The sequence below is a fragment of the Bacteroidia bacterium genome, from assembly GCA_039924845.1.
Taxonomy (GTDB): Bacteria; Bacteroidota; Bacteroidia; order DATLTG01; family DATLTG01; genus DATLTG01.
In genome coordinates, this window is the sequence record JBDTAC010000054.1 from 57,672 (window position 1) to 115,342 (window position 57,671).

The following is a 57,671-nucleotide window of genomic DNA, read 5'->3' on the forward strand; positions in this document are numbered from 1 at the left end:
CCAATAGCAATATTAATCAGCAATATGCCAGCGGATTGGATTTGAATAAAACAGGAGTTGCTTCCAACGCTTTTAATGCGAGTGCTGCTTTAAATTGGACCCTTTTTGATGGATTTAAAATGTTTGCTACACGCGAAAAGTTGCGTCAATTAAATGATATGGGGGAATTGAATGCAAAGGCGACCATCGAAAATACCGTGATGAATATTATTACGACGTACTACAATGTGGTACAACAAAAACAATTGACTAAAGTTGCTACGAGTGCTATTTCGCTGTACGATGAACAAGTAAAAATAGCACAAGAAAAATTTGAAATTGGCTCTGGTTCTAAATTAGATTTATTGCAAGCAGAAGTGAATAGAAATGTAGAAAAAGCCAATTTACTCAAAGACAATGTAGCTTTGAATAACGCGAAAACAACATTAAACCAATTACTCGAACAACCCGTGGATATGGATTTCGACGTAAGCGATAGCATTGTTATTACCTATAACCCAACCCTCGATCAACTTGCAACAGATGTCAAAAAACAGAATTACGATTTAAAAATAGCACAAACAAATTTGCTTATTTCGCAATCTGTTGTGAAAGAAAAACGCTCGGAAGCCTATCCACAAGTGGGATTCGATTTAAATTATAATCTTGCGCGTTCCAACAGTTCCGCCGGATTTTTATTACAAAGTCAAACTTTGGGCTTAACAGGAGGATTCACAGCATCGTGGCTCATCTTCAATGGTTTCTCGGCTCGCAGAGATTATCGAAATGCTGTGATCGGTTCTTACGAAAGTAGTTTGCAATTAAAAAATACCGAAACTACGGTCAGTGCTTCTGTTTTACAAGCCTATAAGCAGCACGCAGCCGATTTGGAAATGCTGCAATTGCAAGAAGATAATTATGGTGTAGCACAAGAAAATATCAATGTTGCTTTGGAGCGATTCAAATTAGGAATTTCTTCCGGGTTGGAATTGAAACAAGCTCAAGATAGTTTTGAAAATGCCGGCAATAGTTTGGTTTCAGCGCGTTATCAAGCAAAAATAAGCGAAACGCAATTGATGGAATTAAATGGAATGCTGGTGAAATAAAAAATATCTTTACAAAAATTTCAATACAAAATGGCAACGCATCGCATATTGTTAGTAGAAGATGAGCCACATTTGCAAAAAGCCATCCGGCTAAATTTAGAAATAGAAGGATATTCGGTAACACTTGCAAGTACAGGAAAACAGGCAATACAAGAATTTAAAGCAGCTCGTTTTGATTTAATTATTTTAGATGTGATGCTCCCAGAAATGGATGGTTTTGAAGTATGTCAAATTATCCGATTGGAAAATAAAAACATTCCCATTCTTTTTTTAACGGCTAAAAATTCCAGTCAAGATAAAATCCAAGGATTAAAAATAGGAGCAGACGATTACCTCACAAAACCTTTTAACTTAGAAGAATTTTTACTACGCGTGCAAGCTTTGTTGAGGCGTTCTACAAAAATAATTCTGGTGGAAAATGAAATGAATAATTACATTTTCGGAAACAATAAAATTAATTTTTTGACGTACGAAATCTTTGATTTTAAAGGACAAAAACAGCAAATTTCTAAAAGAGAAATACAACTTTTAAAACTGTTGATTGAAAATAAAAACAACGTAGTGTCACGCGAAATTATTTTAGAACGCGTTTGGGGATACGACGTGTATCCGTCCACTCGAACCATTGATAATTACATTTTAGCTTTCCGAAAATATTTTGAACCGCATCCCAAAAATCCAATTTATTTTCATTCTGTGAGAGGTGTTGGTTATAAATTCACAAACGAAAATTAATTTTTCGCTACTCTTTTAGTACGTGAACTTCCGTTCTCCTATTTTGTTGACGACCTTCCTCTGTATCGTTTGGCGCCACCGAATCAGCGTCTCCATAACCTTTTGCCGTAAGTCTGGCAGCATCTACACCTTTCGCAATTAAATAATTACGAACTGCATTTGCACGATCTTCCGATAATTTTTGATTGGCAGTTGTATTGCCCACATTGTCGGTATATCCTGCAATTTCAATTACCAATGTTTTTTTCAATTTCATGTATTCCGCCAATTGATCAAGCGCATTATTTGATTCTTTTTTTAAGGTTGATTTTCCAGTGTCGAAAAAAACATTTTTCAAAGTATATACTTTCGGTAAGGCTACTTTAATGGTATAATTAAATTTTAAAATACCTTCTACCATTGGTATATTAATGGTTTTGTAATCCTTGTCGTCCGAAAATGCTTTGTATTTTACTTTGTATTGATCGCCTTTCGGAATCAGAATTTGGAACGTTCCGTCTGCTTTAGTTACACCAGAATATATTTTTTTTGTTTTCAAAGATTCAAAAGAAACAGATTCACCTTCTTCGGATTTATTTGCCGGATTCACCACTTTTACAGTCAATAAAGCTTCTGCTCCGTTGGGCTCTAAATCCTGTGCGAATAAAGAAAAAGATAAAAATGTTGAAAATAAAGCGAGTAGAAAAAATATTTTTTTCATGGTAGTTTTTTTAAATTAATTCTATGTAAAATTAGGAAAAGAAATTTAACGATGACAAATCGTTTTGAAATCACAGTATTGACAAATTTCTAAATCTTCTGTTTGTTTAAACGGAATTTCGGGATTGTAAATTTCTAAAAATAAATTTTTCAAAACCATTTCGAATTCATCCAATGTGTTTTTTTCAATGAATTTATTTTGCGCTACACTTACTGGTTTCAACCAAGCACTTAGCTGTCGAAAAGAAATTACGGCAGACTGAATTTTTTTATTTTCTTCTGGATTCGAATGTTGATACATCAAGGCATACATCAATAATTGGAAACTTTTTGCAAACGTTATATTATTGCCAATTTCAGTCAAATTATCCATCCTCAATTCCTTGTCTTCCGCCTTTCCCGTTTTGTAATCAATAATTCGCGTACATCCACCGACGCTATCAATTCGATCCGCAATTCCTTTTATTTTTATTTTTTTATTTTCCAGAAAAAGAGTTGCTTCAATTGATTTTTCAAGCGCTTGAATAAATAAAAATTGATTTTCATTTTCTTGTTTTTTGATATTCTCCAATTCTTTATTCAAAAAATCACGAATATATTTTTCAGCCATTTTTAAGGTGATGAAATTTTTTCCTTGTGCCAAATCTGTTGGATGATAATATTCGGAAAGTGCTTTAAATACAACAGATTCAACCTGTAATTTCATGTTTTTAATTTCGGATTCAGAAATTTTATTTCCGATATGTGGTGTATATAAAACTTGCAAAACCTTGTGGATAGCTGTTCCTAAGGTATCGGCTTCAATGGTTTCGGACACTTCTTCCTCTTTTTTTAATCCTGCAATTAATTGAAAATAAAATTGCAGCGAACATCTTTTGTAAGTATTCAGGAGCGAAGGTGAAAATCCGGATTCTGCTTTTTTATCCAGCCTTTCAAGTATATCGACTGTTTTTTCTACAACGATTTTTTCTTCGGTTGAAAAATTATTTTTTGAAGTGTCTAACTTTCGTTCTTCAATTTCTATTGCTTTACTTTTTTTGACCAATTCATACATCAATTGCGTAATAAACCTGCTTTTTTCGCCATTTCCAAACGTATCAGCTTCCGTGTTGTAAAGTAAATAAACCGTTTTAGCACGTTGTAAAAGTCGGTAAAAAAGATAAGCGTAAACGGCGTCTCGGTCTGCGTATGTTGGCAATCCGAATCTTTTTCGCAAATCAAAAGGAATAAAAGAATTACTTGATTTTTTGGAAGGCAAAATATTTTCGTTTGCAGAAAGTAAAATGATTGTTTCGAAATCCAAGTTTCGAGTTTCCAGCATCCCCATTATTTGCAATCCTTTCAGCGGTTCTCCGTAAAATGGTAATTGGGTGGAGTTCACTGTTTGTCGAAATATAGTTTGTAAAGTTTTTGGTTCGTTTAAGAAAGAATATTTCTCACGTAAATTTTGTGTTTGAAAAATTATTTTTTTGAAGGCAGATAAAAACTCGGATTCCAAATTAACGCGTTCATTATTTTCTTTGTCATCAACAATTTCACTTGTTAATTCCACTAAATAATTCAAACAATTTAAAACATCAGAACCATTTTTCCATTCCTTAAAAAGAGGTTGTAAGGATTGAAAATACTTTTTTTGATCGTCGTTTAATACTGCACTTATTTTTTCGACAGATATAAAAACAAAATTTTCTTTTTTGATTAAATCAATAATTGAATAATGTGCCTCAATATTTTTTTTGCGAGCGCTAAAACTCTTTAAATACGGATGGCTTAGCAAATTTAAGACATCCTTAAAATAAAATTTTTCAGCACGCTTAAAAGTGATATCATGTAATTTAAAAATCAATTCGAACAAAGTATTAAACGATGTATTTTTAAGTGGATAACCCATCGTAATATTCACATCGCACACATTTTCAGGCAAGGAATTGAGTACCGGAAAAATTAAATTTTCGTCTGCCAATACCAATACTGTTTTTTCAAAATCTTGTTCGGAGAATGTTTTTTTTTCAGAGAGAATACCTCCTGCAATCTTTGCCTGTGCTACATTTTTCGGAACACCGAGCAATGTGATTTTTTTTGCTGTTTCTGACAATTGATTTTCTGAAAATAAAAATTTCTCAGGATGAGTTTCGTAGCCAAACTTTTTTTTGTATTCGCGAATAAATTTTCCAGCTTCTTGCATTGGATCGTCGGTATAATAGGTGTCGACATCCCAAAAAAGTTCTCCTTTATTTGATTTTACAAGCGTTTCTATAATTTTTTCTTCCGCAGCATTGAAGGCATTAAATCCTGCAAAAATAAATTTGTGCGCGTTTTTACTTGTTATTTTTTGCGTAATATTTTCGGCAACAACTCGATATGCTAAGCCTTTGTACGCTTTATTTTGTTGAAGTAAATTTAGTTTCAATGCTTCGTAATACTTCCCAAAATCCTCCCAGAAAAAACTGTATTTTTTTTGCATTTCCGTTAGCGAATCAGCACCAAAACTCCAGTTTTCAATTTCTTTTACATCGGATAAATTTTGAAAAAGTTTTTGTGTATCCGCTAAATACGTATCAATTTCACTAAAGTCTTGAAGTAAAATTCCTGCCCATTTACTGTAATTTTCAAAGGATTCAAAATTCTTTTTTTTGAGTGTTTTGTGGATGAGGTATAATTCAGAAAGCAATTCGGTTGTATCAATGATTTGAAGCGATGAAAGCTCTAAAATAAGATCTTCTGAAGAACTAATTTCGGGTAACCAAGCAGTTTTTTGGAGGATTTTTGCCAATTCATTTTTGAAAAATAATCCAGCTCTTTTATTCGGAAAAACAATGTATAATTCATTTAGCTTTTCTGCATATTGCTCGTGTAAATGTTGCGCTAATTTTTGTAAAAAACTTTCCATTCCGAAAAAAATATTTTTGATAAATTTAGCGTTTATTTGTAATACTTATGGAAGCAAAACGCGAGATTACATATCCTCAATACCGAAAATATTTACACGGAAAAACATTTTTCAAAATCCATTCGGCAGATTATTTTGAGGAAATACAATGGATGGGAAGCCGCTGTACAGTCCATCAATTTCAAGCAAAAATTTTACCTGATCGAAATTTTATTTTCGACATGACTTTTGATTACGAAAAAAATTGGATAGAAATTTCGGAAGCAGAATATCTTTTGGCTAAAAGTAAATGTGGCTGATGTTGCTTTATCTTTTGAAAAAAATAAATCCCAACACTACAAAAAATCCCCACAAGAAAAGTAAAATTACTAAGGAAAAACAACCTGTTATAGCCGTTTTGAAGAAACAACCTTGATATTGTTTTTTATCTGTTCCTTCAATTTGTTGAATTGGTTTAATTTCGTTTTCTTCCATCGGCTCAAAGGTATTAATTATTTTCAGCAAGTTATTTTTAGACTGTTGTTAAATAAAAAAACTCCTCTTTTTAGGGAGGAGTTTTGGAGGTTCGAAAAAATATTTTTTCTACCAGATTTCTGCTCTGTCTGCATCTGTGCGATAAAGTGCATCGCCTGGTTTTATATCAAATGCTTTGTAAAATTCCGGCATATTTGATAATGGACCATTCACTCTAAATTTACTTGGCGAGTGTGGATTGGTTTTAATTTGTTGTTTCAAAGCTTCTGGACGAATATTGTTTCTCCAGCCTTGTGCCCATGAAATAAAGAAACGTTGATCGGGTGTAAAACCATCTATTGTTCCTTCCGGATGTTCTTGCAATGCCTTTTGGAACGCATGATACGAAATTGTTAATCCACCTAAATCGGCAATGTTTTCACCCAAAGTGAGTGCGCCATTAACATGCATGCTGTCAATTGCAATATCATTGTCAAATTGTTTTACTAAAATATTTGTTTTCTTTTTAAATTTAATACTGTCCTCTTTTGTCCACCAGTTGTTCAAATTTCCTTGCGGATCATATTGGCAACCTTGGTCATCAAAACCATGTGTAATTTCGTGTCCGATGATAGCTCCCATAGCTCCATAATTCATTGCGTCATCGCGATTAGGATCGAAGAATGGTGGTTGCATAATTCCGGCAGGAAAAACAATTTCGTTCATCGAAGGATCGTAATAGGCATTGATGGTTGGAGGTGTCATACCCCATTCGGTGCGATCAACTGGTTTGCCTAATTTATTGGCATCGCGTTTAAACGCATACACATTGGCTCTCATGTCGTTTTCAACATAGGAATCTTTGGTAATATTGAGCGATGAATAATCTTTCCATTTATCAGGATAACCTAATTTACGCATGATAACATCTAATTTTGCAATGGCTTTCTTTTTCGTTACATCACTCATCCAATCGCGAGAATTGATACGCTCTTTGTAGGTTGCAATTAAATTGTCCACCATTTCGTTGACACGCTTTTTAGCATCTGCAGTAAAATATTTTTCTACATACAATTTACCTAATGCATCGCCCAAAGCGCCATCAGTAGAACCTAACACGCGTTTCCATCTGGGTTGCATTGTTTTAACTCCGTATAAAACTTTACCATAAAAAGCGAAGTTTACGGCTTCAATGCTATCGCTCAAATAACGTGCTTCACTGTGTAATAAATCGAAGCGCAAATAAGCTTTCCAGTCGTTTACAGGAACAGATTTAAACATGTTATTCAGTTCGGAATAAAAATTTACTTGGGCAACAATTACATTGTCTGCATTTTTTATATCAACAGCAGATAAGTATGCGTTCCAATCAATATTAGGTGTGAAAGCAATTAATTGTTGCAATGTCTTTTTATTGTATTGAGCTTCTACATCACGCATTTCTACACGTGTCATAGATGCTTTTGCAAGTTGTGTTTCTATTTTAATAACAGTTGCAGCTTCATTTTTGCAAGCTTCTGGTGTATCGCCCATTAAGCCAAACATTTTTTCTAAGTAAGCAGCATATTCTTTTACCAAACCAGCAGCAGCAGGATTCAAATAATAGTCTCTGTCTGGCAAACCTAATCCGCCTTGATACAACTGAGTAATCATTTGATTGCTTGCTTTTGGATCTTGACCAACACCAAAATTAAACATGGTATTTACGCCATTCACTTGTTCTTGCGCAACTACTGTAATTAAATCTTTGGTGTTTTTGATGTTATCAATCATTGCAAACTCCTCTTTCAAAGGAGACATGCCGTCTTTATTTAATTTAACAGAATCCATTCCGCTGGCATAATAATCACCCAGTTTTTGTGCATCACTTCCCGGTTTGGTATTTTTATCAGCAGAAAGGCTGTCTAATATTTGATGAAGCTCTTTTTGGTTACGATTTTCCACTTCGTTAAAACTGCCCCAAGAAACTTCTGCGGCAGGAATGGGATTGTTTTTTAGCCAATTACCATTCACATAATCATAGAAATCGTTTTTGGGACTAATCGTCGTGTCGAAGTTAGCTTTCACAATTTCATCTTTGTATTGATCGGATGAATCTGTGGTTTTAGAAGCATTGTTACAAGCTGCCAAACCTATGATGGCAGCGAGCATCAGGAAAGAATTTGTTTTGTTCATGGAGTTTTTTTGTTTTTTCAGGATGCAATTTAGTCAAAAAATAGTACCAAATACATTCTATTAAAAATGAATGAAAAAGAGATTCCGAAAATTAATTTTTCAAACCGCTCTTTCCTCCTCAATAATGGGTGTGCTTACAAGCAGGTGTATTGATAATAAAGGAAGCGTTCCTTATCAGTGAAGGATTATAATTTTATCTGCTTTTACTAAATTGCCTTCGCCATCTGTTATCCTGTAATAATACAATCCCGAAGTTAAATTGTTAGTGGAAAGAGTAGTAATATTACCTGATAATTCCTCACATTCCACTGCTTGCCCGGTGGTATTATATAAACAAATACTTCCTGATTTCAGTTGTTGCATATCTACAGCTACATTCAATAAATTAGTTGCTGGGTTTGGATATACTTTAACACTCACCTTAACAGGCTTTATTTCATTTACTCCTGTAAATAAACTATCCGCATAAATGCTATCTGTACTCACAATCACATCATCTATGTAGTAATAGGCGTTTGTCCAATTATTTGATGATGAAGCTGAAGAATTAACAAAAACGGTATCTACATGTGCATCATCCACAAAATTGCCAATCACAATATATTGTTCTCCTCCTACTGCCACAAAACTGCCGTTAACTTTCATCCAATTTACTTTATCTGTTAGTGGATTATGTGCCGTATCATTGCTTATTTGTGGGCTATAGTTGATGACAGTATCGCTGGTGAAAACTGTATTAATACTTGAAAAATAAGCGCCTATATTATTGCAAGCATATTTTTCGTTATCCGCCAAACTGACATAAAACGTAACATAATATCTTATTCCACCTATCAGTGGACCTATCAAACTATCCTGTATATAATCTCTATTCTCAGGATAAGTTATAAGATAGGTGTAAATACCGGCATAAGACACTCCTGTATGAGCATATTGGTACCCATATCCATTTGAAGGAACACTCACAATGGCATTACCCGTGCATTGAGTAAAGTAACTGGGTCCCCCCCCCTCCTCCAGTCCAATATTTGGTGTAGCCAAAAAATTGGTCTGAAGTTGATGGACATTGAAGTTGGTTTTCAAAAGAATAATTAGGCACTAAATTTTGCGCTTTTGTTTTCACTGAAAAGGAAAACACACAAAAGTAAAAAGAAAGAAAAATTATTTTTCTCATAAGTGGTAAATGAGTACCAAAGATATGATTTTTATGATGTTCATTTTAAACCTTAGCTGATTTCTTTCCAAAGAAGAAGGAAAAAGTTGCTCTTGCATTTGCTGTATCAAGTAGTGGATAGCGATTTTCTGCCTGTTCAATTCTTTCTTTTCAATTTTAATCATTTTAAAGAGAACTTACCTATTATAGAGCTGTTAGCATGACACTAAGAACTGTGAGTGAGGCACTAAGAACTATAAGTAAGGCACTAAGAGCTGTGAGTAGGACACTAAGAACTCTTAGTATGACACTAAGAACTGTGAGTGAGGCACTAAGAACTGTTAGCATGACACTAAGAGCTGTGAGGTAGACACTAAGAACTGTGAGTGAGGCAGTATGAATTGTGACTGAGGCAGTCTAAGCTATGAGTAGGACACTCACAACTCATTTATTGACAGTTTGAGTATCCGTTTCCGTACCCGAAGTGTCGTCCGTGGTAGTTGAAGAAGTAATTTCTTTCTGAAAAAATATTCGAATCGTTTTCCAACGCGCGGATTCTGAATCAAGTTCAGAATCACATTTGCGCTTGCATTTTCTTATTGGTACATCTGCACATTCTCAAATTTCCAAATCAATTCTCCATTCTAAATTTTCAATTCTGCATTAAGTTAAAACGCTCTTTCTACTGCAATGATCCATCTAAATTGAAAAAAGCCTTGATCAGTTGCCGGTGGATGATTCAAAAACAAAGGCATATCAAAACGTATTGTCAAAGGATAAACTGTTTGTAAGGGTCCCCAACGTTGTATGGTAAGTGCTGTCCCTACACCTGCATCTGCACGTAAATTGCCAAATGCAAGAGTGTTTTGAATTTCATTATCGTTGATAAATCCGGCATCTCCGAACAAATAAGTTGCCAAGTGAAAATAGTTTTTTAGAAAACGGGGATTGAATTTTACCACATTATTAAACTCTAATTCCGCATTTACAGCCGCACCAGAAGTGCCTTTATAGGTATAAACAATGTTGCCATTTTTATCCATTTCGGGCGCTAAATAATCCGCATAACCGCGTAAATTAAGTCCGCCACCAGCTTGGAACGGACCCATTGAAGAACCGAAACCTGCCATACTCTGAGAAAAAGCTCCCGCAGAACGCGTAAATTTATCGTCCATCATTTCTTCTGGATTGGCGCCTGCTAAATACAAAGCGGATTCATCGGGCGTATTGGTGCCCATGCCGTATTGTGCAATCAAACGCGTAAGCAATTTAAGTTTCCAAATGTTTTTTTTATTGATGTTGGTGATGTTCAAATTGCTGTAATTGTAATCGTTGGTGAGCGCGCTCGCTTTTAACTCGGCAATGATAGTTCCGCTGTATCCGTGCGTATTGTAGGTGTGTTCGATTCCGAAATTAAGGGTATTATTGAATTTCTGCACTTCCCATTCTTGCGGATCTAAGAGGTAATTAAGCGAATATTCGCTTGGACGATACATTGTTTTAAAATAAACATACACGCGATTTTTTAAAGAATTATCTTTCTTCTCGAAACCTATTTTAGCGGCATTTAAACCATCCAATACTTTCGCAGATAAAAACACATCCGAATGCGGCATAAAGTTATCCGTAGCTGTTTTGTAAGAAAGTGTAAATGAAATTTTATCAAATTTATTGATACCGGAATCCGAAACTTGTCTTTGAAACATACCTGTATTAAACCAAAAAGTAGCATCAAAAACATGATAGTAATTGAGGTAATCTCCGTGTAAATGCAAGCCTGCTTTTAATCCATCGTAATTATTGTACCAGGCATCGGGGCGCGCTAAAAAAGTATATTTTGTCCAATCGGGCGTGTTGTAAATTTTCGAATCAAAGGCGGATTTAACAGGCTTTTTATAACTGTTATCAAGCATGTAAACATCTGCTAAACGATGTGAAGGATCAATTTGTACATCTGCAATTCCATTCGGAATAGTTACCGTTGCTTGATACGTTGGTTCTATTTTGGTTCCCCAGCCAATCCAATGTTTCAACACTATAGCTTTTGTTTTTTTAGTGAACCAAGTATTCGGAATGTAAAAATGAAAAACGCTGTCGTTGTTATTAATCACATCAAAATCAATCGGCATTTGCATTTCGCCTTTTCGTTTAAATGTGATAATATATTGATTCGGTGATTTCCCTTTTTTTACGGAAGATACCGCATAATCAATGGTTTTAGTAGTCGTCATCCATTCATCAAAAAACCAATTCAAATCTACGTGCGTGTAATTAATAACCGAATTTCTGAAATCCATTAAATACGGATGACAAAATTTCCATTGATTAAAATAATGCTGCATTGCTTTTAAAAACAAACTGTCACCAAGCACATATTGCAAATTGTACAACATCGTAGCCGTTTTAAAATACACCTGACTGTATCCGCCGCCGTGAGCAACTGCGCCGTTAAAATCGTCCGAATGCGTATTGAGGGTTACTGGGAATCCGAAAATATTATTAAACATATACCCATTGTAAACATTGGTATTTCGAACCAATGTAGAATCTCTATAACGATTTACATACGCTGATTTTTCAGGATTTTGAATGTCGTGTAAACCATCAATGTGTTCTAAGTCCCAGGAAGTCATAAACTGCGTAAAGCCTTCGTCTAAAGCCGCGCGGTAAGTTTCATTATTGGAAACCATTGCAAAAAACCAGTTATGACTGATTTCATGCGCCAACAAACTTCGATAACTCGGATCAAAACCACCATCCAGCGTAAGCATCGGATATTCCATGCCATCGCGTGCATCCGCCACAATCATTTTCGGATACGCATACATTCCAATACTTTCCGAATTTGTTTGAATTACTTTTGCCGTAAATTCAGCTGCATTTTGCCAGCCCGAAGCGTGTTGTTCCTGTGCTAACGCGATGCATTTAATTCCGTGCCAATCGACTTCTCCAATACGAAAAGTTGGATCCGCAACAAGCGCAAAATCAAAAACATTTTCTGCATGAAATTTCCACGTTTTATAAGTTCCATCCGGTTTTATGATTTCAGATGGCGCAGATTCCCACGGTTTATCTTTAAAATTTTTGATATCCAACTTTTCGCGTAAATCGCCTGGATACATTTCTTTTTCGTTTAACAATGTTCCCGTTGCACCCACAATATAATTATTCGGGAAAGAAATTTCTGCATCAAACGTTCCGAAATCACCGTAAAATTCGTGTCCGAGATGCTGATCTGTTTGCCAACCAAATTTACGATCGTACACCGCAATACGCGGATACCAATGCACTAAATCGTATTGTTTGTAACCAAAAGCATTGAAACTTTTCATTCGGCGACGCATTGTTCCGTGATCGAAATACGTTTTAAATTCAATGTGAAAAGTAACCGATCCGCCTGTTTTTAAAGGCGTTAAAAGCAATGCCTTCATAATCGTATTGTCTGTTTCTGTTTTTAATTCGATTCCGTTTATCGTAATTTTTGAAACAACCAATCCTAATTTTTCTTTTTCATAACGACCGAAAGAAAGCTTCTGACCATTGTTTTTAGATAGATTGGCATAATAGGAATTCGGCTGAAAAGCATCTTGATACAAATGAAAAAAAACGAAAGCCAAGGTATCGGGCGAATTATTCCAATACGTTAAATCTTCCGAGCCATCCACAATATCTGTGGAATCATTCAACGTCGCTTTTATTTTATAATACACATATTGCTGCCAATAATCAGCAGACGGTTTTTTATTTTTCCAGTAATAAGGATTTTCCGACGTTCGATACGTGTTGGGCGGAAAAGAAAAATTTGTTTGCGAATGTATTTTCGGTAAAAAAAGAAGTAGTAAAAAAAGCGATAGTAAAAATATTTTTTTCATAGAAGAATTAGCTAACGGTTAATGTTATGCGAAAATAAGCAAATCTGCGAAATGAATTTTAGATTGGAAGAATTAGGCTTCAAAAAAATAATTTTTCAAACGAGAATTTAGTATGTCAAAAAAAGCTACTAATTGGACATTTTAGCATTTCCGTGTTTGGCATGGCTGATACTGGCGTTGAGTTCAAATCCCAACAAAATATTTATAGAATTAAAATAAATCCACATCATAATCACAATCAGCGTCCCGATGGAGCCATAGAGTTTATTGTATTTCCCAAAATTATTCACATAATAGGTAAATCCGATACTCGTAACAATACATAAAAAAGTAGCGAAAGTAGCTCCAGCACTAATAAACCTCCATTTTTTATTGTTCGCCGGACCTAAAAAATAGGTGAGCGAAATCAGTAAAAAAAACAAAATAAAAACAATTATCCATTGCCCAATTTTGATAAGATAAAATGCCAAAGCACGCTGAAAATGGAGTTTATGGAGTAGAAAAACGGTGAATACAATCAATGCAATTGCAATAAAAATAATAATGGATTGAACGATAAAAAGAAACAATGCAACCAAACGCTGCATCAAAAAACTACGTGTTTCTGTAATTAAATAGCTGGTGTTAAAAGCGGTAATCATTGCATTTACTCCGTTGGTAGAAAAATAAAGCGTCGCAAAAAAGCCAAACGAAAGCAATCCACTGTGATGATGTTTGACAATATCCGTAATGGTTGCCTGAGTTGCTTTGAAAGCATCCGTCGGAAGAATATCTTGTAAAATGTCAATTAAATTATCCTGAAAATGAGCAATGGGAACGTAAGGAATGAGCGTGAAAATAAAAATGATAGAAGGAAAAATCGCTAAAAAAAAATTAAACGCAATGGAAGAAGCGCGCGTAGTGATGTATCCTTTTTGAATACTTTTAAAAAAGAAAAGTAATACTTTGTACAACGGGATTCCTTCAAAACCGGGCAGTACAACTTTTTTTAGATAAAAAATAAGCGCTTCGCTTAGTGGGTGTTTGCGTAAATAAAATTCAATTTTTTTTAGCATATTAAATCGCCTTGAGGCTCATGTCAAGACTTTTTACACTGTGTGTTAGTGCGCCTACCGAAATAAAATCAACACCACAAAGCGCATAGCTGCGAATGTTTTTTTCTGTAATTCCGCCTGAAGCTTCGGTTTCAAATTTCCCATTAATTAATTTTACAGCTTTTTTTAAATCAACAATGGAAAAATTATCCAACATGATTCGGTCAATTCCTCCTGCGGAAATTATTTTTTTAACCTCTTTTAAATCGCGCGCCTCTACTTCAATTTTTAATTTCTTCTTGTTTTTTTTCAGATATAAATGCGTTGCCTTTATCGCTTTTTCAATACCTCCGGCATAATCCAGATGATTGTCTTTGAGCATAATCATATCGTATAAACCCATCCGATGATTATCTCCGCCACCAATTACAACCGCCCATTTTTCCATAAAACGTAAGCCCGGACTTGTTTTTCTTGTATCAATAATGGTTGATTTTGTTCCTTTGCATTTTATTTTTAATTGATGTGTTGCTGTCGCAATACCGCTCATACGTTGCATACAATTAAGTACCAATCGTTCTGTTTTTAATATAGAATGGACGCTTCCTTCCACAATAAAAGCAATATCGCCTTTCCTAACAGCAGTTCCATCCGAAATGTGTTCTTTAAAAAAAAAGTTTTTATCCGCTGTTTGAAAAATTATTTTTGCGAGCGCTACTCCAGCTAAAATTCCGTTTTCTTTAATTAGAAGATGTGCTTTCCCTTTAGCAGAAAGCGGAATACTCGCTAAAGAAGAATGGTCTCCATCGCCAATATCTTCTCGCAAGGCATTTTTTATAAAAGAAATTAATTTTTTTTCGGAAATGGGCAAATGCTTAGTTGTCCTCAAGATCGATGTGGAATTGTTGAATGTAAAATTTGTTGTTTACTTTATTCAATAAAAAATAGGTTCTGTATTTGCCGTGCGATGTGATAAGTGTGCCAATAATGTATTGCGAATCTACTTTCACGCTACTTTTGTGCACTACTACAAATGATTTAACGCTGTGTTTCGCGAAAAAATCTTTAATAATTAATTCTGCCTGCGATTTGCTGTAAACTCCTTCTTGTTCTAATATTTTCAAATCTACACTGCTATTAAAAAAGGCAGAAATTTTCTGAGCATTTCCTTCTTTTACTGCTGCATTTACTTCATCTGCGGTATCTGCATAAGCGCCAATTCCTGATACAAAGAGCAGAAACATCGCTAAAATTATTTTTTTCATTTTTTCATATTTTTTGATATTTATAAGCAATAATCAAGCCAAAAATTCAAAAATAAAATACCTTTGTTCTTGTATTCATTTTGCAAAAGTAAGATTTTTATTTTTTAACTACTCGAATGAAAATTACATTTATCGCTATCGGAAAAACAACCGACGAATATATCAAAACAGGATTTCAATTGTATGAAAACCGTTTGAAACACTATTTGAATTTTGATTTTAAAATTTTACCTGAATTAAAAAATACAAAAAATGTTAGTTTAACAGAACAAAAAAAAGCAGAAGGGAATTTATTGCTCAAAGAACTCAAACCGACTGATTTATTAATACTTTTAGACGAAAAAGGGAAATCGTTTAGCTCAGTCGAATTTTCCACTTACCTTCAACAAACCATGAATAAAGGATTTAAGAATGTGGTATTTGCTATTGGTGGACCTTACGGATTTTCGGATGAAGTGTATGCAAAGGCGAGTGACAAAATTGCTTTATCACGTATGACTTTTTCGCATCAAATGGTGCGATTGATTTTTGCAGAACAACTATACAGAGCCATGACCATTCTTAAAAAAGAACCTTATCATCATATTTGATTTTTTATGAATGAGATAAAAAATACGGCATACATCGAGAATCTTGAATTCACGCAGTATCTACTATTTGCGATATCTGTATTTTTTATTTTTCTGATTTCATGGTTGATACAAAAACGGAAAATAAAAACCAACCCTCTTTACAAATATTATACAAGAGGGGTGATGACAAAAATTTTTGGAGCTTTCGTTTTTTGCATGGTGTACATTTTTTATTACCACGGTGGAGATACGATTTCTTATTTTGAAACATCCCGAGCTTTAACAAATTTGATGGTGCAAAATCCGAATGATTTTTTAACTGTAATTAGCCAAAAAGCAAGTATTGAAAATTATTATTTATTTGATGGTCATACAACTGGATATCCTTGGCCTTATATGTATTACGACTCGAAAACCTTTTTTGTAGCTAAATTATTGGTTCCGTTTCTATTTATATCTTTTAAAAGCTATTTGCTTGCCAGCGTCCTATTAGCTTGGGCTTCCTTTGTAGGTATTTGGAAAATGTTTTTAATGTTCGGGAAATTATATCAAGAAATATCTGTTCAATTAGCCATTGCAGTTTTATTTATTCCTTCCGTTGTTTTTTGGGGATCAGGGATTTTAAAAGATACGATAACGCTATCTGCTTCCTGTTGGTTTATTTATGCTTTATACAATTCTCTCATCATAAAAAATAAACGAGCTAAAAATTTTTTCATATTATTTTTAAGTGGCTATGTGATTTTTGCCATCAAGCCATATATTTTATTTGCCTTGCTTCCAGGTGGTTTAGTATGGATTATCTACGCACGTATTTTAAAAATTAAAAATAAATTTTTCAGATACTCTGTTATTCCCTTGATATATTTGATAAGTTTTGGAGGCGGATACGCCCTTTTAAATTCAATGAAAAACTCTATGAGCATTTCCGGCTTATTGGAAGAAGCATCTGTGAAACAAAACGATTTAAAAAGCACTGATTACGAAGGACATTCATTTGATATTGGAAGTTATGATCCCTCAATAGCAGGAGCTTTGAAAGCTTCTCCGGCTGCAATTGTTGCAGGATTGTACCGACCATTTATTTGGGAATCAAGAACTGTAATGATGTTATTATCTGCACTGGAAAACACGGTTTATCTCGGATTAACCTTGTGGATATTACTACGTATCAATGTGTTTCGCTTGTTACGTATTATTCTCGATAATCCTTTGATACTTTTTTGTTTATCTTATGTTTTATTTTTCGCACTAATAGTGGGTTTGTCCACTTCTAATTTTGGCTCCTTGGTGCGATTTAAAATTGCCTACGCTCCCGAATTTTTAAGCGCATTATTCATCATAAATTATTTTAGAAAAGAGAAACGGAAGCTAAAAAACTAAATCTTTTTTTCGTAAAATCCTTTGATGCTGTCACCCATTTTAAAAAGAGACAACAATGTGTTGATCGAATTTTTTATCACTTTCAAAAGTATATTCTGTTCTATTTTACCTCGTAATTCCTGATCTTCATCAACTTGGGCATTCGAAAAATTATTTTTTTGAATGCTTTTTTTAAAGCGTTTTATACTGATTCCAGTTGTGTCTAATTTTATTTTCCGAAAATTATTTTTTTGAAAAAATACATTAATCGTTTTGGGTGTGTAATACGAAAGATGTTCGGGATACTCTATCACATTCCAATTCTGTTTTAAAACCAATCGACTTATCGAATTAAAATTAGGCGTTGTAAAATAAAAAAGTCCGCCAAGCCTCAGAATTTCACGAATATTTTCCAGTTCACTTTGCGGATTATTGATATGCTCAATCACTTCAAAAGAAGTAATCACATCAAAATTATCTTTGGAATAATTGGCAGAATTTAAAATTCCTTGATGGATTGTAATTCCTTTTTTTACACAAGTTTCCATCGCTTCATCCGTAAATTCAGTACCGAAAGTTTGCCAACCTCTTTTTTTAGCGACTTCCAAAAAATAACCATCTCCGCAACCGATGTCTAATATTTTATTTGTTTTTCGATATTTTTCAAACGCGTCAAGTAATTCTTCGTAACGCTTTATCGTAATGGCAGAAATCTCTCCACCACGTTTATATTTTTGATAATGTGCAATAAGTTCAGTTGTTTCAGGAATACGTTTTCCGAAAACAAAATTACATTTTTGGCATTGCACCAAATACGCATGTTGGTAATTTTCCAATTCTACCAAACAATCGGAATTGCATAACAAACAAGCAGAATGAGTTGCGTACATTTTATTATTCAGCTAAATTTTGTTCCCATTTCCAAGCCGTTTCCATCATCGCATCCAAATCGAATTTCGGTTTCCAACCCAATTCTTTTTCTGATTTCGAAGTGTCGGAATAAATCGCTTCTACATCGCCATCACGCCTTTCGCCCATTTCAAAATTTAATTTTTTACCACTTATTTTTTCAAAAGAATGAATGGCTTCCAAAACACTTACGCCATTTCCTGTTCCTAAATTATAGGTGGAAAAATTTTCAGAAATGTCATCGGAAATTATTTTTTTCAACGCAATAACATGAGCCGAAGCAATATCGCAAACATGCACGTAATCACGAATACACGTTCCATCACGCGTTGGATAATCGTGTCCGAAAACAATCATTTTTTTTATCTTTCCGATAGCCGTTTGCGTAATTACAGGAACCAAATTATTGGGCTTGTTAATCGGAAATTCTCCAATTAAAGCGGATTTATGTGCGCCCACCGGATTAAAATAACGTAAAGCAATTACTTGAAGTCCTTTATTGGCAATAGTATAATCGCGTAAAATAGTTTCACCAATTTGTTTCGTGTAAGCATAAGGAGATTCCGCTTTTCCGAGTAGTGTGGTTTCTTGAACAGGCAGTTTATCAATATTTCCATAAACAGAACAAGAAGAAGAAAAAATAATTTTTTCGATATTGAATTTGTTGGCAGCATTTAAAATACTGAGTAAGGAATTAATATTATTGTGATAATATTTTGCCGGATTTTCAACCGATTCAGGAACCGATTTAAAAGCGGCAAAATGAATGATACCAATAATATTTTTTTCAGTTTCAAAAACTTTTTCTACTTCCGATTGATTGCATAAATCAATGTTGTAATTTTTTACTTTTTTGCCCGTAATTTTCTCAATTCGATCAAAAGTTATTGCGGATGAATTGGAAAAATTATCTATTGAAATCACTTCAAAATTAGTATTTTCGAGTAACTCAATAATCGTGTGCGAACCAATATAACCCGCACCTCCCGTAACAATTATTTTAGATTCCATAAATTTGTTTATACACTTTTTCAGCGATTTCAAAATTACGATACTTTTCGGCAATCGGTCTAATTTTATTATACAACTCGTTTCGCGAATTATTTTTCAATAAAGCATCTATTTCTTTAATTGATTTTAGATACGCTTCTGGATTTAGTTCTTCCAACACACTCCCAATTTTATTTTCACGAATAATATCTGAATCTTCCGAAATATTTTTTGTAATGACAATCGGCAAACCTAAAGCCCAATATTCACCATCTTTTATAGGAGTGCAATATTTTTTTGTCGACACTGATTTTACAGGAGTGATAGCGAAATCAGCCAATCCAATATAATTAGGAATTTGTTTATGTGGAACAAATTGGTGTACAATTGTTTCCTTTTGTAATCCTGATTTTTCAATCATGGTATTAATTTCATCTTTACTTTGCGATGAAAGCAATAGCACTCGAAAATTATTTTTCCAGTAATTTTCTGCCACTTTAAAAAAATCAAACACTTCATTTTCTAAATAAATTCCACCAAATTTCCCAGCATAAACACATACTATTTTATTTTTAAAATTTAAATCATTTAGTAATTTTTCATTTTTGATATTTTTGTCGGAAAACATATATAAATCAACACAAGCAGGCTTCACGAAAAAATTATCTTTTTGATAATTGTATTTTTCTTTCGCATATTTTTTCATCTCTTCTGTAGCTGAAATTAAATACAATGCACGATTTGCTTGTAACTTCTCGAGTTTAAAAAGTAACTTAAAGGCAATACTACTTTTTTTCCAAGAGCCATTTTCGACCATCGCTTCCGCATGTGGTTCAAAACTATCAATAATTAATTTTGTTCCTGTCAAAACAGATAATATATATCCCATTCCTCCAGCGGGAGTGCACCAAGCATGGATAATAGAAATTTTTTGTTCGCGAATTAATAGAATTAATTGGAATACTGTTCTTATCCACATAATTAATCCTCGCCAGCCTAAAGGCTGGTATAAAATACTGATATTTTCAATATTATTTTCTGTCCGAGTTGTTTCTTTTTGAGATTTTTTTTTATCAAGTGTAACTAAAAATAATTTGTTTTCGGAGGAAATTTGTTCAGCAATTATTCTCACATAAGGAAGCGTATAAGTTTGTATCAAAGCATCTTGATAATCCCAATAAGTTAGAATTAAAATATTTTTTTTCGGAATCAAAATACCAAATGTTTTAGTATTGCAAAAAAACGTCTCGAAAAAATAATTTTCTGATTAACTTTTATTCCTTTTAATAAATAATAGATAGCAGTTATTTTATTTTTTTTCACAAGTGCTAAATGTAAGGCAACATAGGTATAACAGCTCGATTTGAATTTATGCAAATCATTTTTATAATACGAAACGATTTCTGAATTCTGTAAAACCATTTTCATAAATAAGTCTATTCTTTCTATTAATTTATTTTTATCGGTTTGTAAAACGCTGCGCTCATCGTGATTAATAATAGCAGAAGTAATAACATTGTTGCAATGTATTTTGTATTTACAAGCTAAACGCAGCCATAATTCCCAATCTTCCATGACAGCTAATTCTCTATCTTCACTAAATAAATTTTGTTGTGCAATTCCTTTTCGCAAAAAAACGCCTTGACAACTCATTAAATTACCTTCAATTAATTTTGTGTTGATATTACCCTCACACACAGGCATTTTTCGAATAACATCTCCATTTGTTTTTTTTATTTCGTAACGAAGATGAATAATTTCAGGAAAATTATTTTTTCTAATGATTTCGTTCGCAACCTCTAAATGGTTGGGATAAAAAACATCGTCTGAATCTAGAAAAGTGATATAATTTCCTTTTGCCAATTTTGTTCCAAAATTTCTTGCTGCGCCGCGCTCTGCGTTTGATTTTTTATAATATACAATTCTTTTGCTGTTGATCGATTTTATAATTTCTTCGGTATTGTCGGTACTGCCATCATCAACAACAATAATTTCATAATAAGCATAAGTTTGTTCAAGTGTACTTTTTAAAGTGTTTTCAATTAAATGCGCTCGATTATAAGTAGGGATAATTACTGTAAAAAAAATATTATTCTCCATAAAGCTTTTCTAATTTAGTAATCATTACATCCATCGAAAATATTTTTTTTATACTTTTTTTTCCTTCTTCAATTATTTTTTCTTTTAAGGGTAAATTTTCTATCAGTTGTATTATATTCGTTGCAATTTGTTCTGAATTTTTAAATGGAACAACAAGTGCGTTTTCATTGTGTTTTATATAATCAGCTGCAATGCCTGACAATGACACAACCGATGGAACTCCTGCCGCCATTGTTTCAATATATACTTGTCCGAAGGCTTCACTTTTTTCATCGATCGGAGCATGAACAAAAATATCAAAGAGTTGGTAGAGCGCGAATATATCTTCTTCAAAATTTATTTCTGTGTAATTATTTTTTGGTAGCTCGCTTAATAATGTTTCAATTTCATTTTTATACGGACCGCCTGCATTTGCCAATACCAAATGTGCATTGGGATATATTTCAATTATTTTTTTAAATGCGGGAATAATATATTGGATTCCTTTCCAATGAATGTACCTTGAAATTACTCCAATTACGGGAGATTTCGGTTTCAAACTAAAATTTCGCGCAATTACATTTTCAATTCTCTCTTGCGAAATATTTTCAAATTCTTCTAATTGGAATCCGTGATGTATCAATATTATTTTACTTGGATTCACATGTTCCATTTCTACCAAAATGTTTTTTACATTTTCGCTAATGGCGATAATATCAGTAGAAATTGAATTGATGTATTTATCGTATTTAACTGCTTGTGGATGATATTGATGATGAATGGTTGCGTTGTGCCGCGTGTGAATTCTTTTTTTTATGCCCAATATTTTTGCCGCAGTAAGGCCAACAATGCACGCATCAAATAAATGACAATGAACAATATCTATTTTTTTCTGCTTTAATATTCTCATTATTTTAAAAATAGCAAGCGGAATATCATTTTTGTTTTTATAATTTACACGAAACGTAGGAATATCTTTTTTGATTAAAAAATTTTCTAAAGGCGAATTTTGATTATTTAAAAGTATAAAAAAAAGTTCAAACTTAGATGAATCAATATCCTCAGCAATCCATTCAAAAGCAACGGATTTATTGACAGAGGAAATTATGTAAGCTATTTTTTTCAAACTTAGTTTGGTGTCAAAATTCTATATGATAATTAAAAAAGTTGATGTAATTTATTTTTCGTTTCAGAATTATAAATGGTTAATTTAAGAGTTCCTATTTTACAATTCCAAGCTCAATGCCGCAATCGTGCTTCCGTAAAATTTGTATCTTATTTGTTGAGGCAGAATCTTAAACAAACTGGAATTTTCAATAAAATTAACAGAAAAATTTGACTTCAATATTTGATAAATTAGTTTACGTAAAAAATTAATTTTATAATCCGTTTCTTTTTTGAAAAAGCTTTTATAATCTGGATTGTCTGCAAAAATTTTTTTTTTCGATTCGATATAACATCTTTGCCGTTTCGCATAATACCTTAACGTAATCTTATCATTATGAATAGATGTTATATTTAAATCAAAATACGATGGAATGTTTTTACACAAAGCGCGCAATCCAAATTCAAAATCATAACCATCTCTAAGTGTTTCATCAAAATTACCTATTGCTTCAAAAACTTCTTTTGTAAAAGACATATTAGCGGTAGTAATAACAAAATTTTCAAAATTCACTTTTAAAGGCTCTGTTCCATTATTGGTAATTTTTTTCCACTCATTTTCCATGTGTATTTTATATTTCTCTATATCTGTTGAAATGGAATCTTGAACTGTATTTGCCGCACCAGATAATAAACATTGCGGATATTTTTCGTGATGTTCAATGTGTTTTTGAATCAAATTATCTGAAGCAATAATGTCGTCATCCAATAAAATTATCAAGCCTTCCTTTATTCTTGATAGCGCATTATTATTTGCTTTTGATGCTCCCGAATTTACTTGTGTATAAATATCTATCTTGTATGGATAAGTGTTTTTAATATGCTGGATTTTTTGAAAAGTATCATCCAGAGATCCGTCATCCATTACCAAAACATTAAAATTCGAACAAGTTTGATTTTTGAGCGAATCAAGTGTTTGGATTAATTTTCCAACGCGATTGTAAGTAGGAATTACAACAGTAATACTCATATTTTTTTTCGTGAAAATTTATTTTTTAGTCTAAATTTATTAAAATAATATTTGGAACAAGCCTCTGAAATATAGAGGTTTGATTGTCTATATTTTTGCAAAGTTTTGAATCCTTTTGATGCAAAATCGGTACAAATTTCGAACCAGACCCAAGCTAATACATTGTTAAAATCACTTATCGGAAACAAAGTTATTTTATTATTTGCATTCTTTAATTTCAACAACCAATTCTCAACACTTGTTAAAAATTCAGGCTCATAGCTGTAATCAATAAAAAATATTTTTTGATGAATGTACGATTCTTTTTTATTAGGATTAATTCCCATCTTTGAAAATAAATTGGAATGAACATCAAATACCGATGCTAATTGAGTTTCCCTTTTTACTACCGAAATTTGCTCAGCATGTTGTCTATAACGCAACATCATTTCGGGAATTAACGCGTAATCCGTGCTATCAAAAGCGTTTATCCAAAAAGCATAATCTTCTGCATGAGGATAATTTTTATCGTAATTCAGATTTGATTTTTTTAGAATATCCGAACGAAACATAATGGTTGGATGCGATAAAATATTATCAAAAAATAATCTTGCTTTAATTTCATTTGAATTTAAAATACGCTTACGATACACTTGTTTTTTATTTTTCTGAATATAAGTACCTACAATTCCAACTCGAGGATTATTCTCAAGCAGTTGTACTTGCTTGAGAATTCGCTGAGGCATACTGTAATCATCTGCATCCATCCTTGCAATGTATTTACCTTTTGCCTTTGTTAATCCATCATTCAATGTTTCAATAATTCCACGATTCTCTTTATAGCTAATAACCCGAATTCTCGAATCTTTATAGTTGTTTATAATTGTTAACGAATTGTCTGTAGAACCATCATTTATAATCAAAAAATCAATGTTTTTATATGTTTGATTCAATATACTTTCAATCGCTTCTTCTAAAAATGAAGATGCGTTGTAAGCGGGCATTAAAACAGTTACTAAAGGCTGATCCATGATGCTGGGTATATAGTCGAATCAAAATTATTATCCGGTTTTTTAAACCACTTTTTAGGTGCTACAACAATTTTATTCGGATTTGTATTGAGCCATGCACCCCACCAAGAAAATGTGCTGTTGGCAATTATATTGTGCGAACAATTTTGCATTAAAAATAATTCTTCCACTTCCCCTAAATTTTCATGGCTGACAAAAATTGATTCGGTTTCAAATTTCAAATTTTCACGACACCACGCTATGTCGTCCGAAAAAATAAATATTCCAAAAGCATTTTCTTTGCTGTAATTTATTATATATTCTAATGCTTTATCGTAATAATCGGAAGAAAGAATTGTGTAAAAGTGATTATATTTATTAATATAATCACCCCTTCTAACATGTACAGCAATTGAATTTTTATATTTTTTAATTTTACTTAACAGATCTTGTGCAAAAGGTGTTATTGTTTTTTTTAAATGCAAGTCTTGCCTTAACTGTATTTCAATTTCTTTAAAATACAAATATGATTGCCAAAAGCCTTCTAAATAAGAATTTACTGGAATTTTAACCATATTTGAATCAAAACCTTTTTTAGATTCGATAACGTAACTGTTTTTGTAATAGGGTAATAAATTCCTTTCCAGAAATCGTTTCAATTTGGAAACGATTTGCGGGTTTAAAATTTCTTCTGAAGATTGTATTCTTGGAATTTGCTGTATTGTAAACTCATCTAAATATAAAACACGTTTTGTTGCTCCGGCACTTGTAAATTCAGAATCATAAAAAGATACATCAATAGCAATTTGTGCGTTTAATTTTTTCTTTATGCTTAACGCCAATGCGTACTGAAAAAGCTGATTTCCTAAGCCTCCTTGAAAACGAACTACAATCATTTTTTACGAGCAAGTATGTGAAATCCGAAATTCAATAATTCTTCCGATCCTTTATTTTTTTTAGAAAATTTCACAAGCATTTTATACACAATTCCAATCGCTTTGCTTTCTATAAAAGATTTTTTTTGATTGGTATATTTTTCAGCTATCGAAGTCACCCTACTCATTTCCTGTTTTAAAAATTCGAAATAATTTCCATTGGCAGTAATTTCGAGAATTTCAAATTCATTTTCGATAAGGTGTTTTTCATAAAAATATTTATTAAACCCTGAATAATAATGGTAAGGTGCAAAATGAGTCATACTGCAAAAAGGCGCAGTAATAATTAAATAGCCTCCTTTTTTTAATAATCTGTCAAATTCTTTAATGGCAGCAATCGGATTCGGTATATGTTCAAAGACTTCTGTACACATAATAGCATCAAAACTTTTGTCTGGCTCAGGAATATCAACAATATCCGAAACAATATCCAATTTCCCATAATCCCATTGATGCATTTGCAAGCCATTTTTGACTTCATCAGGTTTGTATTGGGCAAAATCTTGCGACATATAATTTAAATGTGCACAAAAATTTTTAAACTGCTGTTCTCCTGCACCTGCATCAAGAATACGCAAACCGGAAGGGATTTTTTCCAATGTTTTTTTTAACCAAACAACTCGATTAATCTCATTTATATTATTTTGTTGATCATCCATGATTTTCCCATTTATTCTTTTTAACAAAAATTGTGTTGATGTAAGTATCAGCATATACTATGTATCCTTGCTGTTCCAAAAAGCTAATAATATTATCGTTTTTTATACCTTTTCCTTTTTCCGAAAATGAAATTGTTTCGACGCAAATAACTATTGGATAATTACTTTTATAATTAATCGAGTGCAATATTTCATCATCCATCCCTTCAACATCTAATGATAAAAAATCCGGAAATATACCATTGTGATAAATTTCTATAATATTTTTTAAAGTACTTATTTTAATTTTTTCCTTTCCAATAATTTTATAGCCATTTTCCTTTTGATATTCCTCCGCAGCTTCTTTAGAAAAGGTGTTAAGGGAGGATGCGGACAATTTGTAATAATCTAAATTTCCTTCTTTCAAACCAATACCAATATTCAAATTAATATCTTTTTGTCGAGATTTTTTAAACAATTTTATAGATTCAGGATTTGGTTCAATATTAATTCCTCGGCTTCCTAACTTATAAAAAATAGCTGTATTATTAATATGAAAAGGATGGTGTGCCCCTATATCAATATAAGAAGGTTTATTAATTCCAATGGTATCAAAAATAAATTTCATGATTAAATCCTCTCCAGACTGAGAATAGGATCTTTTCACAAATAATTCTTTAACTGTTTTCTTAAATAATGACATTATTTTTAAAAATATTTTATTTTTCAACTTGATTGTAGTCAATTTTATTTACATATAACTGATCTCCAAAAGATTGAGAACATTCGTTTTTATAAAGAAAAAAATTATTCTGATGCATATATTTTTCGATATCCTTCTTTAAACCTTGTTTTTTATAAAGTTCTATGGTAGAAACCTCTAACCAAATAACTTTAATTTTATTGATCATTTGAGAAGCACCTTCCAATACTTTTAATTCTGCCCCTTGCACATCCATGTGCACAAAATCAATTCTTTCGATATTATTTTTTTTACAAAAAGCATTTATCGTATTCGCGTTGACTTCTATCGTTTTATTGAATTTTAGCCAAGCATGCGTTTGATTAACCTTTTTCGGTGGGAGTATTGAACTAGATTTATTGCCATAATTCCAATCTTCTTCTTTTTCAATATTATCAGGTATTCCTGATGACACATAAAAATTTATTTTTCCAATTGTATCTGATAATGCTTCTTCAATTATTTTTACATGAAGTTTATCATAAGTTTTAAAATTCTTTTTTATCAACTTGATATTTTCCGGATTCGGTTCAAATGAATAAATGTCAGCTTTTGGAAAAAGATTGGCATATCTGATAGAATCTTCACCCTCACAAGCCCCAACATCAAAAACAATTAATTTGTCTTCCGAATTAAATAATCTGAGAAGCTCGCTTTTTATAGGAATATCCGAATTTATATATTCACTTCGATCGCTCATTCCTGTAGTATTTTATTGTTCATCCAGTCCGAATCGCAATTAATAAGTCCGGTATTATTTTCAATATAATTTTTCGTCCCGTAATTTAAAATTTCTAATTGAGACACGTCTGAATTATGATAATAATTAAAATTGCCATTTGCAACCCCAATTGATAGGATATAAAGACCGGCTCTTAAATTGTGATTTATTTTAGTACCCACTTCCAATATGTCGCCCGTATTCATATTCGCTTTCTCATTATTTCGTACTGTAAAAACGGGTGTATAATCGGAGGTTGTTAAGCCCAAGCCAATGGATACATTTTGTAGCTTTTCTTTCGCTTTAATCACTATTTTTATTTCAATGGTTTGATCAAATTCTATAACAAAACTATTTTCAACCGCATTTAGTAATTCAATAGATTCGAGATGAATAAATTTATTGAGACCATCTTGAAAAAAAATTTTTGAAGGACTTTCAATTTTAAAATTCAAATAATTATTAATTATTTTGACGGATTCGCCCTTTTCTTTCACTTGTCCTTTCTCTAAATATATAACTTGAGAGCATAATTGTTTTACGGCTCCCATATTGTGACTTACAAATAAAATCGTTCTGCCGCTTTTGCTCACTTCGTCCATTTTGAGCATACATTTTTTTTGAAACTCAGCATCGCCAACCGCTAGCACTTCATCAATAATTAAAATCTCATTTTCTAAAAATGCAGCTACGGCAAAAGCTAAACGTAATTGCATTCCGCTACTGTAATGTTTTAAAGGCGTGTCAATAAATTTTTGAACGCCTGAAAAATCAACAATCGCATCAAAATTTTTCTGAATTTCAGCACGTTTCATTCCTAAAATAGAACCATTTAAAAAAACATTTTCTCTGCCAGAAAGTTCTGGATGAAAACCTGTTCCTACTTCCAATAAACTGGCAATTCTACCTCGAGAAATTATTTTTCCAGAAGTGGGTGGAGTAATTTTGGAAAGTATTTTCAAAAGAGTAGATTTTCCTGCTCCATTTTTTCCAATAATTCCAATGCTTTCGCCTTGCATCACATCAAAATTGACATTTTTTAAGGCAAGAAAATCTTCTCTTTTATTTTTATTCTTCTGAAAAAAAGTACCAAGGGAATCACGCAAACTTAAATAAGCTTGCTTTTCGTCTTCTATGCGAAATTTTTTTGAGATGTTTTGTATTTCTATAATCGGCTTCAAAAAATAATTTTTTTTAATGTCATTACAAAGACCAATTTAATAGTGGAAGGTTTTCTTTTTTTAGGTCATTCAAACTGCCAAAGTCAATCTTATTCTCTTTGCAAAAAGATTCGATTATATATCTCACCTGAACATTATTTCCTTTGTTAATAATAAATTTGATATAAGATTTCAAAGAATGTTCTCCGTAAATTTTCAAAATATAATTCAAACTTTTATGAAGTGAATATAAATTATCTTGCGTTAAATTAATCGCGTATAAATAGAATAAGGTGATTTCCTTTTTTACTTCTAATCGCTGTGCCCACAAGGTCAGCATAAATGACAATCTTTTTGATTCAAAGGATTTTAAATTCCACGCCACTATTTTTTCGTCTATTTTTTGCACCAAACTTTCAAAAGTTTCTTTTTCATAAGCTTGTTGTTTCGCATGATCGTCAATTTGCTTAAAAATTTGAATGCTTTTTTTTATCAATTTATCAGAATCAATGGCAGGGACATCAAGAAAATATTTTTCAAGTTCTTCAACACTAAGCGTACCTTCATACATAATTGGAGAACTTGTAAAGCGGAAGACCAATGCCATAGTAACATCATTCTTGATATTCTGTAATCCTTCGTGATCTGTATTCCCCAGCCAAAGCAAAAACTCACCAAGTTTTAAATCAGGCTTAACAGTCTTTTTTAACGAATGTAAAAAAGTAGCTACAATCTTTATTTTTTTTATAATTTTTCTCATCAAAAAATTATCTTTCTTGTGTGTTTTTTCGATAATACTTATCGGTTGATAAGTGCATTCATTTAAGGGAGTCCAAGTGGTATAAAAATGCTTAATGTAATCATATCCGTCTTTATGTTCTGGACCAATTTCCGAAGTGTCAAAAGGAAAATGAATTATTGGGTAAGGAAGTGTACAAAAGTTTATTTCAGAGGATAATTGGTATGTGCTTTTTAATTTTTGGCAAATAGATTTAGCAAGTTTTATGCTAGACGGATCGTATCTCAAGAAAGATCTTACAATTGCTTTTACAAGTTCTATATACTCTATTAAATTATCATCAAATGTCGAAATAGAAACATGAAACTCTTTTTGAACTTCTAACAACGTTGTTTGTAAAAAATAATTTTTCCTCTCAAGTAATAAGCTAAATATTTCCTTCTGAAGTTCATGTTCAGCCGAAGACCAGCCATATTTTTTCAATCTCGTTTCCATCCTTTTATGCTAAATCGGCAAAATAACTTTCTGTTTTCCTGAAATAAAATAATCCAATTATAAATAAAATAAAAGATGAACAAATACTGATAAATATTAAATTCATGTTCAACGGTTGCGTTACAATTGCATTCCGAAACAATTCAATAGCGGCATACATCGGATTTAATGCCATTATATATTTCATCCATTGATGCGTTAGAATAGAAACCGGATAAATGACGGGAGTTAAAAACAAAAGTGCTTGTACTAAAAACGGAATGATGTAACGAAAATCTCGGTATTTGATATTTAAAGCTGCCAAAAATGAACCTAAACCAAAAGTGGAAATACTTGCAATAACTAATCCTGCCGGAATAAAAACGATAAATTTTAAAACAGCTACCTGCGTATGAAAATACAAGAGTATTCCGATAAAAATCAGGAAACTCATTAAAAAATCGAACAAAGCAACTAATACCGCAGAAACTGGGATAATTAATCTCGGAAAATAAATCTTTTTGATAATATTCGCATTGTTTATCATACTATTTCCAGCAGCGGTCAAGCCGGATGCAAAAACATTCCACAGCAACAATCCGGAAAAAACAAAAACAGGATAAGGTAAATTTTCGGATGGTACTTTTAAAGCTCTTCCAAAAAAAACGGAAAAGATAATCATCATAAAAAAAGGTTGTAAAACTGCCCACAGAAAACCTAAAACAGTTTGTTTGTATTTTACTTTTATATCGCGCCAAGTAAAAAAATAAAACAACTCTCGATATTGCCAAAGTTCAGCAATACCAAGGCTTAATTTTTCTTTTGGTTTTATTTCGTATTCCATTTTATTTATTCCAAAATGCTAAATCTTTACCTATCATTTTTGACAATTCTTCGTTATACGGCTTATAAAATTCGAGTAAAAAGGTGCGCACATCCTCATCCATTGAAAGATGCTTTTCATTTATCTTATTTATTTTTCGTAAAGCTTCTCCATAATGATAAGAAGCGTGTCCAGAAATTAATTTTTTCAATCCCTTTTTTAAAGGGTTTTCATTGTGCAATAATCGTCTTAAAACGCGCGCATACAAAAATGAGCGTGTTTTTTGTGTGGGATTATAAATCACAGTTACATTCGGCACAAAATGATCATCCACATTTATTTTTTTGAATATTTTTTCACAAATGTTTTTCGCATCTTTTTTTAAATCTTCGTAGAAAAGTAAGGTAACTTGTTCTTTCGAGAAATAGTGATAAATATTTTTCAAATGCTTCTCGTACAAACTGTAATCAATAAAATAATCGAAACCCCAATAGAGTTCTTCGTCTTTGTGTTTTGTATATAAATCGGGTAAATCAGAAAATTCAAATTTGGCAGAACCTGCATTTTTTTCCATCAAATAGGAGGAATACGTACGCTCTACCGGATTTCGCATGATAAAAACAATTTCGCATTTCGGATTGTGCTCTTTCAAACGAATCAAGGCTTCTTCATTCGCATATAGATTTGCATTCTTGCAAATTAATTTTGTTTCTTCGGTATATTCTTGATGCGAAAAAAAAGTTTTCAATGCCTTCTCAAAACCACGACTGTATTCTTTATCATCATAAAAATAACTAAATTCTTTTTGGGAATGGCACAAACACGCAGGATGCTCTCCAAGATAGCGCAACAAGGAAGAAGTACCTGACTTTTGAGCTCCCACTATCATCACATCAATTTTTCTCTCCATATAAAAATAAAAAAATCCGTCTATAATTTATAATCTCAATCTTCTGTACTTTTGGACAAAAATCACATTTATGGAATTCGTTTTTGCCAGCGGCAACAAAGATAAAATAAAAGAAGCACGTTTACTGATTTCATCTCAAGTAAAAATTTTAAGTTTAACGGATATTTTTTGTACAGGAGATATTCCTGAAACATCTGATACCATTGAAGGGAATGCGCTACAAAAAGCAAATTATGTGTTTGAGAAATACGGCTACAATTGTTTTTCAGACGATACGGGCTTGGAAATTGAAGCTTTAAACGGAAAACCAGGCACTTTTTCGGCTCGTTATGCGGGCAATGAAAAAAATACAGAAGCAAATATCCAAAAAGTATTGTTCGATCTGAATGAAATAAATAATCGAAAAGCGCGTTTCAAAACCGCTATTGCGTTAATTATGGGTGATGAAAAAATAATTTTTGAAGGCATTGTTACAGGTACTATTTTAAGTGAAAAGCGCGGTAATAATGGCTTTGGTTACGATCCGATTTTTGTGCCTGATGGATACGATAAAACATTTTCCGAAATGAGCCTTCTCGAAAAAAATAAATTGAGTCACCGTGCAAAGGCTTTTCAAAAACTGATGAATTATTTGAATGAACACGCTCATTTTGCTTCAAAATAATATATCTTTGCTACATACAAAACAACCTGTTTTTTAGATGAAAATGAAGATTGGAATTATTTTTGGAGGCTTTTCAAAAGAGCGTGAAATTTCTTTTGCAGGTGGCAGAACGGTTTACGACAATCTGAATAAATCCTTATTTGAGCCGATTCCTATTTTTATTGACAGTTTTGGAAATTTTATTTTGCTCGATTGGCAATATGTTTACAAAGGCAGCATTCGCGATTTTTATCCGCCCGCCGAATTAATTCCAAAAAAAGAAGGCGGTTTTCAAATTTATGCCGAAAGTTTAGGCAATTTGAATTCGCAACAGCAAGAAGAATTGATTTTAAAAATTGGAAAAAAAATTCTGATAGACGAATTAAAAAATATTTTCGATTTTGCTTTTTTGTGTTTGCACGGACCTTACGGAGAAGATGGGAAAATTCAAGGTTTGTTCGAATCGCTTGGCATTCCGTATTCTGGATCTGGCATACTTCCTTCTGCCATTGGCATTGATAAAGCAATCCAAAAAAAGCTGATGAAAAATGCCGGATTTCCTTCTCCAAAATTCGGAATTATTAAAAAAGAAGAGTGGCTAAAAACGCTCGACAAAAAATATTTTTTCGAAAAATTAAAAAAAGAAATTGGTGACAATATCGTTGTGAAATCTGTTTCACAAGGTTCTTCTATCGGCATTTCTGTTTTACAAAAATCTAATTTTGATGATTTTATAAAAGCCGTAAATAAAAGTTTTTTCATCACAGATATTTCTATGTCTGAATGGAGAAAAATGGACGATGCACAAAAAAATGTTTTTGTGCGCACACTTACAGATATTCGCGAAGGCATTGGAATTCCTGTGAGAATAGCAAATTCATCTTCAAAAATTTCGGACATTATTTATCATCCGCAAGATTTAATTTTTCATCTCAATAAAATTTCTGCTACCGAAAAAAATATTTTGCTGGAGTCTTTGGACGGCGAACATTTATCGCTCATCGAAGAATTTATTTCTGGAAAAGAATTTTCCTGCATCGTTTTACAAAATGAAGATGGAAATGCAGTTGCATTGCCGCCTACAGAAATAATAAAAGGTGGAGAATTGTTCGATTATCGTTCGAAATATTTGCCCGGTTTATCTCGAAAAATTACGCCCATTAATTTACCCGATTCGCAAATTCAGGAAATTCGCAAAGCTTGTGAACATCTTTTTACCGAATTTAATTTTGATGTGTATGCGCGAATTGATGGATTTATAAATGAAAAAGGCGTTATTTATTTGAATGATCCGAATACGACTTCGGGAATGATGCCATCTTCTTTTTTCTTTCATCAAGCAGCTGAAATTGGATTAAATCCTTCTCAATTTTTAACTTTTATTATTCGCACTTCGCTTTCGCAACGGGCATTATCAACAAAAAACAGTTTAGTAATTACAAAATTACTAAGGCATTTAGACGAAGAAATAAAACATCAAAAAAATGCTTCTACAGAAAAAATAAAAGTCGCAGTTATTTTAGGCGGCTATTCTTCGGAGCGACATATTTCGGTGGAAAGTGGTCGGAATATTTATGAAAAATTAGCGTCATCTTCCAAATACAAACCTGTTCCGATTTTCCTTACGAGGAATGAAAATGAACACATCATGTATCGCATTCCAGTGAATATTTTGTTGAAAGATAATGCAGATGATATCAAGGAAAAAATTGCACATTATAAAATTCATCCGATTGTAAAAAAAATAATGGAAGAATGTGTCGCTATTACTGAAAAATATGGTGAATCTGGAAGTTTAGATCATCCAGAAAAATTAAATTATTCTGATTTACCAAAGTTGGCGGATGTTGTCTTTATTGCGCTGCATGGTCGTCCGGGCGAAGATGGAGCGGTGCAAGAAAAACTCGAAAAAATAAATTTGCCTTACAACGGTTCTGATACAAGTAGCTCGCAAATTACAATTGATAAATTTCGCACCAATGAAATTTTAAAAGAAAATGGATTTTTAATTGCCGAGCATTTGTTGGTTTCTAAAAATGACTGGAATACTAATAAAAATGAAGTGCTGGAAAACATCCGTCAAAAAATTAATTTTCCATTCATCGCAAAACCAGTAGATGACGGGTGCAGTTCTGCCGTCAAAAAAATAAAAAACGAAAAAGAGTTGGAAGCCTTTGCCACATTGATTTTCAGAAACTCAGAAGAATTTAATAAAAATGCTGCCGAAACGCTTCATATAAAAGTAAAAGAAGAATTCCCTCAAAAAAATATTTTTTTGATTGAAGAATTAATCTCGAAAAAAGATGCTCCTCATTTTTTAGAAATTACTGGCGGAATGCTCACCAAATATGATAGAAATGGAAATGTTGAATATGAAGTTTTTGAAGCATCAGAAGCTTTAAGCGAAGGAGAAGTTTTATCCTTGGAAGAAAAATTTTTGGCGGGACAAGGTCAAAACATAACACCTGCAAGGTATTCTGTGAATTATGAAGATCGAAAAAAAATTTCTGAGAAGGTAAAAAACACACTTGGTGCTGCGGCAAAACTATTGCACATCAATGGTTATACGCGCATTGATGCCTTTGTTCGAATTTACAATCCTGACAAAGTTGAAGTTATTTTTATAGAAGTGAATTCATTGCCGGGCATGACTCCCGCTACGTGTATTTTTCATCAAGCGGCAATTAATAATTACAAGCCGTATGATTTTATTGATAAAATAATTGATTTTGCATTCGCGAAAAAAAAGAAAGAATTACAAACTAATTAATTTACGAAATGAGTGTTATTGATTTTATAAAAAGTAAAACATTTTTTAAACATCTCGCCTTAGCGATTGTATTGGTAAGTGTTTTGCTTTGGGGAGTTTTGCAAATATTGGACACGTATACCTTGCACAATCAATCCATTACCGTACCTGATTTTAGCGGATTAAAAACACAAGAAATTGATCATTTTATTTCCGATAAAAATCTTCATTATACCGTTATTGATTCCGTGTATGATGCAAAATCTCCGAAAGGAATTGTGATTAAACAAGAACCGGAAAAAGGCATTCAAGTTAAAAAAGGAAGAACGATTTATTTATACGTTACGTCGATTTTACCTCCACAAATAGAAATGCCGAAACTCACAGATCAATCGCTGCGCCAAGCAGCTTCCGTGATTGAAACTTACGGTTTGAAAATGGGAAAAATAAAATACGTTCCCGATGTATGCGCCAATTGTATTTTGAAACAACTCAATAATGGAAAAGAAATAGAAGCCGGCACAAAAATTCCAAAAGGTTCGGTGATTGATTTAGTTGTGGGAAAAGGATTGGGCGATGAAGAAGTGGCTATTCCAAATCTTATCGGACTCACCAAACAGCAAGCACTTGCTAAATTGGCAGAAAGTTCCTTAAATGAAGGTGCGCTTGTGTTCGATGCGCCTGTTGATTCTGCGAGAGAAAAAATATACATGCAGAAACCTAGTTATTCCTCTTCTGCAACATTAAATATCGGGAGTCCGATTGATCTTTTTTTTACGAACGACAACAGTAAAATTCCTGTTGTTAAACAAGACACCATTTCTAACGCTGAATAACCATGATGCAAAAAAATATTTTTTTGAGTGTGTTTTTATTGTTGCTTTTTTCTTTCGCAGGACACGCGCAATATGAAATTTTATCACCTTTACACTACAATCCTGCGGTAGCTGCTAAATGGCATGAACAAATGGTGCGTAAACATCATCAAACAAATTACACACAAGGCTTAACAACATTTAAAGATACGGTTGTACACCCAACATTAGATTCTGTGCCCTTAGTCCCGAACGATACTCTCAGTTTACCTTTTTTAGATGATTTTTCGAAAGACACCGTTTATCCCGATCAACATTTGTGGATGGATAAGTACGCTTATGTAAATCCAGATTTCCCGATTGCTCCTGTAACCATTGGCGTTGCAACGCTTGATGGATTAAATGCACAAGGATATCCTTACAATTTTAATTCCGTTTCTGGATCATTTGCTGCCGACCAATTGACTTCGAACCCTATTAATCTTGGCACTCCGCTTACTGCGGCAGATTCTATTTATTTAAGTTTCTATTATCAAGCACAAGGAAGAGGTATTTCTCCTAAAACAAGCGATTCTATTTTATTGGAATTTAAGGCACCTAACCAGCCCACCCAGCCTTGGAAAGAAGTGTGGTTTCATTTAGGTTATTCGCCTGCGCCAACGGATAGTGCTTTTCACTTAGTAATGGTTCCGATAACAGATACCGCTTATTTGCACAATGGTTTTCAATTCCGATTTCAAAATTATGCCTCATTAAATGGCCCGTTTAATCAGTGGAATATTGATTATGTGTATCTCAATAAATTGAGAAGTCAAACCGATACTGTTTTTAAAGATGTGGCGTTTGTGTATAAGCCGCAATCACTTATTCAGCCTTATGAATCCATGCCTTGGGAGCAATATACAACTGCCAATATGCGAACATCTGTCAATACTTACATTCGTAATAACGACAATGCGGTGGATAATACTTCGTACTATTACGACATACGAGATGCCTACAAAAATGTACTTTATACTTATCCGGTAGGGAGTATCAACGTTAATCCATACAGTGCAGGAGGATATGACAATTACGCGCCGCAAGCGCATCCGCCGGTTTCCTATCAATTTCCGTTGCTTATAGATAGTACCAATTATCAAGTGGAACATGTTTTAAATACAACGCCGGATTTTGATCGCTCGAACGATACAATACGCGCATACCAAGTGTTTAAAAATTATTATGCGTACGACGATGGCTCTGCCGAATTGGCGTATGGCTTAAATCAAGCTTTTGCGAAATTAGCCTATCGTTATGTGCTAAATGTAGCAGATACATTACTTGGCGCACAAATTTATTTTGATCCTGCGGGAGTAAATACAGCTATTTATTCTTTCCGCTTGGCTATTTGGGCAGATGCAGGCGGAATTCCGGCAAGTACACCATTTTATATAGATAGCAGCAATGTGCCAATTTATCAGCCAAACGGCTATTTTATGTTTGATACGTATAATTTAAAAAGGGGTGATAGTTCACGTACTTATTTGCATTTGAACGCGGGGACTTATTATATAGGGATGATTCAAGAATTTGCGCAACCATTAAATATTGGTTTCGATGAAAATACAGATAGCCACACCAATTTGTATTACAATGTTACTGGTACTTGGCAGCAATCAGGCTTTCAAGGTTCGTTGATGTTTCGCCCTGTTTTTGGAAATTTTGATACAATACCCGCACTTGGCGTGAAAGAATTATCCATGAACTCTAATTTGATTTCCCTTTTCCCGAATCCCGCAAATACATTTATTCACATTAATTGCAGTTCTTCTTTATTGTTGAATACATTAAACATTACTATTTACGATGCTTTCGGAAGAAATGTGTTGAGTAATTCTGCCTTTAAAATAAATGAGACATTGGATATTTCTGCGCTCTCAGCAGGAATTTATTTTGTGAAAATACAAGATGAAAAAAATAATTTTTCGGTGAAGAAATTAGTGATTACGCGATAAATTTTTCTACTAAAAAAACAGCTCTCAAAAAAATAATTTTTCAAACAAGAAATTTGAATCGTAACGCGGAAAAATAATTTTGCTGAAAAACACGGTTCAAAAAAATAATTTTCCGAAGCTCCTTTTTGAGCTCAAAATACATCGTTCGAAAAAATAATTTTTCAACCGATTAAACGGTATCCATGAAATTTTTTTCGGTTCTGTTGAATAATAAAACTCCGAAGAAAAGGATTATTAACATAAAAATACTGCTGTAAGCCAAATACAGCCAGTGAAATTCGCCTTTCGGAAAAAAGGCATAACGAAATGTTTCTACAATCGAACTCATCGGATTGGCAAGTACTACCATTCTAAATTTGGTATCTTTTACTAAAGATAATGGATAAACAACTGGTGTGGCATACATTATTAATTGAACGCCAAAACCTACGAGGTACGTCAAATCGCGGTATTTAGTTGTTAAAGACGAAATAATAATTCCGAAACCGAGTCCTAAACCGCCCATTATCACAATGAGATACGGAATTAGTAACATGTACATATTGAAATGAAAAGAAATACTTTTGAATAAAATAAAATAAATAAATACAAGAATAAAAAGTAAAAATTGTATCATTAAACTAATCATACTACTGATGATGGAAGAGACTGGGGCAGCCAATCGCGGAAAATAAACTTTCCCGAAAATAGCAGCATTGGCAAGGAATGTAGAAGATGTTTTATTAAAACAGGTTGCAAAATAATTCCAAACCGTTAAACCGGAAAGGTAAAATAAGGCGCCAGGAATACCATCCGTCGGAATTTTAGCAATGCCTCCAAAAACAACCATAAACATAATGGTAGTGAGAATGGGTTGAATGACAAACCATGCTGGACCTAAAATAGTTTGTTTGTAAACGGAAACAAAATCTCTACGAACAAAAAGCATGATTAAATCTCGGTAACGCCAAACATCCGACAAGTGTAAATCAAACCATCCAGAAGTTGGTTTCACTACCAAAGACCATTCTTCGTTTCCTTCTATTTTTTTATCCTCCATAAATTGTGTCCGAAAAATTATTTTTTATCGCCGTAACCGTAGTTGCCTCCATAACCGTATCCATAGCCGTAACCATAAGCATAACGGTTGTAATAATATTTTGATTTTTTACGTTTCACCCCGTTTAAAACGATGCCCAAATTATTGATTTTATTATTGGTTACAATTTCATGCGCATTTGCAATGGATTCTTTGTAAGCAGATTTGGTATTAATCACATACAAATTAACATTTGCATATTTCATCAATGCAAGTGCATCGGAAATCAAACCGACAGGAGGAGTATCAATAATTATATAATCATAGTGCGCTTTTCCGTATTCGAATATTTCATTCATACGTTTAGAAAGAATTAATTCGGAAGCATTCGGAGGTAGAGGACCCGATAAAAGCACATCTAAATTGTCGATGCTACTTTTCAGAATACATTCTTGTATAGTATTTTTTCCAATGATAATGGTTGAAATACCTATTTCGGATGACATATTCAAGGCTTTGTGTACGCGCGGTTTGTGTAAATCTAACTCTAATAACAATACTTTTCGCTCCGATTTAGCCAAAATAGTTGCTAAATTAACGGAGCAAAAAGTTTTTCCTTCCCCCGGAACATTGGAAGTGATGAGAATTACTTTTGAACCTCCCTCGGTATCCATGTATTGTAAATTGGTACGAATGGTTCGGAAGGATTCTATTATCGGCGATTTCGGATTATTTTCAACAGTAACGAGGATATCTTTTACGCTTTGATCAAATAAAATTTCTCCCAATATGGGTAAATCCGTTTTTTCTTTTAGCTCTTCTATACTTTCTATTTTTTCGAAAAATACGGTTCTAATAAAAATAATAATAAGACTTATGATAGCGCCAACCCCCATAAACATATAACTTATTTTTGATTTTTGAGGCGCAACAACGCCCATGGAACGAGCAGTTTCAATCACTTCTGTTTCAGGGATAATAGTAGCTTGGGCAATAGTAGTATTGGCTCTTTTTTGCAATAAAAACTCGTACATATTTTCATTTACTTGCATATTTCGCTCAATATCCACAAGTCCTCTTTGTTTGGCAGGAATGGTTTTTATGCTGCTTACATAAGCATCTACTTGTCCATTTACATCCTTAATTTGCGAATTCAATGCTACTCTAGAATTTCCGATATAAATCAGCAAATTATTTTTCAATAATTTTATTTTTTCATTGGCATTTCTAATATTTTGATTTTTTTCAGTGGCATCCGTCAAAGTAGAATTAATGGAAATTTGCATACTGTACAATTCATCCACACTTTTTTTCAAAAAAGCATCGTTGCTGACAATATAAACAGCGGGGGGTAGAAATTCCGGATCTTTATTTTCAATAATGTATTTCTCTAAGGCGTCCAACGCTCCAATTTGCATTTGCAGCATGGATTTTGTCTTATCAAAATCACTCAATTTAGTAAAATAATCATCTTCTTCTTTTCCAAGATCTAAAATATTTTTGTTTTCCTTGTAATGTTGTAAATCATTTTGCACGCTGTCCAAAATGGTACTAACTTCTGCCATCTGCTTATCAATATAGAAAAGCGTATTAGCATTTATTTTAATTTTGGATTTCAAAGAATTTTCCATGTATACTTCCGCGAGTGTATCCAAAAAAGCAATGGCTCTTTCTGGAACATTGTCTCGGAGACTTACTTGAAGAATATTTGTATAATCAATGATTGCAACGCTTAGAGCACCTCTATAACGATATACCAAGTTTTTCGGATTGTGTATTTTTATCGTATAATCGGAGTTTTCTAAACTTCTTATTGTATTTCGATTGACTTGAGGAGATTTTGTAACTAATAATTTCATATCACTATTCACCGAAAACTCATCAAACGTTCCGACAAATTTTTGCTCTTGATCGCCTTCGGTATAAGTAATTTGGTATTGGTGTACATTCAAAATTTTGAAATGCATCATATTTTCGTACAAACCCGAATTGATGTTTCCTACTTGTATTTTAAACGGAGAACCATCATACATTTCGCGAGAAGCAAATCTCCCTACAATAAAATACGAAATACCCAAATTCATCCTATCTACAGCTTTTTGAATAAGATCATAGGATTGCAAGACACGTAATTCGTTGGTGTTATCTACATAAGTTTGTCCAGATCCATAATATCCTCCAGCTCCTTCTGAAGAAATTAAATTTTTCGAATCGAAATTATCGTTTTTTAGCAAAATTTCGGTTTCTGCCGAATAAACATCTGGTATTTTGTATAAGTACACTTGCGAAATAACAAATGCCGCGGCTACTAAACAGACTAAAATATACCAGTTTTTAGAAAAAATCCGCAAAACGGCTTTTATATCCTGTATATCAATGATAGCATTATTTTTTTGCGCCATATTTCTCAATCAATTTTGCAGAGAGTATTTTCTTTTAAAGGATGAAAATAAGCGACAAATTTAAACATAAAATGATAGTGTGTTAATAAATAATTTGTCGAATGCAAAAATAATAAGAAACTTTATTTGGTGAAATATCGTAAATACATTTGGATTTTCGAAATTACTTAGTTATATTTGCAACACTTAAAAACGTAATATTATGAAAAAATTATACGCTACGATCGGATTGTTGTTTTTTGTTTGCCTAATAACGGACGCAACTAATTATACAAGCAACGGAGGAGATTGGAATACAGCTACTACTTGGACTCCAAATGGTATTCCTGCCAATACGGATAATGTTACCATACTTTCTGGAAATGTAACCTTAGTGGCTAATGGCAAGGCTCTGAATGTAACTATAAACAGTGGTGCCACGCTAAGTAATAATAACCCTGGTAACGCAGCTAATTCTCTAAATATTTTTGGAGTTTTTACAAACAATGGGACTTACGCAGGTACAGGGAAAACTGGGCATAAAGGTACTGGGATTATAATAGTTGGGGCTGGGGCGAATACGAACTCTGGAGATGTTTGGTTTAATGGCACTTCCCAAACAATTACAGGAACCGTGAATAAAGTAAATGGTGGAAATTTTTGGCTAAACGTTACTACGTATCCTTCCTGTTCAGTTACAAACCAAGGCCACGTTTCTACTCACAATGGATCCATTAAAGTAGATGGAACAACAGGCCCAGCAGTATGGACAAATGCTGCAGGTTCTTATGTGGGGTTTCAATTAATAGGATTTACAAACCAAGGCAACTTTACGATAAACACATCTGCTGTTAATGATACTGTGGATTATGAAAATAGTAATTACAATATTTCCACCACTAATGGGAATACTTATTATACTTTAATTATCGGAGGGGCAGCAAAAACAGCTTCATCCAACTTAACAATCACTAATTTGAATATAAAATCAGCAGGTACACTAAATGTTAATGGTAAAAATTTAAATATTGCAGGTAATTGGCTTAACAATGGTACCATCACAAACAATACTGGTACGGTAACTTTTAACGGAACTTCTGCGCAAACAATAAGCGGAACAGGAAGCAATCCTTTTAACAATCTGACATTGTCAAACAGTGCTGGATTAACTTTGGCAAGCACCTCTACCTTAACTGGTACACTTGGTATTACCGCAGGTAATTTTAATGCAGGAAGTTCTTTATTGACATTGATTTCGAATGCTACTGCAACTGCACGTATAGGTACAGTCCCATCGGGCAGTTCCCTGTTAGGAAATTATATTATACAGCGTTACATAACTGGAACTAAAACCGACTATCAATGTTTAAGTACTCCCATTAAAAATATGACTTTAAGTGTTTGGGACAATGATCCAGGCTTTTACATGAGTGGGATTGGAGGAGTACACGGAAATGCTGGAAGTTACCATTCTGTTTATACCATTAATGAACCAACAAATGCTTACGTAGCTGTAACAACAACCAGTTACGTTTTATCTCCAGCTTTGGGCTTGTATTTATATTTTGGAAATGGAAGTCCTGGCGGACCTATGGCATCTTTTGCTTTTGCTTCAAAAGGATTGCCTAATTTTGGCAATATCACGAAAAATATTACATATACAAGTGGGCAAGGAAATGGATTTAATCTTATCGGAAATCCATATCCATCTCCTATTTTATGGACTAATTTTCATAGCGACAATAGCAGTCTTATCACAGGAAGTTTTCAAATTTATGACGAAGCAACTGGAACATGGGTGTCGTCAAATGGTACAACTGTAAGTAATGGAAGCAGTAAGTTAGCCGCAAATCCTAATGTTATTACTATGTGCCAGGGCTTTGAATGCACTCCTTCTGGAGGTTCCACAACCGTAACTTTTAAAGAAACTGAAAAAACAGCTACAGATATTCCTATCGTAGCTCAACAAGCTCCCAATCCATCAGACTGGATTAGAATGCAATTGAGCAACAATGTAAATTCTTTTTCTGACGGAACAGTATTACAGTTTACGCAAAACGCATCTGCAAACTTTAATGTAAATGAAGACGTATTGTTCAGATCCAGTTTTGAATCAACAGCTCCTGAATTATATACACTGAGCAGCGATAATCAACATCTTACCGTAAACCAAATGCCCGACCTAAGTGATGAAATGACTATTCCATTAATTGCTAAAGGAGGCTTGGCTGCTACCTATACCATTTCTTTCGAAGGTATTAATAATTTGCAGAAATACGATTGTGTTACCTTAGAAGATCTTACTAACAATAAAACAATTTCTCTTGGAAATACAAATTCTTACTCTTTTCAAGTAAGTGATACATCTAAAATCAATCAATTCCTCATCCATTTTAAACATTCGGCAGGTAATTGCGCCTTGTCTATTGCAAACAATCCGTATTTGGAAAACAACGTGAATGTAACTTCTTCGGCAAATGGAGTATTTACTAATTTCAATTTCGCTCAACCTCAAACTGCCGTAATTTCTGTTTACAATGTACTTGGACAAAAAGTGATTTCTGACGAAACGGTAGAAGTATCTCAAAACAATGTGAGATTAAATATTGTTCCGAGCAATAATATTTACCTTGTGGTTATTCATACTAATAACCAAGTCATCACAAAGAAAATTTATTACTAAGAAGATAATTTGTATATTTTTGCGAAAACAAAATAATCGTATGAAAAAAAATTGTAGAGCATTTATTTTATTTTTCCTATTCACATTAAGTCCGTTTTTTATAGACGTCGTTTTTTCACAACCTCCTCCTCCGGGTGGACCAGGAAACCCTCCATGTTGGCCTCCCCCATGCAGTGTGCCTTTAAATGGAGGAATTGTTTTGTTGATAGCACTTGGTGTTATTTACGGTGGAAAAAAAATTTATGACAACTCTAAAAAGACATCTGAATTATAATTCAGATGTCTTTTCATTTTAAATGAATACTTCTTTTCTTAAAAATCCTGTCGTTTTATTTTTACTGAAAGCGTTCGCACTATACATTTTGTGGTATGTGCTGTATGATTTTTGGTTACATCCAAAAGAAACCTGCGATTTATTTGTCATTGACAAAACATTGGCGATGAGTAAAAAAATACTCGAATTAATGCACTACAAACTTTTTACAGGCGCAGATCGGCTCATCGGAATCGATGGTACCAACGGACTTTGGATGGGCGATAATTGCAACGGCATCGAATTATTCGCACTTTTTTCCGGATTTATAATTGCATATCCTGGAGCATGGTTCAAAAAAATAATTTTTATACCACTCGGAATTTTATCCATTCAAATTCTCAATTCCCTACGTGTTGTGGCTTTGGCGATGATTGAAATTAAATCTATTAAATTAACAGAATTCAATCACAGCTACACTTTTACGATTTTAATGTACGGTTACATCTTTTTTTTATGGATGCTTTGGGCAAATAAATTCTCGAAACAAAAATAATTTCATGAAAAAATTATCGCTTCGAAAAATTATTTTTTTGACAGTCATTATTGCACTTATTCTTTTTTTCGGTTATCTCCGCGACTTTATTTTTATTCACACCAACCGCGAAATCGGGATTCAATATTATAAAATGGCAAATGATGATTTACCAACGTCATTAAGGTGGATGAAGAATTTTAATTATCTTCAATTAATTAAATTTAAGTGGCTATTTACATTTCTTTTTTCGGGTATTTTTTTATTGATTACGTTGCTCGTTACAAAACTATTATTCGATAAAAAAAACTTTTTGAAAATCAGTTTGTACGCTTACATCGCAGTATTTTCGATCGCTTTGGTATTTACCGGATGTGGATATTTAATTCCAATTTTCCGTGAAAATGGCTATGAATTATCGCGCTATTTTATGCACATCGCACAATCTCCTTTGATAATGATGGTGCTGATTCCCGCTTTTAAATTAAGTGAAAAGAAATAGTGTAATTTTTAGTTTCACACAAGCGGTTGAAAAATTATTTTTTCAATCCACTTATTCGAACTTGTTTTTAGAATATTCTTTTTACATTTGTGCCGCGAAAAATTATTTTTTACGATGGCAAAAGTTACGATTGACGGAGTAGAGATAGAAGTGCCCGATGGAACAACCATCCTGAATGCTGCCCGAATGATTGGGGGAGCAATCGTACCGCCTGCCATGTGTTATTATTCCAAATTAAAATCAACAGGAGGTTATTGCCGCACGTGTTTAGTAAAAGTGGCACAAGGTTCAACAAAAGATCCGCGTCCGATGCCAAAATTAATGGTTTCTTGTTCCACGCAAGTGCAAGACGGAATGGTGGTGCAAAACCTTACTTCACCAGATGTATTAGAAGCCAGAAAAGGTGTTGTTGAATTTTTATTGATTAATCATCCCTTGGATTGCCCTATTTGCGACCAAGCTGGAGAATGCGATTTGCAAGATTTAAGTTACGCACACGGTTTGGCAACCACTCGTTATCAATTTAGAAGAAGAACTTTCGAAAAAATAGATATTGGAGAAAAAATAAAATTACACATGACACGCTGTATCCTTTGTTATCGTTGCGTTCGCGTAGCGGAACAATTAACAGATAAACGCGTTCATGGAGTAATGTTCAGAGGCGATGTGTCGGAAATTTCGACCTACATAAAAAATGTTGTTGAAAATGATTTTTCGGGAAACATGATTGATGTTTGTCCTGTTGGCGCGCTTACCGACAGAACATTCCGTTTCAAAAGTCGCGTTTGGTTTACCAAACCGATGGATGCACACAGAGATTGTAAGAAATGTTGCGGAAAAGTAGCTTTGTGGGAAAAAGGCGAGGAAGTTTTGCGCGTTACTGGACGAAAAGATAAAAATGGAGAAGTGGAAGAGTTTATTTGTAACGAATGTCGTTTTGATAAAAAACACATTAATGATTGGGTAATTGAAGGACCTCGTCATATTGATCGTCATTCCGTAATTGCTCAAAATCATTATGAAGTATTGCAAAGTTTGCGTATGGATGTGGGAAAACAACAGAAAAAATTAGCCGAGAAAAAATAATTTTTCATGACCGTATCTTATCTCATTTATAAATTAATTTTAGTACTGATTGTTTTTGTTATTTCTTTATTTGTGGCAATGTATTCCACTTATGCCGAAAGGAAAGTAGCCGCATTTATGCAAGATCGTTTGGGACCCAATCGCGCAGGACCTTTCGGAATTTTACAACCTTTAGCTGACGGAATAAAAATGTTCATGAAGGAAGAAATCATTCCGAACGTTTCGAATAAATTTTTATTTATTCTCGGACCAAGTTTATCCATGCTCACGGCTTGTATGACGAGTGTTGTAATTCCTTGGGGAACACAACTTACTATTAACGGAAAACCGTATCCACTGCAAATTACCGATGTAAACATTGGTATTTTATATCTTTTCGGAGTAGTTTCTATCGGGGTCTACGGCATTATGATTGGCGGTTGGGCATCTAACAATAAATATTCTCTGTTGGGTGCGCTTCGGGCTTCTTCACAAATGATTAGTTACGAAGTTGCGATGGGCTTGGCAATCATTGCTTTGGTAATGATGACAGGAACGCTCAGTTTGAAAGAAATTGCCGCGCAACAAAATGGTTGGCGCTGGAATGTGTTTTATCAACCACTTGGATTTTTAATTTTTCTTATCTGCGCTTTCGCGGAAACAAATCGCGCACCTTTTGATTTGCCTGAATGTGAAACCGAGTTGGTAGGCGGTTATCATACCGAATACAGTAGCATGAAATTGGGATTTTATTTGTTTGCGGAATACATCAATATGTTTATTTCTTCTGCTATTATTTCTACTTTTTATTTTGGCGGATACAACATGCCCTGCCTCGGACGATTTGTACACGACCCCAATATGCTCGCAACTTTAGGCGTTGTATTTATGTTCGCGAAAATATTTTTCTTCATCTTCTTTTTTATGTGGATACGCTGGACATTGCCGCGCTTCCGTTACGACCAATTGATGAATTTAGGATGGAAAATATTAATACCTTTGTCGCTCATAAACATTGTGCTGACAGGCGTTTTTATACTGAGACAAGATATTATTCATTACTTTATTAAATAAAAAAATGCTTACCAATAGATCTAAAATAGTAGCAAAAAAAGAATTGAGCTTAGCAGAAAAGCTCTATTTTCCTGCTATTTTGGCTGGTATGGCAATTACGTTAAAACATTTTTTCACTAAAAAAGTAACGATTAATTATCCTGAACAAAAAAGAGAACACAGTAAAGTATATCGTGGACAACACGTTTTAAAGAGAGATGAAATTGGTGCGGAAAGATGTACTGCCTGCGGACTTTGCGCCCTTGCTTGTCCGGCAGAAGCCATTACAATGACAGCTTCTGAACGAAAACCTGGAGAAGAAAAATTATACCGCGAAGAAAAGTATGCGTCTGTTTATGAAATAAATATGTTGCGCTGTATTTTTTGTGGTGATTGCGAAGAAGCTTGCCCGAAAGAAGCCATTTTTCTAACAGATAGAATTATTCCCAGCAATTATGAACGCGGAGGATTTGTTTTCGGAAAAGATATTTTGGTAGAACCTGTTAATGATAGAGTGGATGTATCTCTCAGACAGACCGAGGAAGTAAGAGAATTTAAAAAGAATAAAAACTACGCACACAATATATAATGACGACTTATCTATTTTATTTTTTAGCTTTTGTTTCTATCTTCTGTGCGTTGATGGTTATTTTTGCTAAAAATCCTGTTCACAGCGTACTCTATTTAGTACTTACTTTTTTCGCGATAGCCGGACAATATGTTTTATTGAATGCACAGTTTTTGGCAGCGGTTCATATCATCGTTTATGCCGGAGCGATAATGGTACTTTTCCTTTTCGTAATTATGTTGTTGAATTTGAATAAAGAAACAGAACCGCACAAAAATATATGGATAAAATTAGCCGCAGTTATTTCGGGAGGAGCATTAATGGTTGTGTTGGTTGCAACGCTAAAAGGCTCAGAAACCATTCAAGCAGCAAGTCAATTTAGACCGAATATCGGATTGGTAAAAAATTTAGGACAAGTATTATTTTCTCAATTTTTATTACCGTTTGAACTATCATCTATTTTATTTTTAGCAGCCATGGTGGGTGCAGTAATGTTGGGTAAAAAAGAAATCAATTAAAAAATGAGTGCGATACAAATTATTCCGTTGAACTTTTATATTTTACTCAGTGCCATTTTATTTTCAATTGGCGTGATGGGCGTGTTACTACGCAGAAATGCGATTATTATTTTTATGTCTATTGAGTTGATGTTGAATGCGGTTAATTTATTGCTCGTTTCTTTTTCATCGTATCATTCAGATGGCGCAGGACAAGTTTTTGTATTTTTCATTATGGCAGTGGCAGCGGCGGAAGTATCAGTAGGATTAGCGATTTTGGTGATGATTTACAGAAATACCAAAACAACAGACATTGATTTTTTGAATAAATTAAAAGGATAAATTAAGATTACGCGTTTTTAAGTACGAAGTATGATAAATTTTGTTTGGCTGATTCCTGTTTTTCCTTTAATCGGCTTTTTGATTATCGGATTATTCGGAAAAAAATTTTCCAAAGGTGTTGTCGCTGTTATCGGCTGCACCACAATTTTAGCTGCATTTATTATCTCTGCAATATTATTTTTTCAACTGATCTCTGGCAGCATAACAGCCACAACCGTTCCTCTTTTTGATTGGATTAGTGCTGGAAGTTTTTCTGCACCCTTTTCCTTTCTGGTAGACCCGCTTTCTTCTATATTTTTATTGATTATTACTGGAGTCGGATTTTTAATTCATTTGTATTCGGTCGGTTACATGCACGATGACGAAGCGTTTTACCGATTTTTTTCCTACTTAAATTTATTTATCTTTTTTATGTTGTTGTTGGTGCTCGGCTCCAATTACTTAATTCTTTTTGTAGGTTGGGAAGGCGTGGGATTGTGTTCTTATTTATTAATTGGATTTTGGTTTAAAAACAACGATTACAATAACGCTGCGAAAAAAGCTTTTGTGATGAATCGAATAGGAGATTTAGGTTTTCTTCTTGGAATTATTTTAATTTATATCACTTTCGGAAGCACTTCTTATTCAGGTATTTTTAGTCAGGCAAAATTTTTTACCGCCGGAAGACCTGTCCTCACAGCAATTACATTATTGCTTTTTGTAGGCGCGATGGGAAAAAGCGCTCAAATTCCATTGTATACCTGGCTACCCGATGCGATGGCAGGACCAACGCCTGTTTCTGCGTTAATCCATGCTGCTACCATGGTAACTGCAGGTATTTACATGATTGCACGGTCTAACATATTATACACATTGTCTCCGTTTACGATGAGTTTGGTTGCTATCATTGGTGTTGTTACGGCTGTATTTGCAGCAAGTATCGCTTTGGTGCAAAACGATATCAAAAAGGTATTAGCCTATTCCACGGTGAGTCAATTGGGATACATGTTTTTAGGATTGGGCGTAGGCGCATTTACTGGAGCGGTTTTCCATGTGATGACACATGCCTTTTTTAAGGCATTACTTTTCTTAGGCGCTGGAAGTGTTATTCATGCGATGGGCGGAGAACAAGACATTCGTAAAATGGGAGGGTTGAAAAAACATTTGCCCATAACAGCAATTACATTTCTCATTGCCACATTGGCTATTTCAGGAATTCCACCATTTGCAGGCTTTTTCTCGAAAGATGAAATTTTAGCGCATGCATTCGGAAGCAATGTTTGGTATTGGGTGTTGGGTTTGGGTGGATCCTTGATGACGGCATTTTATATGTTTCGATTGCTGTACCTCACGTTTTATGGAAAATTCAGAGGGACAGAAAAACAAGAACATCATTTGCATGAATCACCAAGTATAATGACGATTCCTTTGATTGTTTTAGCAGTTTTATCTGTTGTCGGAGGATTTGTCGGAATTCCGGAATCATTGGGAGGAACACATATTCTGAATAAATTCCTTTCTCCTGTTTTTGCAGATTCAACACTTAAAACCTTACCAGATATACTATCAGCTGGTACAGAACAAATGTTGATGGGAATAACGGTCGTTTTATTGCTGGGAGTTATTTATTTTGCAAGACATAAATACATCGTTAAACAAGAAATTCCAGTAGCGGAGGGACAAAAAATAGGTTTTGTGCACAAACTTCTATACCATAAATACTTTGTGGATGAATTGTATAACAACGTTATCACAAAACCGCTCGATGCTTTATCAGAACAATTTGATAAAACGTTTGAAAATCGCTTAATTGGTGGAACCGTAAACGGAATTGGAAAATTAGTTGTCCGTCTAAGCGATTTATTTCGAAGATTACAAACAGGAAGTATTGGCTTTTATATTTTCGCGATGGTAATAAGTATAATTTGTATTTTATTTTACAAGGTTTTATGATAACGGGCATTCTCATTTTATTTCCATTGTTGTCAGCTCTTTTACTTTTGATGGTAAAAAAAGAGCAAGCTAAAACCATTGCTCTTACTGCCACGTTAATTGAATTTGCCCTTTCATTGATAGCTGTTTTTCAATTTCAATACAATGCAAGCACTCAGTTTTTGATTGATGTTCCTTGGATTGCATCGCTTGGTATTCATTTTAAAGTGGGCATGGACGGCATCAGTTTATTATTAGTGATGTTAACTACGTTTTTAATTCCGCTAATTATTCTTTCTTCCTTTAGCTCAAAATACGAAAAGCCCAATGCTTTTTACGCGCTTATTTTATTGATGCAAATGGCTTTGATTGGCGTTTTTACTTCTTTGGATGGATTTTTATTTTATGTTTTTTGGGAATTGGCACTTATTCCAATTTATTTTATTTGCTTGCGCTGGGGCGGAAAAAACAGAGAAAAAATTACACTTAAATTTTTTATTTACACCTTGGCAGGAAGCTTATTAATGCTGCTTTCGCTGATTTATTTGTATTTACATACTGCCGGAAATCATTCGTTTGATATACAGGCGATTTATGCTGCAGGAGCTTCTTTAGATTTGCGTGCGCAAGAATTTGTTTTCTGGGGAATATTCATCGCATTTGCTGTTAAAATGCCCGTTTTTCCATTTCATTCTTGGCAACCAGATACCTATACTAATGCGCCAACAGCAGGAACAATGCTACTTGCTGGAGTGATGTTGAAAATGGGAACGTACGGATTGATTCGTTGGTTGCTTCCAGTTGTTCCGCAAGGGGTTGCTGCTTGTTCGCACCTCGCGATTATTTTAGCGGTTATCGGAATTATTTATGCGTCGTGTATCGCCATTGTACAAAAAGATTTGAAACGCTTAATTGCCTATTCTTCTTTCGCACACGTTGGTATGATTGCCGCAGGTATTATGGCTTTTAACGTTCAAGGATTACAAGGCGGAATGATACAAATGATTAGCCACGGAATTAACGCGGTGGGATTATTTTTCATCGTAGATATTATTTTTATGCGCACTAAAACGCACGAAATAAAATTGCTGGGTGGTATCCGATTAGCAGAACCGCAATTTGCAGCGATTTATTTGATTATATTATTAGGCGCGGTGGCATTGCCTTTAACCAATGGCTTTATTGGCGAATTTTTATTGATAAATGGATTATTCCAATACAATGCTTGGATAGCTGGATTTGCTGCCACCACCATTATTTTAGCTGCGGTATATATGTTCCGTTCCTATCAACATGTGATGTTGGGCGATCGCATTGCGCTCACCGAAAATTTTACACCTTTAACTTTGAATGAAAAAGCAGTATTAATTCCGATTGTAATTATGGTAATTGCCATCGGAGTATATCCGAAACCATTGCTTGATATTGCGGAACCGGCAGTGAAATTATTGGTTCAAAAATATGCAATCAGTCCGATTTAAAAGAAGAAATAGTAGCAAATGAAAGCAGTAGAATTACTTTCTTTATTAGGTGTTATCGCATTATTAGTCGAAATATTTAATTTCAAAAAATTATTATTTCCGATTGTTATCCTTGGTTTAATTGGAACCATTGCCGTTGCTGTGAAAGATTGGAATACCAATATTCATTATTACAACGACATGTTGAATTTCGATAATTACGCCATTGTGTTCACTGTTTTAATTGTGGTGATTGCGCTATTTTGGTTTGGCATATTCAATAATTATTTTGAGGAAAGAACCAATTTGACGGATCATTTTGCTTTGGCTTTATTCTCGATTCTTGGAGCCGTTATTATGGTTTCTTATTCCAATATGACGATGTTATTTTTAGGAATAGAAATTCTTTCATTACCGCTGTATGTGCTTGCGGGAAGTAGAAAAACATCCACAGCATCCAACGAAGCATCGTTCAAATATTTTTTAATGGGATCGTTTGCAACTGGATTTTTATTGTTCGGAATCGCTTTAATTTATGGCGTAACAATGTCATTTGATTTACCAACTATCGGAATGTTTGTAGCCAATCATATCAACAATTTACCTGGACTTTTTTACGTAGGAATGTTAATGATGTTGGTCGGATTGGCATTTAAAGTATCTGCAGTTCCTTTTCATTTTTGGGTTCCAGATGTTTATGATGGCGCGCCGACTGCAATTACTACATTTATGGCTACAATTGTAAAAACGGCAGGATTTGCCGCCTTTTTCAGATTATTTTACGAATGTTTTTCATTGCTAGGCGTAACATGGCACGATTTACTTTGGATAATGATTGCACTGACTATTATACTTGGGAACATCACTGCGATTTATCAAAAAAGCGTTAAACGAATGCTCGCTTATTCGAGCATTGCACATGCAGGATATATGCTTTTGGCAATTTTGGCAATGAACAAAATATCGGCAGGAGCCATTTTATATTACGCCGCAGCGTACTCTATGGCAACGATTATTGCATTCGCTGCTTTGCAAATTGTTTCTGAAAAACAAAATTCAGAAAATTATGATGCGTTCGATGGTTTGAATAAAAAGAATCCGCTTTTAGCATTTGTGCTGGCTATTTCCATGCTTTCCTTATCGGGAATTCCGCCAATGTCGGGCTTTTTCGGAAAATATTATTTATTTACCGCTGCATTTACCAGCAATTACAAATGGATTACGTTGATTGCCATCAGCGGATCATTAATTAGTATTGGCTATTATTTCCGACTGATTATTGCCGCTTATTTCAAAAAATCAAGCGACGATACCGTTATCGGAATTAGTACTCTTCAAAAAATCATTCTAATTGCCGCAACGCTTGTTGTCTTGTTGCTTGGAATATTTCCGGATTTAATCATCCGCTTACCGCTACTCTAAAAAATAGTTTTTCATTTTGTCTGAAGTTTGGGAATTTTTAAAGCAATTAACCAATCCAGAATCCATCATTAATTACGGTGGATTACTGCTTTTATTATTTGTTGTTTTCGCCGAAACAGGCTTGTTTATCGGCTTTTTTCTTCCCGGAGATTCACTTTTATTTACTTCCGGATTGTTGTGTGGAATGCACATTTTCAATACATCTATTTTCCTGTTGATTTTTACTTTATGCTTGGCTGCGATTATCGGAAACATGACTGGTTTTATTTTTGGATACAAAGCCGGAGAAGCACTTTTCAGTAAAAAAGATTCACTTATTTTTAAGCAAAAATATTTGCAAATGACGCGTGATTTTTATGCTCGCCACGGTGGAAAGACAATAATTATCGGTCGTTTTTTGCCCATTGTACGCACTTTTGCGCCTATTTTAGCAGGAGCTATAAAAATCGATTTCAAAAAATTTTTTTTCTACAACGTTGTCGGTAGTGTGTTGTGGGTTTTTTCGCTTACGCTGACAGGGTATTTTTTGGGAATGAAATATCCGCACGCAAAAAACTATTTAGGAACCATCGTTATCGCAATGATTTTAGTTACCTCAATTCCCATATTGAAAAAGGCATTCAAAAAATAATTAGCATTGTGAGCTTTCCCAAAATTAGTACCGATTAAAAACAATGCGTAAACTTAAAGGTGGCGAAGCTATAAATGAGGGTTGATTAACAATATAAGAGGTAGCGTAGAATTATTTCAGTAAGGAAACATGCCCCAAATACAAATGTCCATTTCCCTTAAAATCCTTTATTGAGATTTTCCAAGCATATACATCCTCCTGGGCAATGACTTTTCCTCCATTTGCTCTTCCATCCCAACCTTGGTAGAAGTTATTTGTATGGAAAATTAAATTTCCCCAACGGTCGAAAATACTTAAATCGTAGCTGTTCATATTCAGATAAGATCCTGTTGGTTGAAATACATCGTTTAGCCCATCTCCGTTAGGTGTAAAAGCATTTGGGACATAAAACGTGTAATCGCCTTCCACGTAAATAATTTGGGAGATGCTATCTGTGCAACCTTTGTTGTTACTTACAATTAAATTTACATTGTAATATCCAGTATCCGAGTAGGTGTATTGCGGATTTTGTAGAGAAGAACTTGAACTGGTAACATCACCAAAATTCCATTCCCATTGATCAACTCCTCCTGAGGAATGATCAGTAAAATAAACGGTAGGTTCAACAATGGTAGCTGGTTGAGGAGTCATCGAAAATGATGCTACTGGTTGCGGATAGACGGTTATCAGATTAGATGCAATCATCGAATTAGAACAACCCAAACTGTCTGTTGCAATCAACTTTACCGTATAGGTTCCTGCGTTTGGATAACAATAGCTGGCTGTTGCGACGCTGTTACTTGTTTTTCCATCTCCAAATAACCAATCTGCAGTCTGGCTTCTTGGAGTACTTAGATTCTTGAATTTTACACAGAGCGGATCGCAACCTTTTGTAGTATCAGCAGAAAAAGCGACCGTCGGTAAAGGATTTACGATTACGGTAGCTATAGCTGATCCAGTACTTCCACAAATTCCGGTGCCGCCGCTACTCACAACCGTGTAAGTGGTTGTGAGTAGCGGGTTTGCTGTTACTGAACTTCCAGTAGTAGAGCTTAACCCTGCTGCTGGAGACCAAGTATAAGTGGCACCTCCTCCTGATACGGTTAATACACTATTTCCTCCAGTGCAAATACTACTGTTGGCAGGATTGACAGTTAAAATTAAAGGAGGAGAGGAGGGAAGTACATTTATATTTATTGTATCCGTTACAGTATAAGTAGTTCCATCGCAATTAATGAGTTTCATAACTGATGCGTAAGAAGTATTTGTTGTTGGGCAAACAGTTAAACTTGTTGTTGTTCCAATGGAAGCTGGAGAGCCAACTTTAAACCAATTAAATGAGTAGGAAGGTGGACCTGTGGGACTGAACCGCCAAGCTTCTGGAGTACCGTTTACTGAAAAGGTAGTGTGGTTTCTGCCGGGAGGGCAAACAGCTACAGTAGCCGCGGCATTTTGAATGCCAATGGTGCCGAAGCCTCCATTCCATACAGCACAAGAAAAACTATTTTCAACATATACATCAATATAATTCGTGTTTTCATATAAAACACATTGAAAAGTTGAATTAGGCGCGCCTCCACAATCAAAGGATGTAGTACTGGTGTTATCAAACAAAGGTGTATTATTCCAGCTCACTACCATTGCTCTGCAGGGTGTTGTGCCATACATTTGAAACGTTACACTTTCTCCTGGGGCTGGTATCGCAGGATCAATATCTCGGAAAGGACAACTTATAGTATTACCTGGCATATCTGTTGTACTTGGAAGAGGTACTGTATTTTGCCAATTGTCGTAGCCACTTGCATTGGTTAAATCAAAAGATATTTGCCCATTAGCACCTATAACTACTTGATTATAGGAATTTCCAAAATAACAAAAATTAAATCCGAGATTTTCAACCGTACTCCAAACATCATCTGTTGAAACAAGTATCGCCGAGCCCGCTGTGTAAGAATATGGAGCATAAGGAATACTTGCCACCGAATAATTTGTTGTTTGGTTATTTGTAATTAAAGTAGCGTTTAATGTAATACAAGTTCCAGCGCAAATGGTCGTGTCGCTACCTGCATTTACGGAAGCGCAGGCAGGCGCACCTTGCCCAAAAATAAAGTTTGTAAAAAACAGGTTGAAAAATAGGATAAAGAAAAGAATTTGTATTTTAGGTTTCATTGCCGCTATCTTAAAAAAAGCAATCACAAAGTCGTAAAATGCTCTAAAAGTATAAAGGTAAATAAAATATTTTTTAAATACAATTCGTAGAAAAGGCATTTGAAAAAATAATTTTTCGAAGCACAAAAAACGCTGCTATAAAAGCCTTTCAAAAAAATAATTTTTCGAAATAAAATTACAAACGAAATTCAAACGCAACTACAATACGATTTTCGGATCTCACCAAATCGGGTGTCCAACCTGGAGGAATAGGAGTAGTGGAGTATCCGCTTGGAGATGTTACACCACCTTCGCCTGCAAAATAAGGAACACTTGATTGACGATGTACCCATTCCGTTTTAAATTCAATACTTTGGTTGGGCATCCAACTAATTCCTGTAGAGCAATCCCAGCCTACAAATTGATCACCCGGATTTTCAGAGAAAGGATGTGTGCCTAATGTTTGTGTAGGATTAGCAGGGTTTGGGAGCGGACTTGCATCGCCAGTAGGCGCAAGTACTAAATAACGACCAGGATTATCAACCCATCCACCACCAGCGCACCAAGCCAATTTATTGTGATGAAACCAAACACGATTATACACCATAAAACTTAAAAAATATTGTGCTGGATTATTTATCGGATCGCTATTATTAAAACCATTTACGCCATCGCCTTTTTCAAAACCAATATCTCCCGTTGCAGAGAAAGCCATTTGTGTAATTCCTTTTTCTGATTTTGCTTTGTGATAATACCTCCACAAATAACTATTGTCGGAATGAAATCGGTGCCTTCCTAAAAATCCAGCATCATCTGTTCCCCAATAATCATTCGATAAAATTTTACTGTTTTCGGTATGACACCAAGTTATATTGCCGCCAACGCCTGGCAATTGATTAAACATACCGTAACTCTGCCAACCATTTATCAGCCAAGCTTCCACTTTTAAACATTTGGTAGGAAACATTTGTATACGTATTCCATTAAAAAACCAAGGCGTATTGTCAGATGTAAAAGAAGCTTGATATTCCCAATTTTCTTCTTGATAATAGGAGTTAAGTCCGATGTAGGACATAAAAAGACCAGCATCTACATTAATTCCATACCATTTGTCAAAGTGGTATCCGGCATACGCTTCATCGAGGTAGCGATAGGCGTTCGACATGTCGTATTGACCGCGATACGTGCTTAAATCGTTTCTGGGAACCACTTCGGAACGTTCTCCAAATTGTGTCATAATTCTGCCACGCGCATTTCCGTAACTGAAATCGCCTCCAAAATTAACAGCAGAAATAACCATTTCGTCATCGCGCGAAAGTGCCGTAGATCCCACAACTGTTTGATCTATCGGATTATTAAATGAATGCGTGAAATTATTATCAATTAATATGCTGGGCGTAAAATAGGGAATGTGAAAGATGGAAGAATCTCTCCGGTCGTTTCCATTTATCCAAGTTTGATCAAATCCTTCTAAAGGGATT

The 57,671-nt window shown here is 33.9% G+C and carries 50 protein-coding genes (2 of these 50 cut by a window edge); 22 read left to right on the forward strand and 28 right to left on the reverse strand.

Annotation, left to right across the window (positions count from 1 at the left end; genetic code table 11):
* A protein-coding gene (locus ABIZ51_05835; GenBank protein MEO7088296.1) for a TolC family protein crosses the window boundary here: on the forward strand, positions 1 to 1,085 show its 3' portion. It extends 190 nt beyond the left edge of the window; 1,085 of the gene's 1,275 nt are visible here — the last part of the coding sequence; the start codon falls outside the window, past its left edge; its stop codon occupies positions 1,083 to 1,085.
* A 30-nt stretch (positions 1,086 to 1,115) separates the two neighbouring features.
* On the forward strand, positions 1,116 to 1,820 hold the full coding sequence (locus ABIZ51_05840) for a response regulator transcription factor (GenBank protein ID MEO7088297.1): 705 nt from the start codon (positions 1,116 to 1,118) through the stop codon (positions 1,818 to 1,820).
* Between the two features lie 7 nt (positions 1,821 to 1,827).
* Here ABIZ51_05840 and ABIZ51_05845 read toward each other — a convergent pair whose 3' ends face one another.
* Both ABIZ51_05845 and ABIZ51_05850 read right to left on the reverse strand, forming a co-directional pair.
* Positions 1,828 to 2,520, reverse strand: coding sequence for an OmpA family protein (locus ABIZ51_05845; protein MEO7088298.1), 693 nt, complete (start codon positions 2,518 to 2,520; stop codon positions 1,828 to 1,830).
* A gap of 45 nt (positions 2,521 to 2,565) precedes the next feature.
* Positions 2,566 to 5,409, reverse strand: a complete 2,844-nt coding sequence (locus tag ABIZ51_05850; protein MEO7088299.1) for a PD-(D/E)XK nuclease family protein — start codon at positions 5,407 to 5,409, stop codon at positions 2,566 to 2,568.
* 47 nt (positions 5,410 to 5,456) lie between these two features.
* Between ABIZ51_05850 and ABIZ51_05855 the strand changes: the two genes are divergently transcribed.
* Positions 5,457 to 5,708, forward strand: a complete 252-nt coding sequence (locus ABIZ51_05855) for a hypothetical protein (GenBank protein MEO7088300.1) — start codon at positions 5,457 to 5,459, stop codon at positions 5,706 to 5,708.
* A gap of 7 nt (positions 5,709 to 5,715) precedes the next feature.
* On the opposite strand, the gene ABIZ51_05860 is transcribed toward ABIZ51_05855, so the two are convergent.
* The 7 genes from ABIZ51_05860 to ABIZ51_05890 form a co-directional block, all read right to left on the reverse strand.
* Positions 5,716 to 5,913 (reverse strand): hypothetical protein, encoded by a 198-nt coding sequence (locus ABIZ51_05860; protein ID MEO7088301.1) that lies wholly within the window; start codon positions 5,911 to 5,913, stop codon positions 5,716 to 5,718.
* 78 nt (positions 5,914 to 5,991) lie between these two features.
* Complete coding sequence (locus ABIZ51_05865) at positions 5,992 to 8,037, reverse strand: M13 family metallopeptidase (GenBank protein ID MEO7088302.1); 2,046 nt, start codon at positions 8,035 to 8,037, stop codon at positions 5,992 to 5,994.
* A gap of 174 nt (positions 8,038 to 8,211) precedes the next feature.
* Complete coding sequence (locus ABIZ51_05870; GenBank protein ID MEO7088303.1) at positions 8,212 to 9,003, reverse strand: T9SS type A sorting domain-containing protein; 792 nt, start codon at positions 9,001 to 9,003, stop codon at positions 8,212 to 8,214.
* 855 nt (positions 9,004 to 9,858) lie between these two features.
* Positions 9,859 to 13,062 carry a M1 family metallopeptidase gene (locus ABIZ51_05875; protein ID MEO7088304.1) on the reverse strand — a complete coding sequence of 1,068 codons (3,204 nt, stop codon included), beginning with the start codon at positions 13,060 to 13,062 and terminating at the stop codon, positions 9,859 to 9,861.
* Positions 13,063 to 13,190: 128 nt separating this feature from the next.
* Positions 13,191 to 14,117, reverse strand: a complete 927-nt coding sequence (locus ABIZ51_05880) for a YihY/virulence factor BrkB family protein (protein ID MEO7088305.1) — start codon at positions 14,115 to 14,117, stop codon at positions 13,191 to 13,193.
* Between the two features lies 1 nt (position 14,118).
* On the reverse strand, positions 14,119 to 14,985 hold the full coding sequence (gene nadC / locus ABIZ51_05885; protein ID MEO7088306.1) for a carboxylating nicotinate-nucleotide diphosphorylase: 867 nt from the start codon (positions 14,983 to 14,985) through the stop codon (positions 14,119 to 14,121).
* Complete coding sequence (locus ABIZ51_05890; GenBank protein ID MEO7088307.1) at positions 14,972 to 15,361, reverse strand: DUF4783 domain-containing protein; 390 nt, start codon at positions 15,359 to 15,361, stop codon at positions 14,972 to 14,974. Before ABIZ51_05890 ends, nadC begins: the two co-directional genes overlap by 14 nt.
* A gap of 116 nt (positions 15,362 to 15,477) precedes the next feature.
* Here ABIZ51_05890 and rlmH point away from each other — a divergent pair, with 116 nt between their 5' ends.
* Together rlmH and ABIZ51_05900 are read left to right on the forward strand one after the other, a co-directional pair.
* Entirely contained in the window at positions 15,478 to 15,951 is a 474-nt protein-coding gene (gene rlmH, locus ABIZ51_05895; protein MEO7088308.1) for a 23S rRNA (pseudouridine(1915)-N(3))-methyltransferase RlmH, read from the forward strand.
* A gap of 198 nt (positions 15,952 to 16,149) precedes the next feature.
* Complete coding sequence (locus ABIZ51_05900) at positions 16,150 to 17,316, forward strand: hypothetical protein (GenBank protein ID MEO7088309.1); 1,167 nt, start codon at positions 16,150 to 16,152, stop codon at positions 17,314 to 17,316.
* On the opposite strand, the gene ABIZ51_05905 is transcribed toward ABIZ51_05900, so the two are convergent.
* The 15 genes from ABIZ51_05905 to ABIZ51_05975 form a co-directional block, all read right to left on the reverse strand.
* Positions 17,313 to 18,185 (reverse strand): class I SAM-dependent methyltransferase, encoded by an 873-nt coding sequence (locus tag ABIZ51_05905; GenBank protein MEO7088310.1) that lies wholly within the window; start codon positions 18,183 to 18,185, stop codon positions 17,313 to 17,315. The two genes, ABIZ51_05900 and ABIZ51_05905, sit on opposite strands and share 4 nt — an antisense overlap.
* A 4-nt stretch (positions 18,186 to 18,189) precedes the next feature.
* The gene (galE, locus tag ABIZ51_05910; protein ID MEO7088311.1) at positions 18,190 to 19,215 is read right to left on the reverse strand and encodes a UDP-glucose 4-epimerase GalE; all 1,026 of its coding nucleotides are present in this window, start codon (positions 19,213 to 19,215) and stop codon (positions 18,190 to 18,192) included.
* Entirely contained in the window at positions 19,205 to 20,407 is a 1,203-nt protein-coding gene (locus ABIZ51_05915; GenBank protein MEO7088312.1) for a glycosyltransferase, read from the reverse strand. Before ABIZ51_05915 ends, galE begins: the two co-directional genes overlap by 11 nt.
* Positions 20,404 to 21,294 (reverse strand): glycosyltransferase, encoded by an 891-nt coding sequence (locus tag ABIZ51_05920; protein ID MEO7088313.1) that lies wholly within the window; start codon positions 21,292 to 21,294, stop codon positions 20,404 to 20,406. The genes ABIZ51_05915 and ABIZ51_05920 overlap by 4 nt, the downstream gene beginning before the upstream one ends.
* Positions 21,284 to 22,399, reverse strand: coding sequence for a glycosyltransferase family 4 protein (locus tag ABIZ51_05925; GenBank protein MEO7088314.1), 1,116 nt, complete (start codon positions 22,397 to 22,399; stop codon positions 21,284 to 21,286). Before ABIZ51_05925 ends, ABIZ51_05920 begins: the two co-directional genes overlap by 11 nt.
* Before the next feature lie 99 nt (positions 22,400 to 22,498).
* Positions 22,499 to 23,407, reverse strand: coding sequence for a glycosyltransferase (locus ABIZ51_05930; protein MEO7088315.1), 909 nt, complete (start codon positions 23,405 to 23,407; stop codon positions 22,499 to 22,501).
* The gene (locus ABIZ51_05935; GenBank protein ID MEO7088316.1) at positions 23,404 to 24,417 is read right to left on the reverse strand and encodes a glycosyltransferase; all 1,014 of its coding nucleotides are present in this window, start codon (positions 24,415 to 24,417) and stop codon (positions 23,404 to 23,406) included. Before ABIZ51_05935 ends, ABIZ51_05930 begins: the two co-directional genes overlap by 4 nt.
* Positions 24,402 to 25,292, reverse strand: coding sequence for an alpha-1,2-fucosyltransferase (locus tag ABIZ51_05940; GenBank protein MEO7088317.1), 891 nt, complete (start codon positions 25,290 to 25,292; stop codon positions 24,402 to 24,404). Before ABIZ51_05940 ends, ABIZ51_05935 begins: the two co-directional genes overlap by 16 nt.
* A complete protein-coding gene (locus tag ABIZ51_05945) occupies positions 25,289 to 25,990 on the reverse strand; it encodes a class I SAM-dependent methyltransferase (GenBank protein ID MEO7088318.1) in 702 nt (233 codons plus the stop codon). Before ABIZ51_05945 ends, ABIZ51_05940 begins: the two co-directional genes overlap by 4 nt.
* Positions 25,983 to 26,699, reverse strand: a complete 717-nt coding sequence (locus tag ABIZ51_05950; protein ID MEO7088319.1) for an FkbM family methyltransferase — start codon at positions 26,697 to 26,699, stop codon at positions 25,983 to 25,985. The genes ABIZ51_05945 and ABIZ51_05950 overlap by 8 nt, the downstream gene beginning before the upstream one ends.
* On the reverse strand, positions 26,689 to 27,411 hold the full coding sequence (locus tag ABIZ51_05955) for an FkbM family methyltransferase (GenBank protein ID MEO7088320.1): 723 nt from the start codon (positions 27,409 to 27,411) through the stop codon (positions 26,689 to 26,691). The genes ABIZ51_05950 and ABIZ51_05955 overlap by 11 nt, the downstream gene beginning before the upstream one ends.
* Positions 27,408 to 28,613 carry an ABC transporter ATP-binding protein gene (locus ABIZ51_05960; GenBank protein ID MEO7088321.1) on the reverse strand — a complete coding sequence of 402 codons (1,206 nt, stop codon included), beginning with the start codon at positions 28,611 to 28,613 and terminating at the stop codon, positions 27,408 to 27,410. Before ABIZ51_05960 ends, ABIZ51_05955 begins: the two co-directional genes overlap by 4 nt.
* A gap of 22 nt (positions 28,614 to 28,635) precedes the next feature.
* Positions 28,636 to 29,826, reverse strand: a complete 1,191-nt coding sequence (locus ABIZ51_05965; protein MEO7088322.1) for a hypothetical protein — start codon at positions 29,824 to 29,826, stop codon at positions 28,636 to 28,638.
* A gap of 4 nt (positions 29,827 to 29,830) precedes the next feature.
* The gene (locus ABIZ51_05970) at positions 29,831 to 30,649 is read right to left on the reverse strand and encodes an ABC transporter permease (protein MEO7088323.1); all 819 of its coding nucleotides are present in this window, start codon (positions 30,647 to 30,649) and stop codon (positions 29,831 to 29,833) included.
* A gap of 1 nt (position 30,650) precedes the next feature.
* Positions 30,651 to 31,538, reverse strand: a complete 888-nt coding sequence (locus ABIZ51_05975) for a sulfotransferase (GenBank protein ID MEO7088324.1) — start codon at positions 31,536 to 31,538, stop codon at positions 30,651 to 30,653.
* A 70-nt stretch (positions 31,539 to 31,608) separates the two neighbouring features.
* Between ABIZ51_05975 and ABIZ51_05980 the strand changes: the two genes are divergently transcribed.
* From ABIZ51_05980 to ABIZ51_05995, 4 genes are read left to right on the forward strand one after another with little or no spacing between them, the layout of a single operon-like run.
* Positions 31,609 to 32,202 (forward strand): non-canonical purine NTP diphosphatase, encoded by a 594-nt coding sequence (locus ABIZ51_05980; GenBank protein ID MEO7088325.1) that lies wholly within the window; start codon positions 31,609 to 31,611, stop codon positions 32,200 to 32,202.
* Positions 32,203 to 32,239: 37 nt separating this feature from the next.
* Positions 32,240 to 34,951: a D-alanine--D-alanine ligase gene (locus tag ABIZ51_05985; GenBank protein ID MEO7088326.1), complete on the forward strand. Its 2,712-nt coding sequence runs from the start codon at positions 32,240 to 32,242 to the stop codon at positions 34,949 to 34,951.
* An 8-nt stretch (positions 34,952 to 34,959) separates the two neighbouring features.
* Positions 34,960 to 35,766 (forward strand): PASTA domain-containing protein, encoded by an 807-nt coding sequence (locus tag ABIZ51_05990; protein ID MEO7088327.1) that lies wholly within the window; start codon positions 34,960 to 34,962, stop codon positions 35,764 to 35,766.
* A 2-nt stretch (positions 35,767 to 35,768) separates the two neighbouring features.
* On the forward strand, positions 35,769 to 37,742 hold the full coding sequence (locus tag ABIZ51_05995; protein ID MEO7088328.1) for a T9SS type A sorting domain-containing protein: 1,974 nt from the start codon (positions 35,769 to 35,771) through the stop codon (positions 37,740 to 37,742).
* A 169-nt stretch (positions 37,743 to 37,911) separates the two neighbouring features.
* On the opposite strand, the gene ABIZ51_06000 is transcribed toward ABIZ51_05995, so the two are convergent.
* Positions 37,912 to 38,781, reverse strand: a complete 870-nt coding sequence (locus ABIZ51_06000) for an ABC transporter permease (GenBank protein MEO7088329.1) — start codon at positions 38,779 to 38,781, stop codon at positions 37,912 to 37,914.
* Between the two features lie 17 nt (positions 38,782 to 38,798).
* Positions 38,799 to 41,162, reverse strand: a complete 2,364-nt coding sequence (locus tag ABIZ51_06005) for a polysaccharide biosynthesis tyrosine autokinase (protein ID MEO7088330.1) — start codon at positions 41,160 to 41,162, stop codon at positions 38,799 to 38,801.
* 202 nt (positions 41,163 to 41,364) lie between these two features.
* Here ABIZ51_06005 and ABIZ51_06010 point away from each other — a divergent pair, with 202 nt between their 5' ends.
* The 13 genes from ABIZ51_06010 to ABIZ51_06070 all read left to right on the forward strand — a co-directional run bounded on the left by ABIZ51_06010 (position 41,365) and on the right by ABIZ51_06070 (position 54,063).
* Positions 41,365 to 43,824 carry a T9SS type A sorting domain-containing protein gene (locus ABIZ51_06010; protein ID MEO7088331.1) on the forward strand — a complete coding sequence of 820 codons (2,460 nt, stop codon included), beginning with the start codon at positions 41,365 to 41,367 and terminating at the stop codon, positions 43,822 to 43,824.
* Between the two features lie 40 nt (positions 43,825 to 43,864).
* Positions 43,865 to 44,098: a hypothetical protein gene (locus ABIZ51_06015; protein MEO7088332.1), complete on the forward strand. Its 234-nt coding sequence runs from the start codon at positions 43,865 to 43,867 to the stop codon at positions 44,096 to 44,098.
* A gap of 22 nt (positions 44,099 to 44,120) precedes the next feature.
* Positions 44,121 to 44,633 carry a hypothetical protein gene (locus ABIZ51_06020; protein ID MEO7088333.1) on the forward strand — a complete coding sequence of 171 codons (513 nt, stop codon included), beginning with the start codon at positions 44,121 to 44,123 and terminating at the stop codon, positions 44,631 to 44,633.
* Between the two features lie 4 nt (positions 44,634 to 44,637).
* Positions 44,638 to 45,114 (forward strand): hypothetical protein, encoded by a 477-nt coding sequence (locus ABIZ51_06025; GenBank protein MEO7088334.1) that lies wholly within the window; start codon positions 44,638 to 44,640, stop codon positions 45,112 to 45,114.
* A 114-nt stretch (positions 45,115 to 45,228) separates the two neighbouring features.
* Positions 45,229 to 46,200, forward strand: coding sequence for a 2Fe-2S iron-sulfur cluster-binding protein (locus tag ABIZ51_06030; protein ID MEO7088335.1), 972 nt, complete (start codon positions 45,229 to 45,231; stop codon positions 46,198 to 46,200).
* Between the two features lie 6 nt (positions 46,201 to 46,206).
* Entirely contained in the window at positions 46,207 to 47,253 is a 1,047-nt protein-coding gene (gene nuoH, locus ABIZ51_06035) for an NADH-quinone oxidoreductase subunit NuoH (protein MEO7088336.1), read from the forward strand.
* A 4-nt stretch (positions 47,254 to 47,257) separates the two neighbouring features.
* Positions 47,258 to 47,821, forward strand: coding sequence for an NADH-quinone oxidoreductase subunit I (locus tag ABIZ51_06040; protein ID MEO7088337.1), 564 nt, complete (start codon positions 47,258 to 47,260; stop codon positions 47,819 to 47,821).
* Complete coding sequence (locus tag ABIZ51_06045; protein MEO7088338.1) at positions 47,821 to 48,318, forward strand: NADH-quinone oxidoreductase subunit J; 498 nt, start codon at positions 47,821 to 47,823, stop codon at positions 48,316 to 48,318. The genes ABIZ51_06040 and ABIZ51_06045 overlap by 1 nt, the downstream gene beginning before the upstream one ends.
* Positions 48,319 to 48,321: 3 nt before the next feature.
* A complete protein-coding gene (nuoK, locus tag ABIZ51_06050) occupies positions 48,322 to 48,639 on the forward strand; it encodes an NADH-quinone oxidoreductase subunit NuoK (GenBank protein ID MEO7088339.1) in 318 nt (105 codons plus the stop codon).
* Between the two features lie 30 nt (positions 48,640 to 48,669).
* Positions 48,670 to 50,571, forward strand: a complete 1,902-nt coding sequence (gene nuoL / locus ABIZ51_06055; protein ID MEO7088340.1) for an NADH-quinone oxidoreductase subunit L — start codon at positions 48,670 to 48,672, stop codon at positions 50,569 to 50,571.
* The gene (locus ABIZ51_06060) at positions 50,568 to 52,031 is read left to right on the forward strand and encodes an NADH-quinone oxidoreductase subunit M (GenBank protein ID MEO7088341.1); all 1,464 of its coding nucleotides are present in this window, start codon (positions 50,568 to 50,570) and stop codon (positions 52,029 to 52,031) included. Before nuoL ends, ABIZ51_06060 begins: the two co-directional genes overlap by 4 nt.
* 18 nt (positions 52,032 to 52,049) lie before the next feature.
* Positions 52,050 to 53,432 carry an NADH-quinone oxidoreductase subunit N gene (locus ABIZ51_06065; GenBank protein MEO7088342.1) on the forward strand — a complete coding sequence of 461 codons (1,383 nt, stop codon included), beginning with the start codon at positions 52,050 to 52,052 and terminating at the stop codon, positions 53,430 to 53,432.
* A 16-nt stretch (positions 53,433 to 53,448) separates the two neighbouring features.
* The gene (locus ABIZ51_06070; protein ID MEO7088343.1) at positions 53,449 to 54,063 is read left to right on the forward strand and encodes a VTT domain-containing protein; all 615 of its coding nucleotides are present in this window, start codon (positions 53,449 to 53,451) and stop codon (positions 54,061 to 54,063) included.
* A gap of 111 nt (positions 54,064 to 54,174) precedes the next feature.
* Here ABIZ51_06070 and ABIZ51_06075 read toward each other — a convergent pair whose 3' ends face one another.
* Together ABIZ51_06075 and ABIZ51_06080 are read right to left on the reverse strand one after the other, a co-directional pair.
* Positions 54,175 to 56,211 (reverse strand): PKD domain-containing protein, encoded by a 2,037-nt coding sequence (locus ABIZ51_06075; GenBank protein MEO7088344.1) that lies wholly within the window; start codon positions 56,209 to 56,211, stop codon positions 54,175 to 54,177.
* 175 nt (positions 56,212 to 56,386) lie between these two features.
* Positions 56,387 to 57,671, reverse strand: the 3' portion of a protein-coding gene (locus ABIZ51_06080; GenBank protein ID MEO7088345.1) for an outer membrane beta-barrel protein. 125 nt of this gene lie beyond the right edge of the window; only the last 1,285 of its 1,410 coding nucleotides appear in the window; the start codon falls outside the window, past its right edge; it ends in the stop codon at positions 56,387 to 56,389.

What these genes read in the sequence shown, in the direction of transcription:
- ABIZ51_06015 (MEO7088332.1), top strand. Translation starts at nt 43,865, where the DNA reads ATGAAAAAAAATTGTAGAGCATTTATTTTATTTTTCCTATTCACATTA.
- ABIZ51_05890 (MEO7088307.1), bottom strand. Translation starts at nt 15,361, where the DNA reads ATGAAAAAAATAATTTTAGCGATGTTTCTGCTCTTTGTATCAGGAATT.
- ABIZ51_05985 (MEO7088326.1), top strand. Translation starts at nt 32,240, where the DNA reads ATGAAAATGAAGATTGGAATTATTTTTGGAGGCTTTTCAAAAGAGCGT.
- ABIZ51_06030 (MEO7088335.1), top strand. Translation starts at nt 45,229, where the DNA reads ATGGCAAAAGTTACGATTGACGGAGTAGAGATAGAAGTGCCCGATGGA.
- ABIZ51_05865 (MEO7088302.1), bottom strand. Translation starts at nt 8,037, where the DNA reads ATGAACAAAACAAATTCTTTCCTGATGCTCGCTGCCATCATAGGTTTG.
- nuoK (MEO7088339.1), top strand. Translation starts at nt 48,322, where the DNA reads ATGAGTGCGATACAAATTATTCCGTTGAACTTTTATATTTTACTCAGT.
- ABIZ51_06010 (MEO7088331.1), top strand. Translation starts at nt 41,365, where the DNA reads ATGAAAAAATTATACGCTACGATCGGATTGTTGTTTTTTGTTTGCCTA.
- ABIZ51_05935 (MEO7088316.1), bottom strand. Translation starts at nt 24,417, where the DNA reads ATGGATCAGCCTTTAGTAACTGTTTTAATGCCCGCTTACAACGCATCT.
- ABIZ51_05905 (MEO7088310.1), bottom strand. Translation starts at nt 18,185, where the DNA reads ATGTACGCAACTCATTCTGCTTGTTTGTTATGCAATTCCGATTGTTTG.
- ABIZ51_05980 (MEO7088325.1), top strand. Translation starts at nt 31,609, where the DNA reads ATGGAATTCGTTTTTGCCAGCGGCAACAAAGATAAAATAAAAGAAGCA.
- ABIZ51_05840 (MEO7088297.1), top strand. Translation starts at nt 1,116, where the DNA reads ATGGCAACGCATCGCATATTGTTAGTAGAAGATGAGCCACATTTGCAA.
- ABIZ51_05970 (MEO7088323.1), bottom strand. Translation starts at nt 30,649, where the DNA reads ATGGAATACGAAATAAAACCAAAAGAAAAATTAAGCCTTGGTATTGCT.
- ABIZ51_05975 (MEO7088324.1), bottom strand. Translation starts at nt 31,538, where the DNA reads ATGGAGAGAAAAATTGATGTGATGATAGTGGGAGCTCAAAAGTCAGGT.
- ABIZ51_06045 (MEO7088338.1), top strand. Translation starts at nt 47,821, where the DNA reads ATGACGACTTATCTATTTTATTTTTTAGCTTTTGTTTCTATCTTCTGT.
- rlmH (MEO7088308.1), top strand. Translation starts at nt 15,478, where the DNA reads ATGAAAATTACATTTATCGCTATCGGAAAAACAACCGACGAATATATC.
- ABIZ51_05965 (MEO7088322.1), bottom strand. Translation starts at nt 29,826, where the DNA reads ATGGAAACGAGATTGAAAAAATATGGCTGGTCTTCGGCTGAACATGAA.
- ABIZ51_05945 (MEO7088318.1), bottom strand. Translation starts at nt 25,990, where the DNA reads ATGGATGATCAACAAAATAATATAAATGAGATTAATCGAGTTGTTTGG.
- ABIZ51_06020 (MEO7088333.1), top strand. Translation starts at nt 44,121, where the DNA reads ATGAATACTTCTTTTCTTAAAAATCCTGTCGTTTTATTTTTACTGAAA.
- ABIZ51_05995 (MEO7088328.1), top strand. Translation starts at nt 35,769, where the DNA reads ATGATGCAAAAAAATATTTTTTTGAGTGTGTTTTTATTGTTGCTTTTT.
- ABIZ51_06005 (MEO7088330.1), bottom strand. Translation starts at nt 41,162, where the DNA reads ATGGCGCAAAAAAATAATGCTATCATTGATATACAGGATATAAAAGCC.
- nuoH (MEO7088336.1), top strand. Translation starts at nt 46,207, where the DNA reads ATGACCGTATCTTATCTCATTTATAAATTAATTTTAGTACTGATTGTT.
- ABIZ51_05930 (MEO7088315.1), bottom strand. Translation starts at nt 23,407, where the DNA reads ATGAGTATTACTGTTGTAATTCCTACTTACAATCGCGTTGGAAAATTA.
- ABIZ51_05850 (MEO7088299.1), bottom strand. Translation starts at nt 5,409, where the DNA reads ATGGAAAGTTTTTTACAAAAATTAGCGCAACATTTACACGAGCAATAT.
- ABIZ51_05900 (MEO7088309.1), top strand. Translation starts at nt 16,150, where the DNA reads ATGGTGTACATTTTTTATTACCACGGTGGAGATACGATTTCTTATTTT.
- ABIZ51_05920 (MEO7088313.1), bottom strand. Translation starts at nt 21,294, where the DNA reads ATGGAGAATAATATTTTTTTTACAGTAATTATCCCTACTTATAATCGA.
- ABIZ51_05990 (MEO7088327.1), top strand. Translation starts at nt 34,960, where the DNA reads ATGAGTGTTATTGATTTTATAAAAAGTAAAACATTTTTTAAACATCTC.
- ABIZ51_05880 (MEO7088305.1), bottom strand. Translation starts at nt 14,117, where the DNA reads ATGCTAAAAAAAATTGAATTTTATTTACGCAAACACCCACTAAGCGAA.
- ABIZ51_05845 (MEO7088298.1), bottom strand. Translation starts at nt 2,520, where the DNA reads ATGAAAAAAATATTTTTTCTACTCGCTTTATTTTCAACATTTTTATCT.
- nuoL (MEO7088340.1), top strand. Translation starts at nt 48,670, where the DNA reads ATGATAAATTTTGTTTGGCTGATTCCTGTTTTTCCTTTAATCGGCTTT.
- ABIZ51_06025 (MEO7088334.1), top strand. Translation starts at nt 44,638, where the DNA reads ATGAAAAAATTATCGCTTCGAAAAATTATTTTTTTGACAGTCATTATT.
- ABIZ51_06075 (MEO7088344.1), bottom strand. Translation starts at nt 56,211, where the DNA reads ATGAAACCTAAAATACAAATTCTTTTCTTTATCCTATTTTTCAACCTG.
- ABIZ51_05940 (MEO7088317.1), bottom strand. Translation starts at nt 25,292, where the DNA reads ATGATTGTAGTTCGTTTTCAAGGAGGCTTAGGAAATCAGCTTTTTCAG.
- galE (MEO7088311.1), bottom strand. Translation starts at nt 19,215, where the DNA reads ATGGAATCTAAAATAATTGTTACGGGAGGTGCGGGTTATATTGGTTCG.
- ABIZ51_06040 (MEO7088337.1), top strand. Translation starts at nt 47,258, where the DNA reads ATGCTTACCAATAGATCTAAAATAGTAGCAAAAAAAGAATTGAGCTTA.
- ABIZ51_05955 (MEO7088320.1), bottom strand. Translation starts at nt 27,411, where the DNA reads ATGAGCGATCGAAGTGAATATATAAATTCGGATATTCCTATAAAAAGC.
- ABIZ51_06000 (MEO7088329.1), bottom strand. Translation starts at nt 38,781, where the DNA reads ATGGAGGATAAAAAAATAGAAGGAAACGAAGAATGGTCTTTGGTAGTG.
- ABIZ51_06065 (MEO7088342.1), top strand. Translation starts at nt 52,050, where the DNA reads ATGAAAGCAGTAGAATTACTTTCTTTATTAGGTGTTATCGCATTATTA.
- ABIZ51_05875 (MEO7088304.1), bottom strand. Translation starts at nt 13,062, where the DNA reads ATGAAAAAAATATTTTTACTATCGCTTTTTTTACTACTTCTTTTTTTA.
- ABIZ51_06060 (MEO7088341.1), top strand. Translation starts at nt 50,568, where the DNA reads ATGATAACGGGCATTCTCATTTTATTTCCATTGTTGTCAGCTCTTTTA.
- ABIZ51_05855 (MEO7088300.1), top strand. Translation starts at nt 5,457, where the DNA reads ATGGAAGCAAAACGCGAGATTACATATCCTCAATACCGAAAATATTTA.